Here is a 50227-nt window from a genome sequence, read left to right as displayed (position 1 = left end):
CGGTCAACTGCTGATAGCTCATGGTGATACTGCTTTTACTTTGGCGAGCAGAAGGGTACCACCAATCAGCAGTTGGCCACCTCTCGCCATTCATCCATGAGTGTCGCACTTATTATCTGAATTCCCGAATCACATCAAATGAAGATAAACGTTTTCCTGGCTAATTGTTCGAATGGGAAATAATGCCGGATCACACTTATGTCATTTTTTTCAGCCAGGATGCCGATTGAATATCAAAGGTTGATATATTGCCCGCGACCAAGACTGGAATGGTCAGGCCCAATACTAACAAAATCAAGGTGTGAAGGAATGAAACATAATTTGATAAAGGGAACCCTGGCATTGGCCGTGCTGGCGGCGATGGCGGGCTGCAATACCTCCAAGAACGAGAGCGAGCCTTGCGTCGAGAATGTGTGCAAGCTCACCGTGCTGCATACCAATGATACCCATGGTCGCTTCTGGCACAACGAGGATGGCGAATATGGCATGGCGGCCCAGAAGACCCTGGTCGACCGGCTGAGAGCCGAAGCCAAGGCCGCCGACAGCGAGGTGCTGGTGCTGTCGGGTGGGGACGTGAATACCGGGGTGCCCGAGTCGGATCTGCAAAATGCCGAGCCGGACTTTATTGCCATGAACCATATCGGTTATGACGCCATGGCGGTCGGCAACCATGAATTCGATAATCCCCTCGATATTCTCGAGCTGCAGCGCCAATGGGCCAAATTCCCCATGGTCTCGGCCAACATATATGACAAGAAGACCGGCCAGCGTTATTTCGATCCCTACAAGATATTCAAACTGAAAAATGGTCTGCGGGTCGCCGTTATTGGCCTGACCACGGAAGATACCGCCCAGCTGGTGGACCCCAATAATGTGCTCAACCTGGAATTTCGCGATCCCAAGGTGGAAGTGGAGCGGGTAATCGACGGCATCAAGCAAGGCAATTCGGCCGATGTCATCTTCGCCATCACCCACATGGGTCACTACGCCGATGGCGCCCACGGCAGCAATGCCCCCGGGGACGTGGAGATGGCCCGTCAGCTGCCCGCGGGCAAGCTGGATGCCATCATTGGCGGCCACTCCCAGAACCCGGTCTGCATGGAGCCCGGGGTGGCGAACCAGTATGCCGACTTCAAGCCCGGCAACGATTGCCAGCCTGACCAACAAAATGGCACCTGGATCATGCAGGCCCACGAGTGGGGCAAGTATGTGGGGCGCGCCCAGTTTGACTACCAGGATGGCAACTTCACCCTCACCCGCTACGAGCTGATCCCGGTCAACCTCAAGGATGAGAACGGTGCCTTCATCCAGGAGGAGATAGTGCGGGATCCGGCCCTGGAAGGGGTGTTGCAGGTTTACCAGGACAAGGGCGCCCAGGAGCTGGGAGTGGTGATCGCCGCCACCGACGGCCTGCTCGATGGCGAGCGCGCCAATGTGCGCAACAGGCAGACCAACCTGGGTCGTCTCATCACCACGGCCACCGCGCAGACCCTGCGCACCGATTTTGGCATCGTCAACTCCGGCGGGGTGCGTGCCTCCATCCAGGCCGGGGACATCTCCTATCGCGACGTGCTGACCGTGCATCCGTTCGGCAACACGGTCAACAAGGCCGTGATGCCGGGCAGCGAGCTGGTGAGCTATCTGGGTCAGGTGGCCACCAAAACCGGCAACACCGGGGGCTATGCCCAGTTTGGCGGGATAGAGATGGCGGTGGACTGCCAGGCCAAGTCGGTCAGCATCACCAGCATCGGCGGCAAGCCGTTCGATGCCGGCGCCCAGTACAGCTTCACCATCCCGAGCTTCAGCGCCGCCGGTGGCGATGGCTATCCCAAGATAGACACCGTCAATGCCGGTCTGGTGGATGCCGCGGTGCTCAAGGATTTCCTCACCGCCAAGCAGGTGATCCAGGCGGCCGACTACGCGCCCAAGGGGGAGGTGAGCTACCTCAACTCCGCCTCCAGCGAGGCGTGCCAATAAGCAGGCACCCGGTGCCGGACAACAAAAAACCGCAAGCCCCTGGCTTGCGGTTTCTTGTTGTGGACGCGGCGCGCCCTGGCCTCAGGAGAGGAAGGGCATCGCCATGAACAGCTTGATCACCATGGCGTTGATGATGTCGATGAAGAAGGCCCCCACCATGGGCACCACCAGGAAGGCCAGGTGGGAGGGGCCAAAACGCATGGTGACTGCCTGCATGTTGGCAATCGCCGTCGGGGTGGCCCCCAGGCCGAAGCCGCAGTGGCCGGCGGCCAGCACGGCGGCATCGTAATTGCGACCCATCACCCGGAAGGTAACGAAGATGGCGTAGAGGGCCATGGCCAGGGTCTGGGTCACCAGCAGCACGAAGATGGGCAGGGCAAGACTCGCCAGATCCCACAGCTTCAGGCTCATCAGCGCCATGGCCAGGAACAGCGACAGGCTGACGTTGCCGAGCAGGGAGACCTCCCGATCGCTCACCTCGTGCCAGTTGAGCAGGGTCAGGACGTTGCGCAGCAGCACCCCGACAAACAGCACGCAGACGAACACCGGCAGCTCGAAGGCGGAGCCGAGCAGCCCCTGGGAGAGCAGTTCGCCCCCCTTGAGGCTGATGGCGATCAGCGCTAGGGTCTCGACCAGGCTGAAGGTGGTGATGCGTCGCTCCGTCTCCGGCATCTCGAAGCCCTGGGGCACTTCATCCAGGTTGTGCTCCTCACCCGGCACCTGCACCTTCTTGACGAGATAGCGGGCGACCGGGCCGCCGATGAGACCCCCCAGCACCAGGCCGAAGGTGGCGCAGGCGATGGCCAGTTCGGCGGCGGACTGGACCCCGTACTTATCGGTGAAGGTGGCGCTCCAGGCGGCGCCCGTGCCGTGACCGCCGGAGAGGGTGATGGAGCCCGCCAGCAGCCCCATGTGCAGATCCAGCCCCAGCAGGCTGGCCAGCGCCACCCCCAGCCCGTTTTGCATCAGCAGCAGACCTGTCACCACCCCGAGGAAGGTGAACACGGCGCGCCCGCCCCGCTTGAGGCTGGCGAGATCGGCGGAGAGGCCGATGGAGGCGAAGAAGGCCAGCATCAATGGGGTCTGCAAGCTGGTGTCGAACTTCACCTCGAGTCCGACCGCGACGCGCAGCGTCAGCAGCACCAGGGCGACCAGCAGGCCCCCTGCGACCGGTTTGGGAATGTTGAAGGCGCGCAATCTTTCCACCCGGTTGACCAGGAGGCGACCGAGCAGCAGGACCAGGGTGGCGGCCACTAGGGTGGCATAAGCATCGAGTTGTAACATTGGGTACTCCCATGGTGATTGGCTGTGTCTCCCCGCGGGAAGACGCACAGATTCAGCCGGGATTGAAACCGCGTGGCCAGGGCATGGAGGCGTTCCATACCGGTCTGGCGTCATAAAAAAGAGGGGCAAATCTGCCCGACCCGGTGGTGGCATTCCGGGTCTGTCGGGCCCAGCGAAGTGGGCGCAGCGGATGTGAGTTTTGTGATAACGGCGGCGATATTAGCAAAAAGCACTGGTAACATCCAAATTTCTTGGTTATGTAACCGAAAAGATACGCTTTGTTGACATTATTATCTGTTTGTTGCCTGCGGATAATTAGGTGATACATCCCCGATTTCAGCCTGTTCGGGCTGTCTTTGTCGGCGCTAAACTCTATAATTCGCCCGTTTCCAGCCCAGATGAGGAGAGGGTGTGAAGAAGTCTATCTACATCGCCTACACAGGCGGCACCATAGGGATGCAGCGCTCCGACCACGGTTATGTGCCGATGGCGGGTTTCATGGAAGATTGTCTGGCGCGGATGCCGGAATTTCACCGGCCCGAGATGCCGGATTACCATATTCACGAATATGCGCCGCTCATCGACTCCTCCGACATGACCCCGGCGGACTGGCAGCGCATCGCCGAGGATATCAGGAACAACTACGAAAAATACGACGGCTTCGTGATCCTCCATGGCACCGACACCATGTCGTTCACCGCCTCGGCCCTCTCCTTCATGCTCGAAGATCTGCACAAGCCGGTCATCATCACCGGCTCCCAGATCCCGCTGGCCGAACTGCGCTCCGACGGCCAGCAGAACCTGCTCAACGCCCTCTATATCGCGGCCAACTACCCGATCCACGAGGTGACGCTGTTTTTCAACAACCAGCTCTATCGCGGCAACCGCAGCAAGAAGGTGCACGCCGACGGCTTCCACGCCTTCGACTCCCCCAATTATCCGCCCCTGCTCAATGCCGGCATCGCCATCTCCCTGGAGGCGGGCGAGCTGGGCGTGCCTTGCGACCGCCCCCTGGTGCTGCACGACATCACCCCCCAGCCCATCGGCGTGGTGACCCTCTATCCGGGGATCTCGAGCGAGGTGATCGCCAACATACTGCAGCAGCCGGTGCGGGCGCTGATCCTGCTCTCCTTCGGGGTGGGCAATGCGCCCCAGAACCCGGCCATGCTGGCGCTGCTCTCGGAGGCATCCGCCCGGGGCGTCATCATAGTCAACCTGAGCCAGTGCCTGCACGGCAGGGTCAACATGGGGGGCTATGCCACCGGCAATGCCCTCTCCCGGGCCGGGGTCATCTCGGGCTTTGACATGACCGCCGAGGCGGCGCTCACCAAGCTGCACTTCCTGCTGAGCCAGGACCTGCCGGCCCCGCGTATCCGCGAGCTGATGCAGCAGTCCCTGCGTGGTGAACTGACCCCCTGAGCATTGCCGCCCTCTCCCAGGGGGAGAGGGGATAGCACGAGCTGTTGCTGGCAGCGAGGCTTGCCATGGCGATTGCCGGCAGGTTCTCCACTGGCTATCCGCCCACTGCGGGCCAGCTCCCTTCTCCCCCTGGCGGGAGAAGGGCTGGGGATGAGGGGGATATCCTCACCCTGCACAGAGACAGGAAAAAAGAAGGGAGCCATAATGGCTCCCTTCTTTGCTATGGCGTGCGAACCAGGGCTCGCGGCAAGGCTTGGTGACTGAGATCGACGCGAATGATCTCTTCGTCATCGCGCTGCTTTGATGCTTGAGCTCGCCCTCAGTGGTTGATCTCGATGCGGACTATCTCTTCCTCGTCGCGCTGCTTTGATGCTTGAGCTCGCCCTCAGTGGTTGATCTCGATGCGGACTATCTCTTCCTCATCACGGTACTGACGCTTGAGCTCGCTCTTGCTCTTCATCACGATTTCGCCATCCGCCCCGATATTCATGTGTTCCGGGTTGGTCAGGTGCATCGCCTGCCAGGCCATCACCGCCTGGAGCGAGGTGGCCTTCTGCTCCTCGGTGAGCGGCTTGCCATCGGGCCATTTGCCCAGTTCAACCGCGGTCTTGAGCCGCTCGTAGACTTCCTGGGGCATCTGCCCTATGACCTGTTGAAATGACATGCTCTCTTTCCTCGCAAACCCGAAATAATGAATGGCTGACTCAGGCGGGCAGATCCTGGCGGACTATGCCGGTAGATCCTGGCGGACTACGCCGGCCATCTTCTCCATCACCCGCACCACCTGGCAGCTGTAGCCAAACTCGTTGTCATACCAGACATAGAGTACGCAGTGAGCGTCCTCGGCGATGGTGGCCTGGGAGTCCACTATACCCGCAAAACGGGAACCCACCATGTCGGAGGAGACCAGCTCGGTGCTGGCGCTGAAGTCGATCTGGCGGTGCAGGGAGGAGCTCAGGGCAGCCTGCTGCAGATAGGCGTTGAGGCTCTCTCGATCCGTGCTCTGCTCCAGCGACAGGTTGATGATGGCCAGCGACACATTGGGTGTGGGTACCCGAATGGCATTGCCGGTCAGCTTGCCCTTGAGTGCGGGCAGCGCCTTGGCCACCGCCTTGGCGGCGCCTGTGCTGGTCATCACCATGTTGAGGGCCGCGCTGCGACCGCGCCGCTCCCCCTTGTGGTAGTTGTCGATCAGGTTCTGATCGTTGGTGTAGGAGTGCACCGTCTCCACGTGACCGTGGACGATGCCGTACTTGTCCTGCATCACCTTGAGCACGGGGGTGATGGCGTTGGTGGTGCAGGAGGCGGCGGAGACTATCCTGTCATCCGGGCCTATCACCTCGTGGTTGACCCCGAACACCACGTTCTTCATCTCCCCCTTGCCGGGGGCGGTCAGCAGCACCTTGGCGGCGCCGCGCGCCTTGAGGTGTTCGGACAGACCCGCCTCGTCACGCCAGACCCCGGTGTTGTCGACGATGAGCGCATGGTCGATGCCGTAGGCGGTGTAGTCGATGTCGGCCGGGCTGTTTGCGTAGATCACCTGGATGAAGGTGCCGTTGGCGATGATGGCGCTGCGATCACTGTCCACCTCGATGGAGCCGTTGAAGGGGCCGTGCACCGAGTCACGGCGCAGCAGGCTGGCCCGCTTCTCCAGATCTCCCTCGCGCCCGCCACGCACGACGATGGCACGCAGACGCAGGGCGTTGGCGGCGCCGGTGCGCTCGATCAGCAACCGGGCCAGCAGGCGGCCGATACGGCCAAAGCCGTAGAGCACCACGTCGGTCGGCGCCGGCAGGGCACCCTGGCCCAGGGCCGGGGCCAGCTTGGCCTTGAGGTAATCCGTGATGCCCGCCTCGTCACCATGGTCGCGCCAGTAGCCGACCGCCAGCTTGCCCAGATCGATCTCGGCGGCGCTGGGGGCCAGTTCGCACAAGGCGCGAAGCAGGGGGAAGCTGTGCTGGATGGGGAGGGGCTGGCCTTCGTGGCGGCGAACCACCCGGTGGGCTTTGAGGATATCGATGGTGGAGGCGTTTTGCAGGGGGCGTCCGTAGACGGTGATCTCTATCCCTTGCTGGCGGTAGAGGCGACCGATCAAGGGTTGCATGGCTTCGGCGAGCTCCTGGCTCTCCTGCCACGCTTGCAAGTAGTGCTCGTGGGTCATTAACCAGATCCTTTATTTCACGTAACCGTGTTTTTCACGTTGTTGAAGCAAAAAGAAATTCGTCGAATGCAGATCACTGTAGGGGCGTATAATTCGTTATATTATTCTGCAATCGCGGCCAGCTTTTGGCGCGCGCATTGTAATGGATATGTGAGTGGTTTGCTAGCCAAGGGTGGCGAGAGCAGGCTGTCGATGTTATCAACCAGATGTAAACCATGACCCATTTTCCACTACGTCGGGCTGTTGTTGGCCTCGCCATGGGGCTCGGCCTCGTTGCCTGCGGCGGCGACGACCGTCTCCACAACATCTGTGCCAATCACCCCGAGCTCTGCCAGGATCTGGTGGACGATGGCTGGTGTCGCTATGAGCGCACCGACGTGATCCGGGCCCGCTTCTACCTCAAGCAGGAGGGGAGCGACCGTCACAAGTACGAGCTGATGAGCAAGCTGGAAGATTACCTGCGCTGCATCGAACGCTCGACCCACATAGAGTACAAGTATGCCAAGGAGCGCAAGAGCAGCCGGGTCGAGGGGATGCTGGCCGCCGGCGCCGAGCTGGAGCGACTCGACGAGCAGACCCGCGGCTCCCAGGATCCCTACCTGTTGATCTGGCACTGGACCAACAACACCAACGAGCAGGCGCGCCAGCAGTTCCTGGCCCTGGCGGGAACCCAGGCCCTGGAAGATCCCGCCTTGCAGCTTGCCCTGGGGGGCATCTATGCCAAGACGGACCCCGAGCGGGCCATCCAGGTGATGGAGCACGGCCTCTCCCTCTACCGGGCGGGGGATGAGGTGGACACGCGGCTGCTGACCTCCCTGAGCACCCTGCACATGGGCCAGAAGCAGTATCAGGAGGCCTACCTGTGGGGCAAGGTCAGCACCGCCTTCCAGGAGGGGAGAGATCTCTCGGTCAAGCGCTTTGGCCTCTACCACACCCTGAGCAAGGAGGAGCTGGCGACCCTGGATGCCCGGGCCGAGGAGCTGGTGGCGCAGATCAAGACGGGGGCCTACCGTCCATGAGCACCCAGGATCCGCAGACGTTGAGGTTGTCCCCCTTCTCCCTGCGCCTGATGCACGGGGACTTTCCCCGGCTGGATCGGCTGCTGGAACGCGTCACCGTGCGGGCCGTGGTGCTGCGGGGGGATGAGCTGCTGCTGGTGCACTCCCGCGTCAACGGAGACTTCATGTTCCCCGGTGGCGGCGTCGAGCCCGGCGAGAGCCATGGGGAGGCCCTGGCCCGGGAGCTGCGGGAAGAGTGCGGCGCCGAGTTGCTGACTCAGGGGGCCCTGCTCGGCGAGACCCGGGAGTACCGCAACGCCCGGGAGCCCGACTATGACGCCTACTGCATCCGCTCCCTCTACTATCTGTGTCAGGTGGCCGAGGGGCGCAGCCAGCCCAGGTTGCAAGCCTACGAGCAGCGGCTCGGCTTCAGCGCAGACTGGCACGCCATGGAGGAGGCGCTCCACAACAATCAATGGCTGCTCGGTGGTCGCTGTCCCCAGTGGACCCATCGCGAGACCCGGGTGTTGGCCCAGCTGCACCGCTGGCACAGGGAGGGGCTGCTGGGCCCCCTCTGACCCCCGGGTGACGACCTGGGACGCAAAAAAAACCGCCCCGAGAAAGGGGCGGTTTGTCATGGTGAGTCGCCGGGCTCAGCGGCAGACCGGGCACCAGGCATAGGTGCCCTGGGGATCGTTGAAACGCATCAGGGGATCCAGGGCCTGGTTGAGGGCGGTGAGGCTCTGGCCGAGAGGGGCCGGGATGGTGCCCTTGAGGGCGGGAGCCAGTGCCCGGGCGCTGCTGCCCAGCAGCTCGCGCAGGAACCTCTCCTTGGCGGACTCCTCGGGCAGGATGGGGGTCACTTGCCACTCCTTCAGATTGGCCAGCTCGGCCGCCGCTGCGATGGCGTCATCCTGACTGCCAAACTCGTCCACCAGTCCCAGCGCCTTGGCATCCAGACCGGTCCAGACCCGGCCTTGTGCCGCTTTTTCCGTCTCCGCCATGCTCAGGCCGCGGCCCTTGCTGACCAGGCCGAGGAAGCGCTGGTAGGTGTTCTCGACGTTGAGCTGGATGGCTTCGCCCACGTGGGGCGGCAGGGCCCGGGTCACCCCCAGGCCGACGAAGTCGGTGGTGCCGACCCCGTCGCTGTGGATGCCGAACTGGGAAAGGGCCTGGTCGACGGTGGCGAACAGGCCGAATACGCCGATGGAGCCGGTGAGGGTGGTGGGGGAGGCGAAGATCTTGTCCGCATCGGCGGCGATCCAGTAGCCCCCTGAGGCGGCATAGCTGCCCATGGAGACCACCACGGGTTTGCCCGCCTGCTTGAGCGCCAGCAGCTCGGCGCGGATCTGTTCGGCGGCGAAGGCGCTGCCGCCCGGGCTGTCGACCCGCAGCACCACGGCTTTCACCTGGTCATCCAGGCGGGCATCGGCCAGCAGGCTGGCCAGGCTGTCGCCCCCTATGGTGCCGGCGGGCTGGATGCCATCCATGATGGCGCCACTGGCCTTGATGAGGCCCACCTCATCCTTGCCGCTCTGGGGATATTGATCCGGGATGGCGGCCAGATACTCTTTGAGTCCCACGCCGCGCCAGCTGTGATCCTCGCGCTCGCCGACCTCCTTGATCACCGCCTGGTTCATCTCCTCCCGGGTGGCGAGCTCGTCGACCAGGCCGTTGTCGAGGGCATAACCGGCGGCATTGCCCTGCGCCTTTCTCAAGCGCTCGAGGAACTGCTCCTTGCTCGGGGAGATGGCGTCGGGTTCGACCTCCCGCTGGTTGGCCACGTCGCTGACATAGGCCTGCCACAGTTGATCCAGCCAGCGCTGGTTCGCCTCCCGGCTCTCGGCAGACATGTCATCCCGGGTGTAGGGTTCGACGAAGGACTTGTAGGTGCCGACCTTGAACACATGGGGGGTGACGTTGAGCTTCTCCAGCGCCGACTTGAAGTAGGTCTGGTAGACCCCCAGCCCCTCGAGCAACACGGCCCCGCTCTGGTTGAGCAGCACGTGATCGGCGTGGGCCGCCAGCAGATACTGGCCCTGGGTGTAGTAGTCCGCCATGGCGATGACCGGCTTGCCACTCTCCTTGAAGTCGTCGATGGCATCGGCCACCTCCTGCAACTTGGAGAGATTGCCCTGCAGCCCCTGAGGTTGAAGCACCAGGGCCTGGATGCGGTCATCCTCCCCGGCGGAGCGGATGGCCCACAGCAAGTCCGACAGCAGCAGCTCCCGGGGCAGATCGTCGCGGCTGCCCATCTGTTGCAGCAGCTGCTCGCTCGGGCTCACCTGGGTGAGCTGCTCGACCAGGGTGCCGTCGAGATCCAGGGTCAGGGCCCCCTCAATCGGACTCTGGGGCGCCTCTTGCTGCATCCCCAGCACGAACACCAGAGTCAGGACGACGGCAAGAAACAACAGATTGACCAGCATCAGCCGGGTGAAGTTGAGCAGGCGCCACAGGCTGCGAAAGAGCCAGCCCAGGCCTTTGAAAATAGACATAGTCGCGGTATCGCCCTGTCAATGGGTTAGAGGAGCCATTATTAACCAGTTGCCCCGCCGATTGCCATGTTCCATCGCGGGGGGCGCTGGCGCTACAGCTGTTCGCCGAAAAAATGTCCAAACATTTGTTTGAAAAAGCATTTTCGATTCTTTACTCTAGCCTCAATTTGATAACAAAAAATTAACTGGAGGCCCCGTGAGCCGCTATCCAACCTTGCTGACCCCCCTCGACCTTGGCGTTACCCAGTTGTGTATCCGGGTGCTGCTGCGTCTGGATTGCTGCGTACCGGCCTCGCAAAGGAGTGCATCATGAGCCGCTATCCGACCTTGCTGACTCCCCTGGATCTCGGCTTTACCCAGCTCAAGAACCGCGTGCTGATGGGCTCCATGCATACCGGCCTCGAAGAGGAGAAGGGGGGCTTTGACAAGCTGGCCGCCTTCTACGCCGAGCGGGCGCGCGGAGGCGTCGGCCTCATCGTCACCGGCGGTATCGCCCCCAACCTGAGGGGACGCTTGGTGCCTCACGGCTCCCAGCTCAGCTTCCCCTGGCAGGTGAGCAAGCATCGCAAGCTGACCGAGGCGGTGCACCGGGAGGGGGGCAAGATAGCGCTGCAGATCCTCCATGCCGGGCGTTACGCCTATCATCCCTTCAGCCTGGCGCCGAGCCCCCTCAAGGCCCCCATCTCCCCGTTCAAGCCCAGAGCCATGAGCGAGCGCCAGATCCGCGGCACCATACGGGACTTTGCCAGCACGGCTCAGCTCGCCCGCAATGCGGGGTATGACGGTGTCGAGGTGATGGGTTCGGAAGGTTATCTCATCAACCAGTTCATCTGCGAGCGCACCAACCAGCGCAGCGATGGCTGGGGCGGTAGCAGCGAAAAGCGGATGCGTTTTGCGCTGGAAATCGTGCGCGCCATCCGCGAGCGGGTCGGCCCCGACTTCATCATCATCTTCCGCCTCTCCATGCTGGATCTGGTGGAGCAGGGCTCCTCGCTGCCGGAGGTGATTGCCCTTGGCAAGGCGCTGGAGCAGGCGGGGGTGACCCTGATCAACACCGGTATCGGCTGGCACGAGGCGCGCATCCCCACCATCGCCACCAGCGTGCCGCGCGGCGCCTTCAGCTGGGTGACGGCGGAGCTGAAAAAGCACCTCACCGTGCCCCTTATCACCACCAACCGCATCAACACCCCCGAGGTGGCCGAACGTATCCTGGCGGGGGGCGAGGCGGACATGGTCTCCATGGCGCGCCCCTTCCTGGCGGATCCCGAGTTCGTCATCAAGGCGGCCGAGGACAGGGCGGACGAGATCAACACCTGCATCGCCTGCAACCAGGCCTGCCTCGACCATGTGTTCAAGCAAAAGCGCGCCTCCTGCTTGGTCAATCCCAGGGCCTGTTTCGAGACCGAACTGACCTTTGGCCGGGTGCCCCAGCCCAAGCGGCTGGCGGTGGTGGGGGCGGGGCCGGCCGGGCTGGCGTTTGCCTGCTACGCCGCCGAGCGTGGCCACCAGGTGAGCCTGTTCGATCAGGCTCCGATAATCGGCGGTCAGTTCAACTTCGCCAAGCAGATCCCGGGCAAGGAGGAGTTTCACGAGACCCTGCGTTATTTTGCCAAACGGCTGGAGAAGTGTGGCGTCGAGCTCTATCTCGGCCAGCGCCAGAGCGCCGAGAGCCTGCTTGGCGGCGGTTTTGACGAGGTGATCCTCGCCACCGGCATACGGCCGCGCACTCCCAATATTCCGGGCATCGAGCATGCCAAGGTATTGAACTACCTCGATGTATTGCGCGATGGCAAGCCGGTCGGCCAGAAGGTGGCGGTGATCGGCGCAGGCGGCATCGGTTTTGACGTGGCCGAATACCTGGTCGAGAAGCGGGTGGAGAGGGATGCCGAACATCACCGCGATCACTGGCTCAAGGAGTGGGGCATAGATCGCCAGCTCGCACAGCGCGGCGGCCTGATCGTCCCCGAGATCGACGCCCCCGAGCGCCAGATCTGGCTGCTGCAGCGCAAGGAGAGCAAGGTGGGCGATGGCCTGGGCAAGACCACAGGCTGGATCCACCGCACCGTATTGAAGAACCGCAAGGTCAAGATGCTCTCGGCCGTACAGTACCTGGGCATCGACGACGAGGGCCTGCACATCCAGATAGGCGAGGCCAAACAGTGTCTGCCGGTGGATAACGTCATCATCTGCGCCGGGCAGGAGCCACTGCGGGAGCTGCAGGCCGGCCTGCAGGCGGCGGGCAAGCCGGTGCACATCATAGGCGGGGCCGACGTGGCCGCCGAGCTGGACGCCAAGCGCGCCATCCGGCAAGGCGCCGAGCTGGCCGCCGTTATCTAGTTGCTCCGCCCTGGCCTGCTATCGGTCTGATATTGCGATAAACCCCTGAGCTTCAGGGGTTTTCTTCATTGTGCGCTGTGCTAAGGTAGCGCCATCATTGCCCTGACTAGGAATTGCCCATGGATGCCCTCACTCTGCTGCTCAATCGCCACTCCTGCGCTCGGCTGACCGAGCCCGCTCCGGGCGGCGAGGCGCTCGACAATATTCTCAAGGCGGGGCTGCGGGCACCGGACCACGGCACCCTGACGCCCTGGCAGTTCATCCTGTTCGAGGGGGAGGGGCGCGAGCGCCTGGGCGCCCTGCTCGGGGAGGCGGCCCGGCTGCGGGGAGAGGATGCCGACAGCATCGCCAAGAGCGAGCAGGCGCCCCTGCGAGCGCCGCTGGTGGTGGCGGTGGCGAGCCGCTATCAGGCCCATCCCAAGGTGCCGAAACTGGAGCAGGAGCTCTCCGCCGGCTGCGCCCTGATGGCGATGCAGATGGCGGCCCAGGCCCAGGGATTCAACGGCATCTGGCGCTCCGGCTGGTTCATCTTCGACGAGCATATCAGGCTGGGGCTGGGATTGGCCGCCGAGGATCAGTTGGTGGGCTTCCTCTACCTGGGCACTCCCATGCTGGAGGCACGCAAGCTGCGCGAGCTGCCCCTTGGGGAGTTTGTTCGCCGCTTCTGAAGAGTGCCGTTGGCGGCCATGAGACTTGTTTGAAAAGCCCTGATCTATCAGGGCTTTTTCTATGCAACCAGGGATGATAGTCAGAGTGGGGCAAGGAAGAAAAGAGGGGAAGGCCCGGTTTTTGCCGGCGGCAGGCTCTTTTTTAAATAGTGAGAGGAAGTTCGCAATCTCGGTATTTTTCGCTATGTAAAACGTTTGCGCGTCGTTATTATCACAGCGCCAGTTCAGAAGGTTCGCCTTCTGATTTTCTGCGATGAGAGTCGCAATTCCGTAGCACCTTTTTATATAGCCCAACGTCTTCGTGACCTTGGGCTTCATTTTTTGTACCCGCCTGCCGCTCAGGCTCGGCAAGAGAGGACCAGTGCTGCGTTATGTCCCGGGCAGGATCCGGGCCGGGTTGCCCACCACCCGGGCCCCGGCCGGGACGTCCCTGGTCACCACGGCGCCTGCGCCGACGATGGCCTCCCGCCCGACGGTGATCCCGGGCAGCAGGATGGCGCCGCCGCCGATCCAGACCCTGTCCTCGACCGTCACCGGCAGCGCCGTCTCCACCCCGGCCAGGCGCGCATCGGCGTCCAGGGCGTGGGCCGCGGTATAGATCTGCACGTTCGGCCCCATCATGACACCGGCACCGATGCGGATAGGGGTGTTGTCCAGCAGGGTGGCCCCCATGTTGATGTAACTGCCTTTGCCAAGGTGGATATGGCGGCCATAGGTGCAGTAAAACGGCGGGCAGATAAAGGCTCCCTCGGCCAGCTCGCCGACTATCTCCTGCAACAGCGCCAGCTGTTCATCCTCCTCTTCCGCCCGATTGAAGCGGCGATAGCGGCGCGCCGTCTCCCGGCGCAGGGCATCCAGCTCCGGCGCCATGCAGTTGTAGGGCTGGCTGGCGATCATCTTCTGATAGTCGGTCATGGGGCTTCCTGCTCTCCGATTGGCATGAGGCGATTTGGGCGGCTGGCTGTCGCGCAAGCGCAACACCTCCAGTGCAGACCGCATATATTACTGCGTTGTCGGCAGGATAAGAGTGAACTTCAACCCAGCGCCGGCATCACCAGGTGTTGTGGCCTGCCCTCGGCAAAGGCCAGCACATTTTCAAATGCCTTGCGAAAGTAGAGCTCATAGCTGTTTTGCTCCACATAGCCCAGATGCGGTGTGGCCAGCACGTTGGGCAACGCCAGGAGAGGCTCGTTATCCAGGTTGGCGGGTTCGCTATCGAACACATCCAGTGCCGCTCGCCGGGTGGGATGCGCACTGAGCTCCGCATGGAGTGCACCAGATTCAATGAGCTCGGCCCGGCTGGTATTGACCAGCAAAGAGTCTGCCTTCATTCGAGCCAGGTCAGCACGGGTGACGCAGGCTCGAGTGAGCTCGTTGAGCCGCAGATGCAGGGACAAGACATCGGCACGTTGGAAAAACGCTGTCTTGTTGGGGGCGGCATCGAATCCATCCTGTGTCGCCCGCTGACGAGATGATGCGCTACCCCATACCAGCACAGACATACCGAATGCATTGCCGTAACGGGCGATGCGCTGACCTATCTTGCCGTAGCCCCAGATACCGAGCGTCAGACCGTACAGGGTGCGTCCCAGGCCGAGTGTGCCAGATTGCTGCCACTGGCCCTTGGTCAACGCGCGAGTGTAAGCCGGAATATGGCGGGAGGCGGCCATTATGAGTGTCCAGCAGAGTTCGGCGGGAGCAATGGGGCTGCCTACCCCTTCGGCAACTGCGACTCCGTACCGCTGGCACAGTGCCGGATCGATATGCTGGCTGATTTTGCCGGTCTGGCTGATCAGTTTAAGGGTGGGAAGCCGCATCAGCAGCTGTTCGTCGATACGAGTACGCTCGCGGATCAGCACCAGTGCTTCTACTCCCCCCAACATGGCGGCAAGGTGCGCAGCATCCGGCTCGCGCTGGTTAAGGATCCTGACATCGTGCCCTGCCAGCAAGGCAAAGCAGGGCAGGTGACGAACCTGATCCTGATAGTCATCCAGAATGGCAATCTTCATCCGTTCCTCTTGTGTATCAAGCAATTGTCCTGAGGGGTAGAGGCGCGCCCCTTGGCTGCTTGGCGGGGGGTGGCGAGACGATGCCCAGTTTTCATTGCAGATTCAAGTGGTTCAGTCTGGGATGGGTGATGGGGCGGACCGGGCTGGCCGCCCCGTTGTCAGGCTGGACGGCAAGGGGGAAGCGGGGCGTCGTGTTCGATCAGGCTGGCCAGCTCGCCGCTCTCATCCTTGAGGGCAACCCCGGTCAAGCGGCGGTTGAAGGCCTGCTCCAGCAACCAGGCCAGCTTGTGAGCCGCCTGGGGGAAATCGAGCCCGGCGGGACGTACGTTGGAGATGCAGTTGCGCTGTGAATCCATGCACCCGACTCTGGGGTGCCAGGTCAGGTAGAGCCCCAGACTGTCGGGGGAGGAGAGGCCGGGGCGCTCGCCAATCATCACCAGCACGGCCCGGGCCCGTAGCAGCTCCCCTACCTCATCTCCCAGTGCCACCCTGGCCTGGCGGGCGATCACCAGAGGGGCACAGCTCAATCCAAGGCGCCTGAGATGGGGCTGTAGCGCCTCGATAAAGGGCAGGGCATTCTGATGCAGGGCGGTGGAGGAGAGGCCATCACCCAGCATGATGACGAGATCGGCTTCAGCCTGCCGGGCCTGATGCTCCAGGGACGCGAGATCGGCCTCTGCTTGTGGGCGCTGGCTCAGCAGGAGGCGGCTGGCATCGTTCAGCCGTCGGCCCAGATCCGGGCGACGCAAATACTCTTCCCGGCTGGTGGCGGCGCTGTGCACCGTCAGGACTCTGTGTCCTGTGGTGTGCAGCGCTTGGGTCAGGGCGGTCACTTCCAGGGGCTGGTGCACAGCATCTCTAGCCTGTGCATGGGCCAGACCAAACGCCAGCAGTGCCTCTGTGGGCAGGCTGACCCCGGTACGCCCCAGCGCGATGCGGGCCGAGGTGTAGCGTTTGAGTTCAAGCCAGGGATTGAGGTGAACTATGTCACTCATGTCATGGGGATCCTTGCTCATCAGGCCACCTTGCCGCTTTGGCCAAAAGCCGTTAACAGAGGATGGCGCAGGCTGGCATCGAGCAGTTGGCCGCCAGGGTTGGTGAGTTGCATCCGCACCAGCCAGTCTGCAAATTCCGGTGCGTGCTTGAGGCCGAGCAGCTCGCGAATATAGAGGGCGTCATGAAACGAGGTGCTCTGGTAGTTGAGCATGATGTCGTCCGCCCCGGGCACGCCGATGAGGAAGGTGAGGCCAGCGTTGCCCAGCAGGGTGAGCAGGGTGTCCATGTCGTCCTGATCCGCTTCTGCGTGGTTGGTGTAGCAGACGTCACAGCCGAGCGGCACCCCGAGCAGCTTGCCGCAGAAGTGATCTTCCAGTCCGGCGCGGATGATCTGCTTGCCGTCATAGAGGTACTCCGGCCCGATGAAACCGACCACGGTATTGCACAGCAACGGCTTGAAGTGACGAGCTACCGCGTAGGCTCTGGCCTCGCAGGTCTGCTGATCCAGTCCGTGGTGGGCATTGGCCGAGAGGCAGCTGCCCTGGCCCGTCTCGAAATACATGACGTTGTTGCCAAGGGTGCCGCGCCCCAGGCTGAGGGCGGCGTCATACGCCTCTTGCAACAGGGCCAGATCGATACCAAATCCTCGGTTGGCAGCCTCTGTACCGGCGATGGACTGGAACACCAAATCCACCGGCACATTGCGCTCTATGAGCTGCAAGGTGTTGGTGACATGGGTCAGGATGCAGGATTGGGTCGGAATGGCGAAACGCTGGATCACTTCGTCGAGCATCTGGTTCAGGCTGGCCAGGACGGGCAAGTTGTCGCTGGCGGGATTGATGCCGACCACCGCATCCCCCGCGCCGTACAGCAGACCGTCCAGCATGGCTGCCGCTATCCCTTGAGGATCGTCGGTGGGATGGTTGGGTTGCAGCCGTACGCTGAGGTGGCCGGGCAGCCCTATGGTGTTGCGAAAGGCAGTGATGACCCGGCACTTCTTGGCAACCAGGATCAGATCCTGATTGCGCATCAGCTTGCTGACCGCGGCGGCCATCTCGGGTGTGATGCCGGGGGCTATGCGTGCCAGGGTCTGGCTGTTGGCCGCCTCAGACAGCAGCCAGTTGCGAAAATCCCCTACCGTCAGGTGGCTGATGGGGGCGAAGGCGGCGAGATCATGGTTGTCCATGATGAGGCGGGTGACCTCGTCCTGCTCGTAGGGGATCAGCGCCTCATTGAGGAAGGCCTTGAGCGGAAGGTCAGCCAGCGCCATCCTGGCCGCCATGCGCTCCTCGGCGCTGTGGGCGGCCACGCCGGCCAGATAGTCACCGGAGCGGGCAGGGGTGGCCTTGGCCATCAGGGTGCGAAGGTCGGGAAACTGATAGCCGTGGTGTGACAGTTGGGTGCGATACATGGGGCTCTCTCGTCGATGCTGGGTGGGGAGACAAGGCCAGCGCCTGGCCTTGCTCCTGATGGGCACAGAGGATCTGGTTCAGCTGGCCTTGACCAGCTCACCGTCACGGGCGGCAATCCCTTCATCATGGGTCAGACGGAAGTAGGCATAGCCCGCCAGCATAAGGGCGCCAAAGATCAGCGCCAGCAGGCCGTTGTAATAGACCATGGCCACCAGACAGAGCACTGCCAGTCCCAGGGCGAGAGCCGGAGCAAAAGGATAGAGAGGGGCTCTGAATGGGCGCTCCAGCGCCGGTTCGCTGCGGCGCAGCTTGAACAGGGCCGCCATCGAGATGATGTACATCACAATGGCGCCAAACACCGCCATTGTGACGATGTTGGCGGTGAGGGAGAGTCCGCCTATCACGATCAGCGAGTCGGAGAAGATCGCCAGGATCCCCACAACGCCACCGGCCAGAATGGCCCAGTGGGGGGTCTGGAAGCGGCGGTTGACCGAGGCCAGGGCACCGGGCAGATAACCTGCCCGGGCCAGGGCAAAGATCTGGCGTGAGTAGCCCATTATGATGCCGTGGAAGGAGGCGATCAGGCCAAACAGCCCCAGCCAGACCAGCATGTGCAGCCAGCCGCTGCTCTCGCCCACTATCATCTTCATCGCCTGGGGCAGGGGATCATTGATGTTGGCAAGCTGGCGCCAGTCTCCGACGCCGCCTGCGAACACCATGACCCCCATGGCCAGCATGACCAGGGTCAGGATGCCACCGATGAAGGCTTTCGGAATTGTCTTCTTCGGCTCCTTGGCCTCTTCGGCCGCCATGGCGGCGCCCTCAATGGCGAGGAAGAACCAGATGGCGAACGGGATGGCGGCAAAGATGCCGGGGAGGGCGCCGAGGCTGAACTCCTGCTGGCCTGCCCAGCCGTTGAGCATGAAGTTGCTGGCGCTGAACCCCGGGCTCACGACTCCCATGAAGACCAGCAGTTCGAAAATGGCGAGCAGGGTGACCAGCAACTCGAAGGTAGCGGCGATACCGATGCCGACCAGATTGAGGGTCATGAAGATGAGATAGGCGCTCACCGCCACCCACTTGGGGTCGATGGCCGGAAACTGGACGTTGAGGTAGGCCCCGATCGCCATGGCGATGGCAGGCGGCGCGAACACAAATTCCACCAGGGTGGCAAAGCCTGCGACATATCCTCCGACCGGACCAAAGGCCCGGTAGGCATAGGCAAAGGGGCCTCCCGCATGGGGAATTGAGGTGGTCAGCTCGGTAAAACTGAAGATAAAGGCGGTGTACATGGCGGCTACCAGCAGGGAGGTGACCAGAAAGCCCATGGTACCCGCCTGTGCCCAGCCGTAGCTCCAGCCAAAGTATTCCCCCGAAATGACCAGTCCCACGGCGATCCCCCACAGGTGAAAAGCCCCCAGGGTTCGTTTCAGTTCCGGTTTCGCACAATCCTGTTGCTGCATATGCTTCTCCAATATGACATTCAATGGTGAAAGTCTCTGAAGAGGCAGATTGCAAGGGGTATGCCATCCAGCCATATGAATACATAGTCATTTATATTCATATAGTTACAGCTGTTTTATGGTTTGACACCAAGATATGGCCGCTGCGTTGTTGTGGTGCAACAGCACCAGATTGTTCGGCCTAAGTCCGGGCTGTTGCCTGTGTGTGGGGCAGTGAGCAGGGGAGACACGAGAGGATGACGGAAACAACAAGGGCACCGTTCGGTGCCCTTGTTGTATGAGGTGGTTGCCATCAGCCGTGCTTGCGGCCGGAGAGGCGGCACCACTCCTCCTTCACCGCGGTCGAGTCCATGTCGAACCACTGGCCGTATATGGTCTCCAGCTCCGGGGCCTGGCTCTCCAGCACGCCGGAGAGCGCCATCAGGCTGCCTGGCTTGCCGTGGCCGGCGATAAGCGGGGCGAGTTCCCGCAGCGGGCCGGCCAGTATGTTGGCCACCACCACGTCCGCTTCGACGTCTTGCGGCTGATCCGCCGGCAGGTAGAGCTCGATCTGGCCCGCGACGCCGTTACGCTCGGCGTTGTCGTGGCTGGCCTGGATGGCCTGGGGGTCGATGTCGATGCCGATGACCCGGGCGGCGCCGAGTTTCAGGGCGGCGATGCCGAGGATGCCGGAGCCACAACCAAAATCGACCACCGTCTTACCGGCCAGATCCAGCCCGTCCAGCCACTGCAGGCAGAGCGCCGTGGTGGGGTGGGTGCCGGTGCCGAAGGCCAGACCCGGATCCAGCATGACGTTGACCGCATCGGGGTTGGGGACGTCGCGCCAGCTCGGACAGATCCAGAGCCGCTCGCCAAACTGCATGGGGTGGAAGTGATCCATCCACTCGCGTACCCAGTCCTTGTCTTCCAGCTGCTCGACCTTGTAGCCGACCTCTTCCCCGAAGATCTGCTGGAAGAAGGCGATGGTGGGGGCGGGATCGGTTTCGGCGTCGAACAGGCCCATCACCTCGGTCTCGCCCCAGAGCGGGGTCTCGCCGGGCATGGGTTCATAGACGGGCACATCCTTGGCATCCATAAAGGTCACGGCCTGGGCACCACGCCCCAGCAGCATGTTGCTCACCTTGTCCGCCGTCTTGGCGGTGGCGTTGATTCGAATTTGTATCCAGGGCATGGGGTCGACTCTTCATAAATGTGAAACCGCGGGATTCTATCACCCCGGGCCTGTGCTGTCGTGGTTTGCCCGCAGGCGAGGAGCGCTGGCCTGGGCGAGCTTAGGTATCTGGCAGGGATGGCAGACATCAAAAATGGGATCATTAACAAGGTTGGCACGGTTAATGTATTCACTATTACTGCTTTGCTCTAGGAAAGTTCCGTCATCTTTTACGCCACCCTCGGGTGGCGTTTTTTTATGGTGATAGGGTGCCGGGGGAAGAGGTTAGCCGCCGCTTGCGCGAAAAAAACGAGCCTGAACGGGTCATTTCATTAAGTTGGCATGGGAGCTGCAATAACCCTTCTGTCCTGCAAAGGATGTGTGTGTGATTGTTACCCCCAACGTTCAGGTATTTAGGGTCATCCCGGTCGGGATGGCCCCTTTTTTTGGATGAGAAACAGTATGTTGTCTGTTTTCTAGTCGGTCATGACCCCCAGGCGCTCGCCAGGCTCGCCGCCGCCGCTGGGGGGGCGCGGCCCGGTGTGCGCTTTTGGTGCTTGTCTCTGGTGAAACCACCCCATCATGGTGCGTTTTCTACCTATTTAGGGTTGGCTGGCGAGACGGATCGAATCGATCGCCCGTCTGCCTGCCATGGATGGCGCCAGCCTGAGTCGGCCGTCGTTGACACTGGCCCTGGTCGCCAAACGGCGGTCGTTTGAGTCAGAGCAAGGGGCGGGCCTGATCAGTACCGGGACCAGCAGGGATCACCAGGCGGCCTGATCCTTCGATTCATGATTGGGCTTGAGGCCGAGGGGCACGGCCTGGCGTTCGGCCAGCATGCGGATCTGTCCCTCGATGAGGCCGGCATTGGGGCCCAGCACCAGCACCAGTTGATGCTCGTTGAGCTCAATCCAGGAGAGACAACCGAGGTTGAGCAATTGGGAGGTGTCGACCAGAGCCATCTCACGCACCCGCACGCTGAGGCGGGTCAGGCAGACGCTGATGGCTTGCAGGTTATCCATGCCCCCCAGCAGCTTGAGGTACTGGATGGCCAGCATCTGGGGATCGGCCGGGGGTATGTTGGCCATCTCCTGGCGGGTCTGTTGCTGGTCGGCGAGGCTGAGGGGGGCCCGCCCCAGCAATTGGTAGAACAGCAGGGCGTAGCCGACGAAGAACATGATCCCCAGAGGGATGACCCAGAAGGAGTGCTGGCCACTCTCATAGCTCAGGCTCAAGTCCAGCAGGCCGGCGGAGAAGTAGCCGCCGATCTCGATGTCGAGGGCGCTGCAGATGGCGAACGACAGGCCGGTGAGCAAGGCGTGGGCCAGAAACAGCCAGGGGGCGGTGAAGGCGAACAGAAACTCGATGGGTTCGGTGATGCCGATACAGGACGAGGTGAGGGCCAGGCTCAGCAACAGGGCGCCGTGGGGCACCTGGCGCAGCCGGTGGCGGTGCAGCCAGATGGCGAAGCAGGCGCCGGGCAGACCGAACATGACGATGGGGTAGAGACCGGCCCCATAGCCCTGATGCAGCGGCTGTGCCGTGGCCATCGCCAGCTGGTTGCTCTCCCCCAGGGTCATCAGGTTGCCGAGCAGTTGGTGCAGCCCGAACGGCAGCAACAGACGGTGAATCACCCCATAACAGAAGGCGCCAAACGGGGTCGCCAGATCCGTGGTGATCAGGCTGATGCCCTCCACCAGTGAGGGCCAGATCCACGACAGGGGCACGGCGAGCAGCAGGCAGACGAGTGCCGAAAGCAGGGGCCCCTGCCAGGGACCGGGCAGAGAGAGCCGCACCGCTTTAGGCATGGAAGGGGACCAGGGGGCGATCAGGGCCGTGGTGATGCCCGCCAGCATGCCGCAGACGAGGTCGGCGTGCAGACCGGGGGCCAGCGCCGAGAGTGCCGAGCTCAGCAGCAGGAAATTCACCGCCCCCGACAAGGCGAGACTGCCCCGCTCCGAGTGACCAATGCCAAAGGCGATGGCCGCCGCGTAGATGAGGGGCATCTGGCCGAAGATGGCCTGACCGCTCAGCATCAGCACCGGCAGATCCAGGGCATCAGGCTCGCCGAGCCGGTGGAGCAGGGCGGCCAGGGGCAGGATGGAGACGGGCAGCAGCAGGGCATAGCCCAACCGCTGCATGGCCTGGATCAGCCGCTGTCGACGGGATTCAGCCGTCATAGAAAATGATGAAAATGTGACATGGCGCACACTTTACCTCGTCATTCTCTCAAGGGATAGTTCGGCGGCAGTTAATCGCCGAGAAGTTAATCTCGATCAAAAAGTTGGCGTACCGCCTTGCCAGGTGGCGGCGTCATCAGGCTGATCAGCACGAAGGCGAGCAGCCCCAGCCCCAGGCTGGGGACGATGGCGTGCAGCCCCACCAGCTTGATGCCCCACTGGCTCAAGGCCCCGTAGCAGAGCAGACCGGCCACCATGCTGGCCAGGGCGCCCTGGCCGTTGGCGCGGGGCCAATAGAGACCGAGCACCAGGGGCCAGAGGAAGACGGCCTGCAGGCCGCCGAAGGCGAGCAGGTTGAGCCAGATGATCATCTCGGGCGGTTGCAGCGCCGCCATCAGCACCAGGGCGCCCAGGATCAGGGTGGTGACCAGCGACAGGCGCGGGATACGCACCTCCAGCCTCTGCTGGCTCTGTTTCGGGCTCAGGTAATTGAGCCAGAGATCCTTGACCAGGGTGGCCGAGGCCTGGATCAGCTGGGAGTCGATGGTGGACATGATGGCCGCCATGGGGGCCGCCAGGAAGATCCCCGCCAGCCAGGGGGGCAGCACCTCCATCATCAGGGCCGGCATGATCTTGTCCGGGCTGTCCATGGCGGGCAGCAGGGCGCGGCCCAGGGCGCCCGCCAGATGCATGCCGAACATGAGCAGGGCGCTGACGATGGTGCCGATCAGGATGCCGCGATGGAGCGCCTTGCTGTCTCGGTAGCCGAAGCAGCGCAGGGCCGAGTGGGGCAGCCCCACCACACCGACACAGACCAGGATCCAGAAGCTCAGCATGAAGGGCTGGGTCAGCATGTCACCGGCCCCCTGCGGGCTCACCAGCTTGGGATCGATCAGCTCGAGCCGGTGGATGAGGTTGGGCAGGCCATCCCCGGCGATCAGGACCCCGGCCAGCAGGGCAGCTGTGCCTATCAGCATGATGATGCCCTGCAGGGCGTCGGTCATCACCACGGCGCGAAAACCGCCGATGATGGTGTAGAGCAGCACGCAACTGGCAAACAGCAAGAGCCCCTGCTGGTAGCTGAGGCCGGTGGCGGTCTCCAGCAGGCGGGCGCCGCCGATGAACTGCACCACCATGGTGGCGATGAAGGCGAGGATGATGGTCAGCGAGCCCAGCACCACCACCCACTTGCTTTGGTAGCGGGCCCACAGCATGTCGTTGATGGTCACCGCATTGACCCGGCGCGCTATGATGGCGAACTTCTTGCCAAGCACCCCCAGGGTGAGCCAGACGGTGGGCAGCTGGATCATCGCCAGCAAGACCCAGCCCAGGCCAATCTTGTAGGCCGCCCCCGGCCCGCCGATGAAGGACGAGGCCGAGGTGTAAGTGGCCACCAGGGTCATGGCCAGCACCAGGCCCCCCATGCTGCGGTTGCCGATGAAGTACTCCTGCATGAAGTCCCCCCCCCGGCGCCGTCGGCTGGCCCAATAGCCGATGCCGAGCACCAGCAGCAGATAGATGAGCAGGGGCAGCAGCAACTCAAGGTTCATGGGGAGACTCCTGCTGGCTGGACAACTCGGGGTCGAGCGGGATCTCGACAAACAGCTTGCCGACCATGAAGGCGCACAATCCCATGAACAGCAGCGGCATCAGCATGCAGCTGAGCAGAAACCAGAGGGGAATGTCCCAGAGCCGCAGGGACTCGGGAATGAAATAGGCACAGCCATACCAGGCGAGAAAATAGAGCAGGGTGAGCAGCAGACAGAGCGCGGCTTCCCGGCGGGCGAGGGAAAAACGAGACAAGATGGCGGCCTCCAGCTATCGGAAGGGCGCAAGGATAACAAAAAAGGGCCATGTCGCCATGGCCCTTTTTACGCTGCCGCCCCTGATGGCGCGGATGCGTTATGTCGAAGAGGATCCCTTGCAGACCCGGCTTCTTGTGCCGCTAGTGGCTGCTTGTGCTGCCACAGTGCTCAATTGGTCGGGTCCTAAACCATTACAGACCCGGCTTCTTGTGCAGATGGTGGCTGCTCGTGCAGTCACAGTGCCGTCGTTGCCGGGCCCGAAACCTGTTACAGACCCAGCTTCTTGTGCAGATAGTGGATGTTGGTACCACCGTGCTGGAAGTTCTCGTCCTTCATGATCTCTTTTTGCAAGGCCACGTTGGTCTTGATCCCTTCCACCACCAGCTCGTCCAGGGAGTGACGCATGCGGGCGATGGCGATGTCGCGGTTCTCACCGTAGCAGATCAGCTTGCCGATCATCGAATCGTAGTAGGGCGGCACCTTGTAACCGGCATAGATGTGGGAGTCCCAGCGTACGCCCATGCCACCCGGCGCGTGGAAGCGCTGGATCAGGCCCGGTGAGGGCATGAAGGTGGACGGATCTTCGGCGTTGATCCGGCACTCGATGGCATGGCCACGGATGCGGATGTCCTGCTGGGTGATGGACAGGGGCTGACCGGCGGCGATGCGCAGCTGCTCCTTGATGAGATCCACCCCGGTGACCATCTCGGTGACCGGATGCTCGACCTGGATCCGGGTGTTCATCTCGATGAAGTAGAACTCGCCGTTCTCGTACAGGAACTCGAAGGTGCCCGCGCCGCGGTAGCCGATTTCGAGACAGGCGCGCACGCAGCGTTCGCCGATGAACTTGCGCATCTCTTCGGTGATGCCAGGCGCCGGCGCCTCTTCCACCACCTTCTGGTGGCGACGCTGCATGGAGCAGTCCCGCTCACCCAGATAGAGGGCGGTGCCCTGGCCGTCAGCCAGCACCTGGATCTCGATGTGGCGCGGGTTCTCCAGGTACTTCTCCATGTAGACCATGTCGTTCTTGAAGAACTGGCCCGCTTCGGATTTGGTCAGGGCGATGGCGGCGGCCAGCTCGGCCTCGTTGCGCACCACGCGCATGCCACGACCACCACCGCCACCGGCGGCCTTGATGATCACCGGATAACCGATCCGCTTGGCGATGGTGGCGTTGCGCTTGGCATCGTTGTCCACCGGGCCGTCGGAGCCGGGTACGCAGGGCACGCCCGCCTTCTTCATCGCCTCGATGGCGGAGACCTTGTCACCCATGAGGCGAATGGTCTCGGCGCGGGGGCCGATGAAGATGAAGCCGGACTGCTCGACCACTTCGGCAAAATCGGCGTTCTCGGAGAGGAAGCCGTAACCCGGGTGGATGGCGACGGCACCGGTCACCTCGGCGGCGGCGATGATGGCCGGCACATTGAGGTAGGACTCGCCACTGGCGGGCTTGCCGATGCAGATGGATTCGTCGGCCAGCAGCACATGTTTGAGCTCCCGGTCGGCGGTGGAGTGAACGGCCACTGTCTTGATCCCGAGCTCTTTGCAGGCGCGCAGGATCCGCAGGGCAATTTCACCGCGGTTGGCGATGACTACTTTGTCCAACATGGGTGAATATCCCCTTATTCGATGATGAACAGCGGCTCGTCGAACTCGACGGCCTGGCCATTCTCGACCAGGATGGCCTTGATCACGCCAGCCTTGTCAGATTCAATCTGGTTCATCATTTTCATGGCTTCGACGATGCACAGGGTGTCGCCGACATTGACCTGCTGACCCACTTCCGCGAACGGCTTGGCATCCGGGCTGGAGGCACGGTAGAAAGAACCCACCATGGGGGAGCGCATCAGGTGACCGCTCGGGGCGGCCTCGGCGGCCGGGGCGGCAGCCTGAGCGGCAGCGACCGGGGCGGCGGCTTGTTGCACCTGGGCCGGCTGCATCATCATCTGAGGTGCGACGCTAACCTGGCCGGAGAAGTTACGGCTGATGCGAACAGACTCTTCCCCTTCGGAGATTTCCAGCTCGGCGATGCCGGACTCTTCAACCAGTTCAATCAGCTTTTTGATTTTGCGGATATCCATTAGCATTCTCTTTCTTCTTTGTCTGATCAGTGATTATCAAGCCGTGCCAAGTGACGCACAGCCGCGGTTAAAGCAAAGGTATAACCATCCGGCCCTAGCCCGCAGATCACCCCTTTCGCGACATCGGACAGGTAGGAGTGATGACGGAAGGGTTCTCTGGCATGGACGTTGGAGAGGTGCACCTCGATGAAGGGGATGGCCACCCCCAGCAGGGCATCTCGCAGCGCGACACTGGTGTGAGTGAAGGCGGCAGGATTGATGATGATAAAGTCCACCCGGCCCATGGCCTGATGGATGCGCTCCAGTAGCAGGTGTTCGGCGTTGGATTGCAGGTGCTCCAGTGTGACACCGAGTTCGCCGGCTTGCTGCTGCAAGCTGGCGACGATCTCATCGAGCGTCTGGCTGCCGTAGATGCCCGGTTCCCGTTTGCCCAGCAGGTTCAGGTTCGGCCCGTTGAGCAGGAGAATGCGGTGATGTTGCGACATAATGAGTACATCCTCGATGATAATGCCGATAACGTTCGGCTATCTTGCGGATGACCAGAAATCTAGCCATTTTTTGCGCAATTCGGTGTGCACTGGCACACAGATTTCGCAATTATATTGATTTCGTGAAAATTAGCAGCATTTTACTGGTCTAATCTCTACATCTGTCCGTTTATTGTTCAAATTCATTTGCTGTCAGACAACACAATAGCAGAGACGACAAAGCCGGCGCTGGGCCGGCTTTGTGATTAGCGGGAAGGAGACTCAGGCCGCTTCCGACTTCTCGCGGATAAGCTTGTCCACCACGCCCGGATCCGCCAGGGTGGAGATGTCCCCCAGGCTGTCGGTCTCACCGGTGGCGATCTTGCGCAGGATCCGGCGCATGATCTTGCCGGAACGGGTCTTGGGCAGCCCCTCCGCCCAGTGGATCACGTCCGGGGTGGCGATGGCGCCAATCTCCTTGCGCACCCACTCCTTCACCTCCTTGTGCAGTTCGCGGCTCGGCTCTTCCCCGGCTATCAGGGTCACATAGGCATAGATGCCCTGGCCCTTGATCTCGTGGGGCACGCCCACCACGGCCGCCTCGGCGATCTTGGGATGGGCCACCAGGGCCGATTCTATCTCGGCCGTGCCCATGCGGTGGCCGGAGACGTTGAGTACATCATCGACCCGACCCGTGATCCAGTAGTAGCCATCCTCGTCGCGACGGGCACCGTCGCCGGTGAAGTAGCGACCGGGGAAGGTGGAGAAGTAGGTCTGCTCGAAGCGCTCGTGGTCGCCAAACACGGTGCGCATCTGGCCGGGCCAGGAGTCGGTGATCACCAGGTTGCCCTCGGTGGCGCCCTCGAGCGGCTCGCCCAGGTTGTCCACCAGGGCCGGTTGCACCCCGAAGAAGGGACGGGTGGCGGAGCCGGGTTTGAGGGCGGTGACGCCGGGCAGGGGGCTGATGAGGATGCCGCCGGTCTCGGTCTGCCACCAGGTGTCGACGATGGGGCAACGTTCGTCCCCTATGGTGCGGTAGTACCACTCCCAAGCTTCCGGGTTGATGGGTTCCCCCACCGATCCCATGATGCGCAGGCTGGAGCGGGAGGTACCCTCGATGGCCTCCTTGCCCTTGGCCATCAGGGCGCGGATGGCGGTGGGCGCGGTATAGAGGATGCTGACCTTGTGCTTGTCCACCACCTGGCTCATGCGGTTGCTGGCGGGGTAGTTGGGCACCCCTTCGAACATGATGGTGGTGGCGCCGTTGGCGAGCGGCCCATAGACCAGGTAGGAGTGGCCGGTGACCCAGCCCACGTCGGCGGTACACCAGTAGATGTCCTCCTCGTGGTAGTCGAACACGTATTTGAAGGTGAGGGCGGCATAGACCAGGTAGCCCCCCGTGGTGTGCAGCACGCCTTTAGGCTTGCCGGTAGAGCCAGAGGTGTAGAGGATGAACAGGGGATCCTCGGCGTTCATCGCTTCCGGGGCGCAGTCGGCGCTCGCCGCCGCCATGGCGTCATGCCACCAGATGTCCCGTGCGCCGTGCCAGGCGACGTCGCCGCCGGTGCGTTTGAGCACGATCACCTTCTCGATGCGGGTCTCTGGGTTGGTGAGTGCTTCGTCCACGTTCTTCTTGAGGGGGACGGCACGGCCGCCACGCAGCCCCTCGTCGGCGGTGATGACGATGGAGGAGCCCGAGTCTATGATGCGTCCGGCCAGGGCCTCGGGGGAGAAGCCGCCGAAGACGATGCTGTGCACGGCGCCGATGCGGGTACAGGCCAGCATGGCGATGGCGGCTTCGGGCACCATGGGCATGTAGAGGCAGACCACGTCGCCGCGTTTGACCCCTTGCGCCTTGAGCACGTTGGCAAACTTGCACACCTCGCCGTGCAGCTCGCGATAGGTGAGGGTGCGATCCTCGGCCGGGTTGTCCCCTTCCCAGATGATGGCGACCTTGTCGCCACGCTGGGCCAGATGGCGATCGAGACAGTTGGCCGAGACGTTGAGCTGGCCATCCTCGAACCACTTGATGGAGACATGGCCGGGGTCATAGGAGCTGTTCTTGACCTTGGTGTAGGGGGTCATCCAGTCGACAATCTTGCCTTGCTCCGCCCAGAAGGCGTCCGGATCCTGCACCGAGGCCTGGTACATGGCCTCATAGCCCGCCTGATCCAGCAGGGCCCCCTGGCTGATGTGGGCCTTGACCGGGTAGACCTTGTGCTCGCTCATCTTTCACTCCTTTGAATACATCCTTTTAATAATTACATAACAACTTATACCTTTGCCGGGGGAGGGCAATTAGACTTTTGGATAGCCGTGCGCCAGCCCTCATTTCCCGTCGCCAGCGTTGGCGTCGGGGCGAAAGGGGCTGGTGTGCGGCCGGCAGGCAGCGCAAGAGGAAGAAAGAAGAAACGTAGTCGACGCCACTTGCCCGCAAGGTGAGACCCAAGCTGGGTAAGACACAAATAGAGGAGGTGTGGGGGGCGCAATGCCCCTGGGCGAGTGGCTACCCCTTCTGGCGGCCGAAGGCCTGGATGCCGCGCACCAGCACCAGCAGAGAGAGCAGATGAAAGGGCAGCGCCAGCGCCCACAGAAGCCACCAGTTCGGCTCACCCCCATCGCAGTGGATGAAGGCGACCCAGGCGACCAGCAGGGTCAGCATGCCGGCGAGCTGGAAGCGGCGCCTTAGCACCACCTCCACCCCCAGATTGGCGAGATAGAGGGTCAGCAGCACACCGCCAAAGCCGGTGAGCTGGGCATTGCCATAGAGTTCGCGGTTGCTGTCAAACAACAGCGTGACAAGGGGGGTCAGGCCCTGCTCGCTCGGGATCAGGGCCAGCAGCCAGCAGGCGATGAGCAACAGGGCCGTCTTCATGGGGTCAGGACGCCGCTGGTGAGCAGCAAGGGCGCAGCAACATGGCTCAGGGGGCCGGCTGGTCTGCCTGAACCAGGTTCAGGTAGTTGGCATCCATCAGCAGGAAGACCCCGAGCAGGCGGGCGCAGGCGCCATAGAAGCCGAAGCTGTCCTTGGCGCGGCAGGCTTGTTCGAAGCGGCTGAACCAGCCGAGCAGCTGCTCGTGCAGCAACCCATCCTGTTCGGCGAGCCAGCGGGCGCGCTCATCGGCAGTGCGCGCCTCGGCGGCGCGAATGATGAGGTTGCCCATCAGATCCAGCTCGATGGCCAGGTGATCCTCGGGCTCCTGGTACTTGTCGCTGACGCTGATGCCAAGGCGGGTGAGGCGCGCCTGCATCTGCGTCATGGGCGCTTGCATCAAGAGGCCCCCTTCACCGCGATAGAGGGATTCGTAAGGCGGCACCCCCTGCTTGGGGTCACAAAGGAAGAGGCCGGCGAAATCGGCCGCCAGTGCCAGCTGGCGATCGGGGCGCACCAGCAGACGGGCGATGGCGTCATTGAGTTCGGCCACGGCGTCGCGCATGGGGTCCAGGGTAGAGAGACTCTTCAGGAAGCTGCGTACGTCATAGCTATCGTATTCGGCGATCTGTTCATCAGACAGTTCGGCGGCAAACAGGGTGGCGAACCACCAGTAGAGTTCGGCCCTGCGTTCGCTTGTGGCCAGAAATTCCTGCATTTTTCCTCCGTTGATGACAGTCGGGAGCCGTGTTGGCCCCCGATTCTAACGACTTTGGCAATAAAGGAAACCATGGGGGCCACTCGTGAGGGTAGCGCCCGTGCCGCTGGCGGCTGCATGCCGCAGCCTTCTCCCCTTCTGCAGGGGCTTGCTGACGAGCATCATGAGTGAGTCGGGTGCCTATTGGGTTCTGAACAGCACCCTACGGCAGCGAGGGCAGACATATTGATGGCGAAAGTCGGTCAGGTGGATCACCCCCTGCGCCTGCAGTTGCTGGTGGCCGCAGTGGTGACAGGCGATCCCATGCTCGCCCCTGGATGCGGGATGTCGGGCCAGATATTGCTCCCGGGTGGGTAGGGATTGCCAGTCCACCGGGCGGCGGCCCTTGCGCCCGCTACAGAAGTAGACCCAGTAGAACAGGGCAAAGCCCAGCAGGATCAACAGCAACAGATGGTTCATGGGATACCTCCTTTGCCTAAGTGTGCGAGTGAAGAGAAGGCAGTGGGGTGAGGGGCTTGACCAGCAACTGCCCCCGTTCATCCACGGGCCCCTCCTTGCGCCAGCCCTGGCGCAGGCAGAAGCGCTCGGCGCCCCGGTTGCGCGGCAGGTAGCGCATGGCCGCCGAGGTACTGCCGGCGGCGCGGATCCGTTGCAGAGCCTGTTCCAGCAGCCAGCGCCCCAGGCCGCGGCCTCGCCACTCGGGCACCAGATAGAGCAGATAGATGTAGCCCCCCTGGCTGCCATCCCGATGGATCATGGCGGGATCCAGCTCCAGTTGCCCGATGGGGCACTGATGATGCCAGAGGTGCAACAGGCCCTGGGGCTGTTGCAGGGCCAGGGTGTCTATCCAGGCCATGGCCTGTTGCTCGTCAAAGCCTGCGTCGCTGCCGTGGTCGATACGCCAGGCATCGCGGTGGCAGGCCAGGGTGAATTCGGGATAGGGATCGATGCAGGCGGGCTTGAGTATGAGGCTGGTCATCGGCTGTCTCCTGGCGGTGCGTCCTCTGTTATCCGGTCACGTGGTGCTTCCGATCATCATAAGGAGCCCCCGTTCGGGGAACCATGACAGGGATCCGGTTTCGGGGGAGATAAGGTGACAATCGAGCCCTGGTACAGCCCCCGTTCAGCTTGGCGCTGGGGTTGAGGCTTTATCGAGTCACCATTGCGCCATGGTGGGAGCCGACGGTGCCCGGTGCGGGTCGCGCCAGATGGGGGGAGAGCAGCAACCCCATGACGGAGCCTGTGGTTCAATGGCGGGTCTGCCCGCCTCCATTCGGGGAACAGGGCGGAAATTTCTGGTTTTATTACATATATTCAACATTTTTTTGGGTGGTCGGACTGTCCCTTTGATGTCGCTGCGGTTACAATGCGCGGGCCCCATATCGCCCATGCGCAAACGATTTTCAGGAGATAAACGGATGTTGAAACGTGACATGACCATCGCAGGCTATGATCCCCAGCTGTGGCAGGCCATCACAGACGAGACCCGTCGTCAGGAAGAGCACATCGAGCTGATCGCGTCTGAGAACTACACCAGCCCCCGCGTCATGGAAGCCCAGGGCTCCCAGCTGACCAACAAGTACGCCGAAGGCTACCCGGCCAAGCGTTACTACGGTGGTTGCGAGTACGTCGACGTGGTCGAGACCCTGGCCATCGAGCGCGCCAAGGAGCTGTTCGGCGCCACCTACGCCAACGTGCAGCCGCACTCCGGCTCCCAGGCCAACAGCGCCGTCTACATGGCCCTGCTGCAGCCGGGCGATACCGTGCTGGGCATGAACCTGGCCCACGGTGGTCACCTGACCCACGGTGCCCCGGTCAACTTCTCCGGCAAACTCTACAACATCATTCCTTACGGCATCGATGAGTCCGGCAAGATCGACTACGTCGAGATGGAGCGTCTGGCCCTGGAGCACAAGCCGAAGATGATGATCGGTGGCTTCTCCGCCTACTCAGGCATCGTTGACTGGGCCAAGATGCGCGAGATCGCCGACAAGATCGGTGCTTATCTGTTCGTCGACATGGCCCACGTGGCCGGTCTGATTGCCGCGGGCGTCTACCCCAACCCGGTGCCCCACGCCCACGTGGTCACCTCCACCACCCACAAGACCCTGGCCGGTCCCCGTGGTGGTCTGATCCTCTCCGCCGCCGATGACGAAGAGCTGTACAAGAAGCTCAACTCCGCCGTCTTCCCGGGTGGCCAGGGCGGCCCGCTGATGCACGTCATCGCCGGCAAGGCTGTGGCCTTCAAGGAGGCTCTGGAGCCCGAGTTCAAGACCTATCAGGCCCAGGTCGTCAAGAATGCCAAGGCCATGGCGGCCACCTTCATCGAGCGTGGCTACAAGATCGTCTCCGGCGGCACCGACAACCATCTGATGCTGGTTGACCTGATCGGCCGCGAGCTGACCGGTAAAGAAGCCGATGCTGCCCTCGGCAAGGCCAACATCACGGTCAACAAGAACGCGGTACCGAACGACCCGCGCTCCCCGTTCGTCACCTCCGGCGTGCGGATCGGTACCCCGGCCATCACCCGCCGCGGTTTCAAGGAAGCCGAGTCCATCGAGCTGACCCACTGGATCTGCGACGTGCTGGACAACCACGACAACGAAGCCGTGCTGGCGACCGTGCGCGAGAAAGTGCTGGCCGTCTGCCGTCGTCTGCCGGTTTACGCCTGATGGCTCTCCCCTTGCGGGAAACAAGTGCCAAATGCCGCCCCTAGGGGCGGCATTGTTTTTTCTGGGCTTTTACCGGTTTCCGGGGGCCGTGTTACACTGGCCCACCCCATTCCTGACCCCAGGGCAGGATGTTTGAATCCTTTGCGCCGGAGGTGTGATGCATTGCCCTTTCTGTAGTGCCGTGGATACCAAGGTGATCGATTCCCGTCTGGTGGCGGAAGGCCATCAGGTGCGCCGCCGTCGCGAGTGCCTGCTCTGCCACGAGCGTTTTACCACCTTCGAGATGGCCGAGTTGGTGATGCCAAGGGTCATCAAGTCCAATGGCTCTCGTGAGCCCTTCAACGAAGAGAAGTTGCGGGGCGGCATATTGCGGGCGCTGGAGAAGCGTCCGGTGAGCATGGAGGCGATCGAGAAGGGGGTGAACCACATCAAGTCCCGCCTGCGCGCCACCGGCGAGCGGGAGGTGCCCTCCAAGCTGGTGGGCAACCTGGTGATGGACGAGCTCAAGGGCCTGGACAAGGTGGCCTATATCCGCTTCGCCTCCGTCTATCGCAGCTTCGAGGATATTCGCGAATTCGGCGAAGAGATCGCCAAATTGGAGAAATGATGGTATCGGGTGGGCAAGCGGATATTCGCTTCGCCTCCGTCTATCGCAGCTTCGAGGATATTCGCCCTCTTTATGGCAGATGGCAGATGGCAGATAGGGGGGAAGAGATCGCCAAATTGGAGAAGTGATGGTAGCGGGTGGGCAAGAGGATATCCGCTTCGCCTCCGTCTATCGCAGCTTCGAGGATATCCGCTTCGCCTCCGTCTACCGCAGCGTCGAGGATATTCGCCCTCTTTATGGCAGATGGCAGATAGGGGCGAAGAGATCGCCAAGCTTGAGAAGTAAACCCGTTTGCCGGTTGCTTCATAGACCCCATTTTCTCGCGTTGAACGGGAGCCCAGATGTTTAGTCAAGACGATTACCAATGGATGAGCCGGGCCCTCGAACTGGCCCGCCGCGGTCGCTATACCACGGCCCCCAACCCCTGCGTCGGTTGCGTGCTGGTCAAGGATGGCGTCCTGGTTGGCGAAGGCTGGCACCAGCGTGCCGGTCAGCCCCATGCCGAGGTCTATGCCCTCCATGGCGCCGGTGAGGCCGCCCGGGGCGCCACCGCCTATGTGACCCTGGAGCCCTGCTCCCACCATGGCCGCACCCCGCCCTGCGCCGAAGCCTTGATTGAGGCCGGCGTGGCCCGGGTGGTAGCCGCCATGGTCGACCCCAATCCCCAGGTGGGCGGGCGCGGGTTGCGCATGCTCTCCGAGGCGGGCATCAAGACCGACTTTGGCCTGCTCAGCGCCGAGGCCGAGGCCCTCAACCCCGGCTTCTTCAAGCGGATGCGCACCGGTTTCCCGCAGGTGACGGTCAAGCTGGGGGCCAGCCTGGACGGTCGCACCGCCATGGCGAGCGGCGAGAGCCAGTGGATCACCTCCCCCGAGGCACGCCGTGACGTGCAGCGGCTGCGGGCACGCCACGATGCCGTGCTCTCCAGCGCCGAGACGGTGCTGGCCGATGGCGCCTCCCTCAATGTGCGTTGGGACGAGTTGCCCCCTTCGGTCAAGGCCGCCTATCCCAGGGAGAACCTGCGCCAGCCGCTGCGGGTGGTGATCGACTCGCAAAATCGCCTCACCCCGGATCTGCCGCTGTTCGCCAGCCCGGGCCCCGTGCTGCTGGCGAGGCTGCAGAGCGACGGCGAGTGGCCCGAGTCGGTGCAGCAGATGGTGCTGCCCAGGCTGGAGGAGCGGGTCGACCTGGTCAGCCTCTTCATGCTGCTGGCCAAACAGGGGATCAACTCTGTGCTGGTGGAGGCGGGGCCGCGCCTGTGTGGCGCCCTGCTGGAGAAGGGGCTGGTGGACGAGCTGGTGCTCTATCAGGCACCCAAGTTGCTGGGGGATGGGGGCAGGGGCATGTTCCAGCTGCCGGGGCTGGAGCGACTGTTCCAGGCGCCCAGGCTGACCCTCAAGGATGTACGCCTGGTGGGTCAGGATATCAGGATCACGGCCAGGTTAGCCTGAGCCCGAGGAGAGGCAAGACCATGTTTACCGGAATTATCGAAGCCATGGGCACCCTGACCGAGCTGCGGCGTCAGGGGGAGGATGTGGTGCTGACCGTGGAGGCCCCCGGCCTCGACTTCAGTGACGTCAAGCTGGGGGATTCCATCGCCACCAATGGCGTCTGTCTCACCGTCGTCGCCCTGGGAGACAAACGCTACAGTGCTGATGTGTCGCTCGAGACCCTCTCTCGCACCGGCTTTGCCCAGGCCAAGGTCGGGGACAGGGTGAATCTTGAGAAGGCGCTGACCCCGAGTTCACGCCTCGGCGGCCACCTGGTCTCCGGCCACGTGGATGGCATGGGCCAGGTGATGAGCAGACAGAGCAGCGGCCGCGCCATCGAGTACTGGATCAAGGCGCCAGGGTCGCTTTCCCGCTACATCGCCGAGAAGGGCTCGATCGCGGTGGATGGCATCAGCCTGACCGTGAACGCCGTCAAGGGGGATGCGTTCTTGCTCACCATAGTGCCCCATACCGCAGAGGAAACCACGATCGCACGCTGGAAACCGGGTCACAGGGTCAATCTGGAGGTGGATCAGGTAGCCCGTTATCTGGAGCGGCTGCTGCAAGGCGGGGCAGGGGCCCAGGCGCCGAGCAGCACCCTGACCCTGGAGAAGTTGGCCCAATCGGGCTTTTTGTGAGCCCAGTCTGATTGAAACGGGGCCGCGCGCCCCCATCTAGCCTTTACGCATTTATCACCTTTGACGGAGTAGCCCATGGCGCTTAGCACAACCCAGGAAATCATCGCCGACATCAAGGCGGGCAAGATGGTGATCCTGATGGATGACGAAGACAGGGAGAACGAAGGGGACCTCATCATGGCGGCCTCCTGTGTGCGGCCCGAGGATATCAACTTCATGGCCCGCTACGGCCGTGGCCTCATCTGCCTGACCCTGACCCGAGATCGCTGCAAGCAGCTGGCGCTGCCCCTCATGGTTGACCGCAACAACGCCCAGTTCTCCACCGCCTTCACCGTGACCATAGAAGCGGCCGAGGGGGTGACCACAGGTATCTCCGCCGCCGATCGCGCCGTGACGGTGCAAGCCGCGGTGGCCCCCGACGCCAAGGCGGCCGATCTGGTGCAGCCTGGCCACATCTTCCCGCTGATGGCGCAAGATGGCGGCGTGCTGACCCGCGCCGGTCACACCGAAGCGGGCTGCGATCTGGCGCGTCTGGCCGGTTACGAGGCGGCCTCCGTCATCGTCGAGATCCTCAACGAGGATGGCACCATGGCGCGCCGTCCCGACCTGGAGGTTTTCGCCGAGCAGCACGGCATCAAGCTTGGCACCATTGCGGATCTCATCGAATACCGCAACCAGCACGAGACCACGGTGGAGAAGGTGGCCGAGTGCAAGCTGCCCACCGAGTTTGGCGAGTTCGATCTCATCACCTTCCGCGATACCATAGACAACCAGGTGCACTTCGCGCTCAAGAAAGGCGAGGTGAAAGCCGACCAGCCGACCCTGGTGCGGGTCCATCTGCACGATGTGCTGAGCGATCTGCTGCTGACCGACCGCCACGCCGCTCGCAGCTGGCCCTTGCCCAAATCCATGGCCCGCATCGCCGAAGAGGGCGGTGTGCTGGTGATCCTGGGGGCCGAGGCCCAGGGCGCCGAGCTGCTGGCCAGGGTCAAGGGGTTCGAGGCCGCCGACAAGGGGTTGGCGCCGGAAGGGGCCAAGTGGCAGGGCACCTCGCGCCGGGTCGGCGTCGGCTCCCAGATCCTCAAGACCCTGGGGGTGGGCAAGATGCGCCTGCTGAGCTCCCCCAAGAAGTACCACGCCCTCGGCGGTTTCGGTCTTGAAGTCGTTGAATACGTCGGCGAGTAAACCGATCACCCCAATGACATCGCGGTCATGGCCGCCCGTTGCGGCCATGGTTTTTGTCGTGGGTCTGTTGTGCTAGACTGTGCGCACTTTTGACCCCGGCCATATTTGACTGCATAGCTACAGGATTGCCAATGAAGGTTATCGAAGGGAATATCGCCGCCCCAGAGGCGCGCGTTGCAATTGTCGTTGCCCGTTTCAACAGCTTCATCAACGAGAGCCTGATCGATGGCGCCGTTGACGTACTCAAGCGTCAGGGTCAGGTGCAAGACAGCAACCTCACCCTGGTACGTGTGCCGGGTGCCGTCGAAATCCCTCTGGCGGCCAAGAAGCTGGCCAAGAGTGGCAAGTATGACGCCATCGTCGCCCTGGGCACCGTCATTCGCGGTGGCACCTACCACTTCGAACTGGTGGCCAGCGAGAATGGCAAGGGCCTGGCCCAGGTGATGATGGAGCATGAGATTCCCGTCGCCTTCGGCGTGCTGACCACAGAGAACATAGAACAAGCCATCGAGCGCGCCGGTACCAAGGCGGGTAACAAGGGTGCAGAGGCTGCACTGAGTGCGCTCGAAATGATCAACGTCCTGAAACAACTGGACGTGTAACGAGGAGAAGTAGATTGAAACCGTCTGAGCGCCGTAAGGCCCGCCATTGCGCCACCCAGGCCATCTACCAGTGGCAGATGACCCAGGCCAACGTGGGGGACATCGAAGAGCAGTTCAAGATAGATCAGGACACCAAAGGGGTGGATCTGAACTATTTCCGCGATCTGCTGTTCGGGGTTGCCCTGCATTGCAACGAGCTGGACAAGGCGTACTCGCCTTTCCTCTCCCGTCCGCTCGATGAAGTGGACATGGTGGACAAGGCGATCCTGCGCCTGGCGACCTATGAGCTGACCCGTCGTGACGATGTGCCGCCCCGCGTGGTGATCAACGAAGCGATCGAGCTGGCCAAGGCGTTTGCCGCCGATGACAGCCACAAGTTTGTCAACGGTGTGCTGGACAAGGTCATCAAGACGCTGAACAAGCGTTAATCCCTGTGCCACAGCATTAAGAGAGGAGCCAGCCTAACCGCTGGCTTTTTACTGTATGGGTGAATTTGAACTGATAGAGAAGTACTTCAAGGTGCCCCACGCCCGCAAGGACGTGGTATTGGGCCCGGGAGACGACTGCGCCCTGCTGACCCTGCCAGCCGACAGCCAGCTGGCGGTGAGCACTGATACCCTGGTGAGCGGCGTCCACTTTCTGCCCGACATGGATCCGGTGGATCTCGGCTACAAGGCGCTGGCGGTCAATCTGTCCGATCTCGCCGCCATGGGAGCCGAGCCGCGCTGGGTCTCCCTGGCGCTGACCCTGCCCGCCATCAACGAGCCCTGGGTGGCCGGTTTTGCCGAGGGCTTCCTCGAGCTTGCCGAATACTACAACGTGGCCCTGGTGGGGGGGGACATGACCCGGGGGCCGCTCTCCATCACCGTCTCGGTGAAGGGATCCGTGCCTGTCGGCCGCGCCCTGCTGCGCAGCGGCGCCAGGGTCGGAGACGGCATCTATGTCACCGGCACCCTGGGGGATGCCGCCCTGGCGCTCTCCCATCTGCTGGGCAAGCGCAACCTCAACGAGAACCAGCTGGCCGCCGTGCTGCCGCGCCTCGAGCATCCCCACCCCCGCATCCTGGCTGGTCAGGCCCTGCGCGGGCTGGCCAGCAGCGCCCTGGATCTCTCCGACGGCCTGGCATCCGATCTCGGCCACATCCTGAAAGCATCCGGCGTGCGGGCCCAGATCGATCTCGACCTGCTGCCGCTCTCCCCCGTGATGCAGGATGCCGTCTTCCCGGAGGATGCCTGGCAACTGGCCCTGGCCGGTGGCGATGACTACGAGCTCTGCTTCACCGTGCCGGAAGATCATCGCGGGGCCCTGGATACCGCCCTGGCCCACAGCGGGGTCAAGTTCAGCCGGATCGGCCGCATCCTGGCGGGGGAACCCGGCATCGATTACATTCGGGCGGAGCAGCCGGTGGCGCTCTCCCTGAAAGGTTGGGACCACTTCGCATGATCAAGCCCGAGCTCAAACGCCTGAACCTGAAAAATCCCCTCCACCTGCTGGCAGTGGGCTTTGGCGCCGGCCTCTCTCCCAAGGCCCCTGGCACCATGGGCACCCTGGTCGCCATCCCGCTCTACCTGTTGGCAAGTGGCCTGCCGACCCCCTGGTTCATCGCCCTGCTGGCGCTGGGTTTCGTGGCGGGCATTCGCATCTGCCAGAGCGCCACCGACGCCATCGGCATGCCGGATCACGGCGCCATCGTCTGGGACGAGGTGATAGGGTTTGGCATCACCATGATAGCGGCGCCGGCGGGCTGGGAGTGGCTGCTGGCGGGCTTCCTGCTGTTTCGGCTGTTCGACGTGCTCAAGCCCTGGCCCATCAGCTGGTTCGATCGCCGCATCCATGGCGGCCTGGGCATCATGCTCGATGACGTGATTGCCGGATTCTTTGCCCTGTTTTGTATGCAATTGCTGGCCCATTGGCTCGCCTGAGCCGGGCTGGCAGAAGGGCGCCCCTGGGGCGCCCTTTATTTATGACTGCCTAGTTTCCATTCATTGGCAGATGCTGCCGCCAGAAAACCTTTTCACATAAATATTCACTACTCATTCGACGCTCCCGGTCTTTGCTGCCGCAGTCATATTCGCCAAATGTTAACTATATGTATGATGTTAACTTTGTTTATTAATGCAAAAATAGTTTAATCAGCTATTTATTGGGCGATAAATCACGCTTTATGACTGCCTGACCCCCATGGTACACCGCAAAGTATTGCGAAATTGTATATCCAGATCATTTACTCTTTCGGTCAAAGCGTCTAAGTTACTGGCGGGTTATTCCAAAAAAATGCAAAAAACCCGCCCGGATCGCTGGTTTCCCTGCCTTGTGAATGAGCATCTATTGCCCCAGGCACAAACCGGCATCTGCGGCTGATTTACGGAAGAATTGTTTGGGACGGATGTCCCCCGCAGAGGTAAACATGTCCTTGCTAGAAGTCAAAAACTTGCGGATCGAGTACCCCTCCCGCTACGGGGTGCTGGCCGCGGTCAAGGATCTCTCTTTCTCCATCGAGAAGGGTGAGGTCGTCGGTGTCGTCGGTGAGTCCGGCGCCGGCAAATCCACCATCGGCAATGCCGTCATCGATTTGCTGAGCCCGCCGGGTCATATCGCCCGGGGGGACATCTATCTCAATGGTGAACTCATCTCCGGCAAGAGCCAGGATGAGATGCGGGCCATTCGCGGCTCTCGCATCGGTTTCATCTTCCAGGATCCCATGACCTCCCTGAACCCGCTGTTCACCGTGGAGCATCAACTGGTCGAGACCATCCTCGCCAACACCGAGCTCACTCGCAGCAAGGCGGTCGCCAAGGCCCTCGAGCTGATGAAGGCGGTGGGGATCCCGAGCCCGGAGCTGCGCATCAAGCAGTATCCGCACCAGTTCTCCGGCGGCATGCGCCAGCGGGTAGTCATCGCCATCGCGCTCTCGTGCGACCCCGAACTCATCATCGCCGATGAGCCCACCACGGCGCTGGATGTCTCCATTCAGGATCAGATCCTCCAGCTCATCCGCACCCTGTGCAAGGAGCGGGACGTGGGTTGCATGCTGGTGACCCACGACATGGGGGTGGTCTCCAACGTCACCGACAAGGTGGCGGTCATGTATCGCGGCGATCTGGTGGAGTTCGGCACCACAGAGCAGGTGCTGGGCCGCCCCAATCACCCCTATACCCGCAGCCTCATCTCGGCGGTGCCCCGCTCGGATGTGAAGCTGGTGCGTTTCCCCCTGGTCTCCTATATCGAGGATGCCGGCGCGCCGGATACCAGCATCGATCTCAAGACCCACTGGCTCGGTCAGAGCCAGGACGAGCGGGCCTATGAAGGGGCCCTGCTGCGGGTGGAGAACGTCGATCTGAAGTTCGTCACCAAGGACTCCTTCTTCCCGAGCCGCCGTGAATACGTGCGCGCCTGCAACGACATCAGCTTCGAGATCTTCGAGGGGGAGACCTTCGGTCTGGTGGGGGAGTCGGGCTCAGGCAAGTCCACCATCGCCCGCGCCATCACAGGCCTCTATCCGCCCGACAGCGGCAAGATCTGCTTCGAGGGGATCGATCTCACCGCCATCAAGCGCGAGAGCGAGCGTCGCCCCCTGCGTCGCCAGATGCAGATGGTGTTCCAGAACCCTTACTCCTCGATGAACCCGCGCATGAAGGTGCGTGACATCATCGCCGAGCCGATCCGCTTCCACCGATTGGCCGAGGAGAACCAGATCGATGGCATCGTCAGCGATCTGCTGGATCACGTCGGCCTGGGCCGCGGCGCCGGGGTCAAGTATCCACACGAGTTCTCCGGTGGTCAGCGCCAGCGCATCTCCATCGCCCGCGCCCTGGCGACCCGGCCGCGCTTTCTCATCTGCGACGAGCCCACCTCGGCGCTGGATGTGTCGGTGCAGGCCCAGATCCTCAATCTGCTCAAGGATTTGCAGAAAGAGCTCGGCCTCACCATGCTGTTCATCAGCCACGATCTGCCGGTCATCCGCCAGATGTGCGATCGCATCGGCGTGATGAAGCACGGTCATCTGGTGGAAGTGGCGGAGACGGAGAAACTCTTTACCAATGCCGAGCATGAGTACAGCCGCAAGCTGATCTCCCTCATGCCGGAGTTCAAGGGAATGTCCCGTGAGGGACTGGAAATCGCAAGCTAGGAAAGTGCCGGCCTGCCGGTTTTTGTTAGAAAAAAAGTGTCAATAAAAAGCTAACAGCATGGAGAAAGACATGAAGAAAGGATTATCCAAGATTGCAATGGCGTTGTTTGCGGCCGGTTTGGCCTTCAATGTCTCTGCCGCCGACATCAAGGTCGCCGTCGCCTCTGATCCCACTTCGCTGGATCCCCAGGAGCAGCTCTCCGGTCAGACCCTGGAGATGTCTCACCTGGTATTTGATCCCCTGATGCGCTGGACGCAGGATCTGCAGTTCGAGCCCCGTCTGGCCGAAAAATTCGAACGCATCGACGACAAGACGGTGCGTTTCCACCTGCGCAAGGGCGTCAAGTTCCACTCAGGCAACGACTTCACCGCCGATGACGTGGTGTGGACCGTCAAGCGTCTGAAAGACTCCGTCGACTTCAAGGCCATCTTCGACCCCATTGCCGACGTCAAGAAGGTGGATGATTTCACCGTGGATCTCATCACCGAGAAGCCCTATCCCCTGGTGCTGCAGACCGTGACCTACATCTTCCCGATGGACTCCAAGTTCTATACCGGCAAGACAGAGGCGGGCAAGGACAAGGGCGAGATCGTCAAGAACGGCGACTCCTTCGCCTCCACCAACGTCTCAGGCACCGGCCCGTTCAGCGTCAAGTTCCGCGAGCAGGGCGTCAAGCTGGAGTACACCCGCAACGCCAACTACTGGGACAAGTCCTCCAAGGGCAACGTCGACAACCTGACCCTGGTGCCCATCAAGGAAGACGCGACCCGTGTTGCCGCCCTGCTGGGTGGGGACGTGGACGTGATCTACCCGGTCGCCCCCAACGATCTGGAGCGGGTCCAGAAGGGCAAGGACACCCAGTTGGTGACCCTGTCCGGTACCCGCGCCATCATCATAGAGCTGAACCAGAGCACCAACCCGGCCCTGAAAGACAAGCGCGTGCGTCAGGCGATCAACTATGCCATCAACCAGGTGGGCATCGTCGACAAGATCAACAAGGGCTTCGGTACGCCGGCCGGCCAGTTGAGCCCGAAAGGCTATGCCGGTCACAACGAGGCCCTGGTGCCCCAGTATGATCTGACCAAGGCCAAGGCCCTGATGAAGGAAGCGGGTTACGAGCAGGGCTTCAAGATGAGCTTCATCTCCCCGGCCGCCCGTTATGTCAACGACGTCAAGATCGCCCAGGCCGTCTCCGCCATGCTCTCCAAGATCAACATCAAGGTGGATCTGAAGACCATGCCGGTGGCCCAGTACTGGCCGGAGTTTGACAAGTGCGCCGCGGACATGCAGCTGATCGGCTGGCACTCCGACACCGAAGATACCGCGAACTTCTTCGAGTTCCTGACCTTCACCAAGAGCGCCGAGACCGGCATGGGCCAGTACAACTGTGCCGGTTATGCCAACGCAGAAGCGGACAAGCTGGTGATGGAAGCGAACGCGGAAACCGATCCGGCCAAGCGTGCCGCCATCCTGCAGAAAGTCGAAGCCATGTTGATCGACGACGCCGCCTATGTGCCGTTGCACTGGGAAAACCTGGCCTACGGCGCCAAGAAAAACGCCGACATCAAGCCCATCGTCAACGTGATGAACTTCCCGTACTTTGGCGACCTGGTGGTAGGCAAGTAATTACCCCGCAAGAAGGACGGGCGGGGGCATCGTGACGGTGCCCCCGCCATTAACAGAAGCCGATGCCAAGACATCGGCCAGAGTCAAGGACAAGCATGTTTACATTCCTGCTGAAACGGTTCTATCAGGCCGTGATAGTGATGTTCGTCATCAGCCTGGTCGCCTTCTCCATCCAGGACAACCTGGGGGATCCCCTGCGTGAGTTGGTGGGACAATCCGTCTCCGAGGCTCAGCGTCAGGAGCTGCGCGACAAGATGGGGCTCAACGATCCCTTCCTGGTGAAGTACAGTCGCTTCCTGAAAAATGCGGTGCAAGGAGACCTGGGGACGTCCTACTTCTTCAAGCGCCCGGCCCTCGAGGTCATTCTCGACAAGCTCGTCGCCACACTGGAACTGGTGTTTGGCGCCGCCCTCATTATCGTCCTGGTCTCCATTCCGCTCGGGGTTTATTCCGCCATTCGCCCGCGCAGCATACTGACCAAGATCATCATGGCCGTGAGCAGCATCGGCATCTCGATCCCCGTGTTCCTGACCGCCATCATGCTGATGTATCTCTTCTCCATCCAGCTGGGCTGGCTGCCGGCCTATGGCCGGGGCGAGACCTACAACCTGCTGGGCTGGGAGTCGGGCTTCTTTACCTGGGACGGCATCTTGCACCTGATCCTGCCCGCGGTCTCCCTCTCCTCCATCATGTTGCCGCTGTTTATCCGGCTGGTGCGCTCCGAGATGCTGGAGCAGCTCTCCTCCGAGTACGTGAAGTTTGCCCGTGCCAAGGGGCTGGACAACAACAAGGTCTACTACCAGCACGCCCTCAAGAACACCATGCTGCCGGTCATCACCGTCGGTGGCGTGCAGATCGGTACCATGGTGGCCTACACCATATTGACCGAGAGCGTGTTCCAGTGGCCGGGGACGGGTTTCCTGTTCCTGGAAGCCATCCACCGGGTCGATACCCCGCTGATCACCGCCTACGTCATCTTCGTCGGCCTTATCTTCGTGGTGACCAATACCCTGGTCGACCTGCTCTACGGGTTCATCAACCCGACCGTCAACCTGACTGCCAAGGGGTAACAGATGACTAACGCTGTAACTGTGAGCCGCCGTTTGACATGGCGCAACCACGCGGGTTTTGTCATCAACCCGGCTATCTGCCTGGCTACGAAGGGGTAATCGCATGAGTAACGCTGTAACTGCGAGCCCAAGCCGTTGGACTCGTTTCAAGAACTCTGACATCGTCTACTACTTCCTGCGGGACAAGGTAGCCATGTTCAGCTTCGCCATCTTCGTGGCATTCGTGCTGGCGGCCCTGCTGGCTCCCTGGATTGCGCCCCACAACGTCTATGACCAGACCAGCTTCGATCTGATGGATGCGGAGCTGCCGCCCTCCTGGCTCGATGGCGGCGAGGCGCGCTTCTGGCTCGGCACCGACAACCAGGGCCGCGACATCTGGAGCACCATCCTCTATGGCGCCCGCATCTCGCTCACCATAGGTCTGTTCGCCGTCGGCCTGCAGCTGGTGCTCGGCATCGTGATCGGCCTCATCGCCGGTTATTACGGTGGCCGCATCGACAGCCTGCTGATGCGCTTTGCCGACGTGCAGTTGTCGTTCTCCACCATGATGGTGGCCATCATCATCTCCGCCATCTTCCAGGCGAGCTTTGGCTCCGAGCTCTATTCGCAGTTCGCCATCGTCATGCTGGTGGTGATCATCGGCATCGCCGAGTGGCCGCAATATGCCCGGACGGTGCGCGCCTCCGTGCTGGCGGAGAAGAAGAAGGAGTATGTGGAGGCGGCCCAGGTGATGGGATTCCGTGCCCCGCGCATCATGTTCCGCCACATACTGCCCAACTGCCTGTCGCCCATCCTGGTCATCTCCACCGTCCAGGTGGCCAACGCCATCATGAGCGAGGCGGCACTCTCCTTCCTCGGGCTGGGGATGCCGGTGGATCAGCCCTCCCTGGGCTCGCTCATCAGCGTGGGCTTCAACTACATCTTCTCCGGATCCTGGTGGATCACCGCCTTCCCGGGCATCTGCCTGGTGGTGCTGGTGCTGGTCATCAACCTCTTGGGTGACTGGCTGCGGGATGTGTTCAACCCCAAAATCTACAAAGGTTGACTCGAGTCAGAAGTGCAAATACAAGAAGGGCGCCATCAGGCGCCCTTCTTTATTGCTTGCGATTGCAGCCAGTGCTTGCGTCAGGCTTGCTGCCAGGCCTGGATGCTGGCCAGGATACCAGCACTGTCCAGACCCAGCAGGGCATAGATCTCTTCCTGGGTGCCCTGTTCGATGAAGCGATCCGGCAGGCCGAGATTGAGTACCGGCTTGCACTGTCTGGCGCGCATCAGCAGCTCGTTCACCGCGGAGCCGGCCCCGCCCATGATGGCGTTGTCCTCGAGGGTGACAAACTGATCGTGGCTGGCGGCCAGTGTGAGCACCAGCGCCTCGTCCATGGGTTTGACGAAGCGCATGTCCACCAGGGTGGCATCCAGCGCCTCGGCGGCGGCCTTGGCTTGATGGAGCAGGGTGCCGAACGCCAGGATGGCGGTGGCCTTGCCCCCGCGTCCCTCTCTCTCACGCACAATGCGCCCCTTGCCCAGTTCCAGAGCCTGCATCTCGCTCATTATCTCGCTGCCGCAGCCGCTGCCACGGGGATAGCGCACCGCCGCAGGCCGATCGCACAGATAGCCGGTGTAGAGCATCTGACGGCACTCGTTCTCGTCGGATGGGGTCATCACCACCATGTTGGGCACGGTGCGCAGGAAGCTGATGTCGAACGCCCCCTGATGGGTCGGGCCGTCGGCCCCCACCAGACCGGCCCGGTCGATGGCGAACAGCACCGGCAGTTCCTGCAGCGCCACGTCGTGGATCAGCTGGTCATAGGCCCGTTGCAGGAAGCTTGAATAGATGGCGACCACGGGCTTTTGGCCCGAGATGGCAAGCCCGGCGGCGAAGGTGACCGCATGCTGCTCGGCAATGGCCACGTCGAAGTAGCGATCCGGATACTGCTGGCTGAACTTGACCAGGCCAGAGCCTTCGCGCATGGCGGGGGTGATGCCGACCAGTTTCTCGTCCCTGGCCGCCATGTCGCACAGCCACTGGCCGAAGATGGCGGAGAAGGTGGGCTTGCCGCCGGCGCTCTTGGGCAGGGCGCAGTCGTCCGGATTGAACTTGGGCACGCCATGGTAACCGATGGGATCCTTCTCGGCGGGCTCGTAGCCCTTGCCCTTCTTGGTCTTGACGTGCAGCAGCTGGGGCCCCTTGAGGTTGCGCATGTTGCGCAGTGTCTCGACCAGGGCCTCGATGTCGTGGCCGTCGATGGGGCCGATGTAGTTGAAGCCAAACTCCTCGAACAGGGTGCCAGGCACCACCATGCCCTTGAGGTGCTCCTCGGCTCGCTTGGCCAGCTCCTTGACCGGTGGCAGCCCCGCCAGCACCTTCTTGCCGCCTTCGCGGATGGTGGTGTAGAGCTTGCCGGACATCAGGCGGGCAAGGTGGTTGTTGAGGGCACCGACGTTTTCGGAGATGGACATCTCGTTGTCATTGAGCACCACCAGCATGTCCTTGTGGACATCCCCGGCGTGATTGAGAGCCTCGAACGCCATGCCGGCGGTGATGGCGCCATCGCCGATGACGGCCACCACCTTGCGCCCCAGCCCTTCGCGCTCGGCGGCAACCGCCATGCCAAGGGCGGCACCTATGGAGGTGCTGGAGTGGCCGACCGAGAGCACGTCATACTCGCTCTCGCCGCGCCACGGGAAGGGGTGCAGGCCATCTTTCTGGCGAATGCTCTGCATCCGCTCCCGCCGTCCGGTCAGGATCTTGTGGGGATAGGCCTGGTGGCCCACATCCCACACCAGCCGATCGAACGGGGTGTTGTAGACGTAGTGCAGGGCGACCGTCAGTTCGACGGTGCCAAGGCCGGAGGCGAGATGGCCGCTGGAGCGGCTCACCGAGCGCAGCAAGTACTCACGTAGCTCGTTGCACAGGACGGGCAGTCTCTCCTTGGGCAGGGATCTCAACTCAACCGGGGTGTCAGCGAGGGCCAGGTTGGGGAACTTGCTTATATCAACGCTCATATTGTTACTGTTATCCAGCGTTCAGTGGGTTCGCTCGATGATGTAATCGGCAAACGCTTCCAGAATATCGGTATTGTAGGGCAAAGGGCGCAGGGCTGTTAAGGCTTTGCCATGCAGTTCGCGAGCCAGCTCACGGGCCTGCTCCAGGCCGAGCAGGGCCGGGTAGGTGCTCTTCTCCTGCGCCAGATCCGACCCCTGCGGCTTGCCCAGGGTGGCGGTATCCCCCGTGATGTCGAGGATGTCGTCCTGCACCTGGAAGGCGAGCCCGATGGCGGCCGCATAGGCTTGCAGCGCCCCCAGGGTCTGCTCATCCATGTCAGCCTTGCACAGGGCGCCCAGGGTAACGGCGCACTCGATGAGGGCCCCCGTCTTGTGGCGATGAACCTGTTCGAGTTCCGCCAGGGTGATCTGGCGGCCCTCGGCCTGCAGATCCAACGCCTGACCGCCGCACATGCCGAGGTAACCCGAGGCACGGGCCAGGGTGCTCAGCATGCGCACCCGGTTGGCCATCAGGCTGGCGGGCATGGGGTGATCCGCCAGTATGCTGAATGCCAGGGTCTGCAGGGCGTCACCGGCCAGGATGGCGGTGCCCTCGTCAAACGCCTTGTGCACCGTCGGCTGGCCACGACGCAGATCGTCGTCATCCATGGCGGGCAGGTCGTCATGGAGCAGGGAGTAGGCGTGGATGCACTCCACGGCGGCGGCCGGGCCATCGAGCCTATCCGTCTCGACTCCCAGCATTTCGCCGACGGCATAGACCAGGAAGGGACGTACTCGTTTGCCTCCCAATAGCAGACCATACTTCATGGCCTCGCGCAGCCGGGGCGCCATGGGGGGGAGGGCATCGAGCTGTTGTGACAGCCGATCATCGATACGCTGGCGATACAGGCGTGAGAAGCTATCCAGCGACACGGGTCAGGCTCCTTGCTCGGGTTGGAAAGGAACGGCCTGCTCGTCGCCATCGGCCTGGGTCAACAGGATCTGGATCTTCTGCTCGGCCTGCTCCAGCTTCTGCTGGCCGGCACGCACCAGATGGATACCCTGTTCGAACTGCTTGAGCGCCTCCTCGAGGGGGAGGGCACCTTGCTCGAGTTGATGAACTATGGTTTCCAGCTCTTCCAGAGTGGCATCAAAACTCAGTCGGTCGATTTTTTTACTGGCCATGTTCATCCTCGGGGATTGAAAAAACGGCTCATCTTAACATCGTCGCCCCTTGGGGGGGAGCGGGAAAGCGTCATTGCCTCAAACTCTGGCCGTGGCGGCCGATAAATAAGCCGACAGGGGTCAGGTGCGCACTTTCGCGCTTGCCGCTCGGGATGCAATAGCAGAAAATTCAATGAAATATGATGAATTCAAGAATCGGCTGACAGGAGTAGCGGCGTGGATCTAGGTAGTCTTATCGGCATAGTGCTCGGCTTTGGGGTGGTGATCTACGGCATGATCCTGGGGGGCTCCCTCAGCATGTTCGTCGACGTCCCCTCCATCTGCATCACCATCCTGGGTTCCATCTTCATCGCCATGATGAAGTTCAACGTTGGCCAGTTCTTCGGGGCGTTCAAGATCGCAGGCAAGGCCTTCATGCACAAGGGGGACAAGCTCGACGACCTGATCCAGAAGGCAGTCGAGCTGGCAGATGCGGCCCGCAAGGGGGGCTTCCTGGCCCTGGAGGCGGCGGAGATCCCCAACACCTTCATGAAGAAGGGGATCGACATGCTGGTGGATGGCCATGATGCCGAGGTGGTGCGCGCCGTCATGGAAAAAGACATGGAGCTCACCTCGGAGCGACACATCATGGCGATCAAGGTGTTTCGCGCCCTCGGCGATCTTGGCCCTGCCATGGGGATGATAGGGACCCTTGTGGGGCTTGTTGCCATGTTGTCTAACATGAGCGATCCCAAGTCCATCGGGCCGGCCATGGCGGTTGCCTTGCTGACCACCCTTTATGGCGCCATCGAGGCCAACATGTTTGCCATCCCCATCGCCGACAAGCTGGAGCTGCGCAGTGGCGAGGAGCGCCTCTCCCGGGCCTTGATCCTGGATGCCATCATGGGCATTCAGGACGGTCAGAATCCTCGCGTGATCCAGTCCATGCTGCAAAATTACCTGAACCAATCCAAGCGCAATGACGGCGCCGAATAGGAATAGCCATGTCTAAATGCAAGTGTCCGCCGCCGGGCCTGCCCTCTTACATGGGGACCTTTGCCGACCTGATGTCGCTGTTGATGTGCTTCTTCGTGCTGCTGCTCTCCTTTGCCGAGATGGACGTGCTCAAGTTCAAGCAGATCGCCGGCTCCATGAAGTACGCCTTCGGGGTGCAGAATCTGCTGGAGGTGAAGGATATTCCGAAGGGGACCTCCGTCATCGCCCAGGAGTTCAGGCCGGGGCGACCGGAGCCGACGCCGATCGACACCATCATGCAGCAGACCATTGACATGACCCAGACCGAGCTGGAGTTTCAGCCCGGGGATGCCGATCAGGCCGGGGGCCAGCAGAAGGAGGCAGGGGATCTGGCGGGGGGCAAGACCAGCGAACAGGCGCGGGAGGAGCAGCAGCAACAGCAGCAGGCCCAATCCAACGCCCTGGCGAAGCAATTGGCGGAGCAGCTCCAGGATCAGATCCAGGACGGCGCCATCGAGATAGAGTCGCTGGGCCAGCAGGTCATCATCCGCATCCGCGAGAAGGCCTCCTTCCCGGCGGGGTCTGCGTTTT

The 50227-nt window shown here is 62.2% G+C and carries 45 protein-coding genes (1 of these 45 only partly in view); 21 read left to right on the top strand and 24 right to left on the bottom strand.

Annotation, left to right across the window (positions count from 1 at the left end; genetic code table 11):
- Positions 1 to 309 precede the first annotated feature (309 nt).
- On the top strand, positions 310 to 1977 hold the full coding sequence (ushA, locus tag ACLHZ1_RS04725; RefSeq protein WP_427261169.1) for a bifunctional UDP-sugar hydrolase/5'-nucleotidase UshA: 1668 nt from the start codon (positions 310 to 312) through the stop codon (positions 1975 to 1977).
- 81 nt (positions 1978 to 2058) lie between these two features.
- Here ushA and gltS read toward each other — a convergent pair whose 3' ends face one another.
- Positions 2059 to 3261 carry a sodium/glutamate symporter gene (gene gltS / locus ACLHZ1_RS04720; RefSeq protein ID WP_427261168.1) on the bottom strand — a complete coding sequence of 401 codons (1203 nt, stop codon included), beginning with the start codon at positions 3259 to 3261 and terminating at the stop codon, positions 2059 to 2061.
- 411 nt (positions 3262 to 3672) lie between these two features.
- Here gltS and ansA point away from each other — a divergent pair, with 411 nt between their 5' ends.
- On the top strand, positions 3673 to 4680 hold the full coding sequence (gene ansA / locus ACLHZ1_RS04715) for an asparaginase (RefSeq protein ID WP_427261167.1): 1008 nt from the start codon (positions 3673 to 3675) through the stop codon (positions 4678 to 4680).
- 385 nt (positions 4681 to 5065) lie between these two features.
- Here the strand turns inward: ansA and ACLHZ1_RS04710 are convergent, their stop codons facing one another.
- Both ACLHZ1_RS04710 and ACLHZ1_RS04705 read right to left on the bottom strand, forming a co-directional pair.
- Positions 5066 to 5344, bottom strand: coding sequence for a YeaC family protein (locus tag ACLHZ1_RS04710; RefSeq protein ID WP_041995575.1), 279 nt, complete (start codon positions 5342 to 5344; stop codon positions 5066 to 5068).
- A gap of 63 nt (positions 5345 to 5407) precedes the next feature.
- A complete protein-coding gene (locus ACLHZ1_RS04705) occupies positions 5408 to 6841 on the bottom strand; it encodes a glyceraldehyde-3-phosphate dehydrogenase (RefSeq protein ID WP_427261166.1) in 1434 nt (477 codons plus the stop codon).
- Positions 6842 to 7056: 215 nt separating this feature from the next.
- Here ACLHZ1_RS04705 and ACLHZ1_RS04700 point away from each other — a divergent pair, with 215 nt between their 5' ends.
- Entirely contained in the window at positions 7057 to 7860 is an 804-nt protein-coding gene (locus ACLHZ1_RS04700) for a DUF2989 domain-containing protein (protein ID WP_427261165.1), read from the top strand.
- Positions 7857 to 8417: an NUDIX hydrolase gene (locus ACLHZ1_RS04695; protein ID WP_427261164.1), complete on the top strand. Its 561-nt coding sequence runs from the start codon at positions 7857 to 7859 to the stop codon at positions 8415 to 8417. The genes ACLHZ1_RS04700 and ACLHZ1_RS04695 overlap by 4 nt, the downstream gene beginning before the upstream one ends.
- Before the next feature lie 75 nt (positions 8418 to 8492).
- Here the strand turns inward: ACLHZ1_RS04695 and sppA are convergent, their stop codons facing one another.
- Positions 8493 to 10334 (bottom strand): signal peptide peptidase SppA, encoded by a 1842-nt coding sequence (sppA, locus tag ACLHZ1_RS04690; protein WP_427261163.1) that lies wholly within the window; start codon positions 10332 to 10334, stop codon positions 8493 to 8495.
- 309 nt (positions 10335 to 10643) lie between these two features.
- On the opposite strand from sppA, the gene ACLHZ1_RS04685 reads away from it, so the two are divergent.
- Both ACLHZ1_RS04685 and ACLHZ1_RS04680 read left to right on the top strand, forming a co-directional pair.
- Positions 10644 to 12671, top strand: coding sequence for an FAD-dependent oxidoreductase (locus tag ACLHZ1_RS04685; RefSeq protein ID WP_427261162.1), 2028 nt, complete (start codon positions 10644 to 10646; stop codon positions 12669 to 12671).
- Between the two features lie 119 nt (positions 12672 to 12790).
- Positions 12791 to 13339, top strand: a complete 549-nt coding sequence (locus tag ACLHZ1_RS04680) for an NAD(P)H nitroreductase (protein ID WP_427261161.1) — start codon at positions 12791 to 12793, stop codon at positions 13337 to 13339.
- A gap of 369 nt (positions 13340 to 13708) precedes the next feature.
- Here ACLHZ1_RS04680 and ACLHZ1_RS04675 read toward each other — a convergent pair whose 3' ends face one another.
- From ACLHZ1_RS04675 to ACLHZ1_RS04595, 17 genes are all read right to left on the bottom strand, one after another.
- The gene (locus ACLHZ1_RS04675) at positions 13709 to 14254 is read right to left on the bottom strand and encodes a sugar O-acetyltransferase (protein WP_427261160.1); all 546 of its coding nucleotides are present in this window, start codon (positions 14252 to 14254) and stop codon (positions 13709 to 13711) included.
- A gap of 119 nt (positions 14255 to 14373) precedes the next feature.
- A complete protein-coding gene (locus ACLHZ1_RS04670; protein ID WP_427261159.1) occupies positions 14374 to 15348 on the bottom strand; it encodes a D-2-hydroxyacid dehydrogenase family protein in 975 nt (324 codons plus the stop codon).
- Positions 15349 to 15506: 158 nt separating this feature from the next.
- On the bottom strand, positions 15507 to 16343 hold the full coding sequence (eutC, locus tag ACLHZ1_RS04665; RefSeq protein WP_427261158.1) for an ethanolamine ammonia-lyase subunit EutC: 837 nt from the start codon (positions 16341 to 16343) through the stop codon (positions 15507 to 15509).
- A 20-nt stretch (positions 16344 to 16363) separates the two neighbouring features.
- Positions 16364 to 17755: an ethanolamine ammonia-lyase subunit EutB gene (locus ACLHZ1_RS04660; RefSeq protein WP_427261157.1), complete on the bottom strand. Its 1392-nt coding sequence runs from the start codon at positions 17753 to 17755 to the stop codon at positions 16364 to 16366.
- A gap of 78 nt (positions 17756 to 17833) precedes the next feature.
- The gene (gene eat, locus ACLHZ1_RS04655) at positions 17834 to 19219 is read right to left on the bottom strand and encodes an ethanolamine permease (protein ID WP_427261156.1); all 1386 of its coding nucleotides are present in this window, start codon (positions 19217 to 19219) and stop codon (positions 17834 to 17836) included.
- A 292-nt stretch (positions 19220 to 19511) separates the two neighbouring features.
- Positions 19512 to 20390, bottom strand: a complete 879-nt coding sequence (gene prmA, locus ACLHZ1_RS04650; protein WP_427261155.1) for a 50S ribosomal protein L11 methyltransferase — start codon at positions 20388 to 20390, stop codon at positions 19512 to 19514.
- 743 nt (positions 20391 to 21133) lie between these two features.
- Positions 21134 to 22549: a PTS transporter subunit EIIC gene (locus tag ACLHZ1_RS04645; protein WP_427261154.1), complete on the bottom strand. Its 1416-nt coding sequence runs from the start codon at positions 22547 to 22549 to the stop codon at positions 21134 to 21136.
- 86 nt (positions 22550 to 22635) lie between these two features.
- The gene (panF, locus tag ACLHZ1_RS04640; RefSeq protein ID WP_427261153.1) at positions 22636 to 24099 is read right to left on the bottom strand and encodes a sodium/pantothenate symporter; all 1464 of its coding nucleotides are present in this window, start codon (positions 24097 to 24099) and stop codon (positions 22636 to 22638) included.
- Entirely contained in the window at positions 24089 to 24352 is a 264-nt protein-coding gene (locus ACLHZ1_RS04635) for a DUF997 family protein (protein ID WP_427261152.1), read from the bottom strand. The genes panF and ACLHZ1_RS04635 overlap by 11 nt, the downstream gene beginning before the upstream one ends.
- 269 nt (positions 24353 to 24621) lie before the next feature.
- On the bottom strand, positions 24622 to 25962 hold the full coding sequence (gene accC / locus ACLHZ1_RS04630) for an acetyl-CoA carboxylase biotin carboxylase subunit (protein ID WP_408795055.1): 1341 nt from the start codon (positions 25960 to 25962) through the stop codon (positions 24622 to 24624).
- A 14-nt stretch (positions 25963 to 25976) separates the two neighbouring features.
- Positions 25977 to 26435 carry an acetyl-CoA carboxylase biotin carboxyl carrier protein gene (accB, locus tag ACLHZ1_RS04625; protein WP_408795058.1) on the bottom strand — a complete coding sequence of 153 codons (459 nt, stop codon included), beginning with the start codon at positions 26433 to 26435 and terminating at the stop codon, positions 25977 to 25979.
- A 26-nt stretch (positions 26436 to 26461) separates the two neighbouring features.
- Positions 26462 to 26920 carry a type II 3-dehydroquinate dehydratase gene (gene aroQ / locus ACLHZ1_RS04620; RefSeq protein ID WP_427261151.1) on the bottom strand — a complete coding sequence of 153 codons (459 nt, stop codon included), beginning with the start codon at positions 26918 to 26920 and terminating at the stop codon, positions 26462 to 26464.
- A 264-nt stretch (positions 26921 to 27184) separates the two neighbouring features.
- Entirely contained in the window at positions 27185 to 29131 is a 1947-nt protein-coding gene (gene acs, locus ACLHZ1_RS04615) for an acetate--CoA ligase (RefSeq protein WP_427261150.1), read from the bottom strand.
- 277 nt (positions 29132 to 29408) lie between these two features.
- Positions 29409 to 29777, bottom strand: a complete 369-nt coding sequence (locus ACLHZ1_RS04610) for a hypothetical protein (RefSeq protein WP_427261149.1) — start codon at positions 29775 to 29777, stop codon at positions 29409 to 29411.
- Positions 29778 to 29823: 46 nt separating this feature from the next.
- Positions 29824 to 30492 carry a molecular chaperone TorD gene (torD, locus tag ACLHZ1_RS04605; protein WP_427261148.1) on the bottom strand — a complete coding sequence of 223 codons (669 nt, stop codon included), beginning with the start codon at positions 30490 to 30492 and terminating at the stop codon, positions 29824 to 29826.
- 180 nt (positions 30493 to 30672) lie between these two features.
- Positions 30673 to 30951 carry a hypothetical protein gene (locus tag ACLHZ1_RS04600; RefSeq protein ID WP_427261147.1) on the bottom strand — a complete coding sequence of 93 codons (279 nt, stop codon included), beginning with the start codon at positions 30949 to 30951 and terminating at the stop codon, positions 30673 to 30675.
- Positions 30952 to 30967: 16 nt separating this feature from the next.
- Positions 30968 to 31471, bottom strand: a complete 504-nt coding sequence (locus ACLHZ1_RS04595) for a GNAT family N-acetyltransferase (protein WP_427261146.1) — start codon at positions 31469 to 31471, stop codon at positions 30968 to 30970.
- A gap of 439 nt (positions 31472 to 31910) precedes the next feature.
- On the opposite strand from ACLHZ1_RS04595, the gene glyA reads away from it, so the two are divergent.
- The 13 genes from glyA to ACLHZ1_RS04530 all read left to right on the top strand — a co-directional run bounded on the left by glyA (position 31911) and on the right by ACLHZ1_RS04530 (position 45557).
- The gene (gene glyA, locus ACLHZ1_RS04590; RefSeq protein WP_427261145.1) at positions 31911 to 33164 is read left to right on the top strand and encodes a serine hydroxymethyltransferase; all 1254 of its coding nucleotides are present in this window, start codon (positions 31911 to 31913) and stop codon (positions 33162 to 33164) included.
- 157 nt (positions 33165 to 33321) lie between these two features.
- Positions 33322 to 33771, top strand: a complete 450-nt coding sequence (gene nrdR / locus ACLHZ1_RS04585; protein ID WP_041995651.1) for a transcriptional regulator NrdR — start codon at positions 33322 to 33324, stop codon at positions 33769 to 33771.
- Positions 33772 to 34112: 341 nt separating this feature from the next.
- Positions 34113 to 35222, top strand: coding sequence for a bifunctional diaminohydroxyphosphoribosylaminopyrimidine deaminase/5-amino-6-(5-phosphoribosylamino)uracil reductase RibD (ribD, locus tag ACLHZ1_RS04580; protein ID WP_427261144.1), 1110 nt, complete (start codon positions 34113 to 34115; stop codon positions 35220 to 35222).
- A 20-nt stretch (positions 35223 to 35242) separates the two neighbouring features.
- Complete coding sequence (locus ACLHZ1_RS04575) at positions 35243 to 35899, top strand: riboflavin synthase (RefSeq protein ID WP_427261143.1); 657 nt, start codon at positions 35243 to 35245, stop codon at positions 35897 to 35899.
- 75 nt (positions 35900 to 35974) lie between these two features.
- Positions 35975 to 37084 carry a bifunctional 3,4-dihydroxy-2-butanone-4-phosphate synthase/GTP cyclohydrolase II gene (gene ribBA / locus ACLHZ1_RS04570; protein ID WP_427261142.1) on the top strand — a complete coding sequence of 370 codons (1110 nt, stop codon included), beginning with the start codon at positions 35975 to 35977 and terminating at the stop codon, positions 37082 to 37084.
- A 131-nt stretch (positions 37085 to 37215) separates the two neighbouring features.
- The gene (gene ribH / locus ACLHZ1_RS04565) at positions 37216 to 37686 is read left to right on the top strand and encodes a 6,7-dimethyl-8-ribityllumazine synthase (RefSeq protein WP_427261141.1); all 471 of its coding nucleotides are present in this window, start codon (positions 37216 to 37218) and stop codon (positions 37684 to 37686) included.
- 14 nt (positions 37687 to 37700) lie between these two features.
- Positions 37701 to 38114: a transcription antitermination factor NusB gene (gene nusB / locus ACLHZ1_RS04560; protein ID WP_041995662.1), complete on the top strand. Its 414-nt coding sequence runs from the start codon at positions 37701 to 37703 to the stop codon at positions 38112 to 38114.
- A 55-nt stretch (positions 38115 to 38169) separates the two neighbouring features.
- Positions 38170 to 39129 (top strand): thiamine-phosphate kinase, encoded by a 960-nt coding sequence (thiL, locus tag ACLHZ1_RS04555; protein WP_427261140.1) that lies wholly within the window; start codon positions 38170 to 38172, stop codon positions 39127 to 39129.
- Positions 39126 to 39608, top strand: a complete 483-nt coding sequence (locus ACLHZ1_RS04550) for a phosphatidylglycerophosphatase A family protein (protein WP_427261139.1) — start codon at positions 39126 to 39128, stop codon at positions 39606 to 39608. Before thiL ends, ACLHZ1_RS04550 begins: the two co-directional genes overlap by 4 nt.
- A gap of 485 nt (positions 39609 to 40093) precedes the next feature.
- Entirely contained in the window at positions 40094 to 41815 is a 1722-nt protein-coding gene (locus tag ACLHZ1_RS04545) for a dipeptide ABC transporter ATP-binding protein (protein WP_427261138.1), read from the top strand.
- A gap of 70 nt (positions 41816 to 41885) precedes the next feature.
- Positions 41886 to 43442, top strand: coding sequence for an ABC transporter substrate-binding protein (locus ACLHZ1_RS04540; RefSeq protein WP_427261137.1), 1557 nt, complete (start codon positions 41886 to 41888; stop codon positions 43440 to 43442).
- Between the two features lie 95 nt (positions 43443 to 43537).
- On the top strand, positions 43538 to 44512 hold the full coding sequence (locus ACLHZ1_RS04535; protein WP_408795091.1) for an ABC transporter permease: 975 nt from the start codon (positions 43538 to 43540) through the stop codon (positions 44510 to 44512).
- A 103-nt stretch (positions 44513 to 44615) separates the two neighbouring features.
- A complete protein-coding gene (locus tag ACLHZ1_RS04530) occupies positions 44616 to 45557 on the top strand; it encodes an ABC transporter permease (RefSeq protein WP_408795093.1) in 942 nt (313 codons plus the stop codon).
- 80 nt (positions 45558 to 45637) lie between these two features.
- Here the strand turns inward: ACLHZ1_RS04530 and dxs are convergent, their stop codons facing one another.
- From dxs to xseB, 3 genes are read right to left on the bottom strand one after another with little or no spacing between them, the layout of a single operon-like run.
- Entirely contained in the window at positions 45638 to 47518 is a 1881-nt protein-coding gene (gene dxs, locus ACLHZ1_RS04525; protein ID WP_427261136.1) for a 1-deoxy-D-xylulose-5-phosphate synthase, read from the bottom strand.
- A 21-nt stretch (positions 47519 to 47539) separates the two neighbouring features.
- Positions 47540 to 48430 carry a (2E,6E)-farnesyl diphosphate synthase gene (gene ispA, locus ACLHZ1_RS04520; protein ID WP_427261135.1) on the bottom strand — a complete coding sequence of 297 codons (891 nt, stop codon included), beginning with the start codon at positions 48428 to 48430 and terminating at the stop codon, positions 47540 to 47542.
- Between the two features lie 3 nt (positions 48431 to 48433).
- Positions 48434 to 48682, bottom strand: coding sequence for an exodeoxyribonuclease VII small subunit (gene xseB / locus ACLHZ1_RS04515; protein WP_427261134.1), 249 nt, complete (start codon positions 48680 to 48682; stop codon positions 48434 to 48436).
- A gap of 216 nt (positions 48683 to 48898) precedes the next feature.
- Here xseB and pomA point away from each other — a divergent pair, with 216 nt between their 5' ends.
- Positions 48899 to 49657: a flagellar motor protein PomA gene (gene pomA / locus ACLHZ1_RS04510; RefSeq protein ID WP_408795101.1), complete on the top strand. Its 759-nt coding sequence runs from the start codon at positions 48899 to 48901 to the stop codon at positions 49655 to 49657.
- A gap of 8 nt (positions 49658 to 49665) precedes the next feature.
- Positions 49666 to 50227, top strand: partial view of a flagellar motor protein MotB gene (locus ACLHZ1_RS04505; protein ID WP_427261133.1) — the 5' portion only. The gene runs 350 nt beyond the window's last position; 562 of the gene's 912 nt are visible here — the first part of the coding sequence; the start codon lies at positions 49666 to 49668; its stop codon lies off the right edge, out of view.

It is taken from the genome of Aeromonas sobria, from assembly GCF_050266975.1.
Lineage (GTDB): Bacteria > Pseudomonadota > Gammaproteobacteria > Enterobacterales > Aeromonadaceae > Aeromonas > Aeromonas sobria_B.
The sequence above is the reverse complement of the archived record's forward strand: the minus strand, read 5'-3'. Positions and strand labels throughout refer to the sequence as shown.

Excerpts from the sequence above, each read along its gene's own strand:
- ushA (WP_427261169.1), top strand. The coding sequence starts at position 310 with ATGAAACATAATTTGATAAAGGGAACCCTGGCATTGGCCGTGCTGGCG.
- gltS (WP_427261168.1), bottom strand. The coding sequence starts at position 3,261 with ATGTTACAACTCGATGCTTATGCCACCCTAGTGGCCGCCACCCTGGTC.
- ACLHZ1_RS04710 (WP_041995575.1), bottom strand. The coding sequence starts at position 5,344 with ATGTCATTTCAACAGGTCATAGGGCAGATGCCCCAGGAAGTCTACGAG.
- ACLHZ1_RS04705 (WP_427261166.1), bottom strand. The coding sequence starts at position 6,841 with ATGACCCACGAGCACTACTTGCAAGCGTGGCAGGAGAGCCAGGAGCTC.
- ACLHZ1_RS04700 (WP_427261165.1), top strand. The coding sequence starts at position 7,057 with ATGACCCATTTTCCACTACGTCGGGCTGTTGTTGGCCTCGCCATGGGG.
- ACLHZ1_RS04695 (WP_427261164.1), top strand. The coding sequence starts at position 7,857 with ATGAGCACCCAGGATCCGCAGACGTTGAGGTTGTCCCCCTTCTCCCTG.
- sppA (WP_427261163.1), bottom strand. The coding sequence starts at position 10,334 with ATGTCTATTTTCAAAGGCCTGGGCTGGCTCTTTCGCAGCCTGTGGCGC.
- ACLHZ1_RS04685 (WP_427261162.1), top strand. The coding sequence starts at position 10,644 with ATGAGCCGCTATCCGACCTTGCTGACTCCCCTGGATCTCGGCTTTACC.
- ACLHZ1_RS04680 (WP_427261161.1), top strand. The coding sequence starts at position 12,791 with ATGGATGCCCTCACTCTGCTGCTCAATCGCCACTCCTGCGCTCGGCTG.
- ACLHZ1_RS04675 (WP_427261160.1), bottom strand. The coding sequence starts at position 14,254 with ATGACCGACTATCAGAAGATGATCGCCAGCCAGCCCTACAACTGCATG.
- ACLHZ1_RS04670 (WP_427261159.1), bottom strand. The coding sequence starts at position 15,348 with ATGAAGATTGCCATTCTGGATGACTATCAGGATCAGGTTCGTCACCTG.
- eutC (WP_427261158.1), bottom strand. The coding sequence starts at position 16,343 with ATGAGTGACATAGTTCACCTCAATCCCTGGCTTGAACTCAAACGCTAC.
- ACLHZ1_RS04660 (WP_427261157.1), bottom strand. The coding sequence starts at position 17,755 with ATGTATCGCACCCAACTGTCACACCACGGCTATCAGTTTCCCGACCTT.
- eat (WP_427261156.1), bottom strand. The coding sequence starts at position 19,219 with ATGCAGCAACAGGATTGTGCGAAACCGGAACTGAAACGAACCCTGGGG.
- prmA (WP_427261155.1), bottom strand. The coding sequence starts at position 20,390 with ATGCCCTGGATACAAATTCGAATCAACGCCACCGCCAAGACGGCGGAC.
- ACLHZ1_RS04645 (WP_427261154.1), bottom strand. The coding sequence starts at position 22,549 with ATGACGGCTGAATCCCGTCGACAGCGGCTGATCCAGGCCATGCAGCGG.
- panF (WP_427261153.1), bottom strand. The coding sequence starts at position 24,099 with ATGAACCTTGAGTTGCTGCTGCCCCTGCTCATCTATCTGCTGCTGGTG.
- accC (WP_408795055.1), bottom strand. The coding sequence starts at position 25,962 with ATGTTGGACAAAGTAGTCATCGCCAACCGCGGTGAAATTGCCCTGCGG.
- accB (WP_408795058.1), bottom strand. The coding sequence starts at position 26,435 with ATGGATATCCGCAAAATCAAAAAGCTGATTGAACTGGTTGAAGAGTCC.
- aroQ (WP_427261151.1), bottom strand. The coding sequence starts at position 26,920 with ATGTCGCAACATCACCGCATTCTCCTGCTCAACGGGCCGAACCTGAAC.
- acs (WP_427261150.1), bottom strand. The coding sequence starts at position 29,131 with ATGAGCGAGCACAAGGTCTACCCGGTCAAGGCCCACATCAGCCAGGGG.
- ACLHZ1_RS04610 (WP_427261149.1), bottom strand. The coding sequence starts at position 29,777 with ATGAAGACGGCCCTGTTGCTCATCGCCTGCTGGCTGCTGGCCCTGATC.
- torD (WP_427261148.1), bottom strand. The coding sequence starts at position 30,492 with ATGCAGGAATTTCTGGCCACAAGCGAACGCAGGGCCGAACTCTACTGG.
- ACLHZ1_RS04600 (WP_427261147.1), bottom strand. The coding sequence starts at position 30,951 with ATGAACCATCTGTTGCTGTTGATCCTGCTGGGCTTTGCCCTGTTCTAC.
- ACLHZ1_RS04595 (WP_427261146.1), bottom strand. The coding sequence starts at position 31,471 with ATGACCAGCCTCATACTCAAGCCCGCCTGCATCGATCCCTATCCCGAA.
- glyA (WP_427261145.1), top strand. The coding sequence starts at position 31,911 with ATGTTGAAACGTGACATGACCATCGCAGGCTATGATCCCCAGCTGTGG.
- nrdR (WP_041995651.1), top strand. The coding sequence starts at position 33,322 with ATGCATTGCCCTTTCTGTAGTGCCGTGGATACCAAGGTGATCGATTCC.
- ribD (WP_427261144.1), top strand. The coding sequence starts at position 34,113 with ATGTTTAGTCAAGACGATTACCAATGGATGAGCCGGGCCCTCGAACTG.
- ACLHZ1_RS04575 (WP_427261143.1), top strand. The coding sequence starts at position 35,243 with ATGTTTACCGGAATTATCGAAGCCATGGGCACCCTGACCGAGCTGCGG.
- ribBA (WP_427261142.1), top strand. The coding sequence starts at position 35,975 with ATGGCGCTTAGCACAACCCAGGAAATCATCGCCGACATCAAGGCGGGC.
- ribH (WP_427261141.1), top strand. The coding sequence starts at position 37,216 with ATGAAGGTTATCGAAGGGAATATCGCCGCCCCAGAGGCGCGCGTTGCA.
- thiL (WP_427261140.1), top strand. The coding sequence starts at position 38,170 with ATGGGTGAATTTGAACTGATAGAGAAGTACTTCAAGGTGCCCCACGCC.
- ACLHZ1_RS04550 (WP_427261139.1), top strand. The coding sequence starts at position 39,126 with ATGATCAAGCCCGAGCTCAAACGCCTGAACCTGAAAAATCCCCTCCAC.
- ACLHZ1_RS04545 (WP_427261138.1), top strand. The coding sequence starts at position 40,094 with ATGTCCTTGCTAGAAGTCAAAAACTTGCGGATCGAGTACCCCTCCCGC.
- ACLHZ1_RS04540 (WP_427261137.1), top strand. The coding sequence starts at position 41,886 with ATGAAGAAAGGATTATCCAAGATTGCAATGGCGTTGTTTGCGGCCGGT.
- ACLHZ1_RS04535 (WP_408795091.1), top strand. The coding sequence starts at position 43,538 with ATGTTTACATTCCTGCTGAAACGGTTCTATCAGGCCGTGATAGTGATG.
- ACLHZ1_RS04530 (WP_408795093.1), top strand. The coding sequence starts at position 44,616 with ATGAGTAACGCTGTAACTGCGAGCCCAAGCCGTTGGACTCGTTTCAAG.
- dxs (WP_427261136.1), bottom strand. The coding sequence starts at position 47,518 with ATGAGCGTTGATATAAGCAAGTTCCCCAACCTGGCCCTCGCTGACACC.
- xseB (WP_427261134.1), bottom strand. The coding sequence starts at position 48,682 with ATGGCCAGTAAAAAAATCGACCGACTGAGTTTTGATGCCACTCTGGAA.